The 57,671-nt window shown below is 31.0% G+C and carries 56 protein-coding genes and 1 tRNA gene (1 of these 57 only partly in view); 31 read left to right on the top strand and 26 right to left on the bottom strand.

The window, feature by feature from the left end:
- The 8 genes from WHA43_RS08655 to WHA43_RS08620 form a co-directional block, all read left to right on the top strand.
- On the top strand, positions 1 to 2,260 hold the 3' portion of the coding sequence (locus WHA43_RS08655) for a SusC/RagA family TonB-linked outer membrane protein (RefSeq protein ID WP_105047353.1). It extends 1,007 nt beyond the left edge of the window; 2,260 of the gene's 3,267 nt are visible here — the last part of the coding sequence; its start codon lies beyond the left edge, outside the window; its stop codon occupies positions 2,258 to 2,260.
- 1 nt (position 2,261) lies between these two features.
- Complete coding sequence (locus WHA43_RS08650; protein WP_105046661.1) at positions 2,262 to 3,707, top strand: RagB/SusD family nutrient uptake outer membrane protein; 1,446 nt, start codon at positions 2,262 to 2,264, stop codon at positions 3,705 to 3,707.
- Positions 3,694 to 5,157 (top strand): hypothetical protein, encoded by a 1,464-nt coding sequence (locus WHA43_RS08645; protein ID WP_146104913.1) that lies wholly within the window; start codon positions 3,694 to 3,696, stop codon positions 5,155 to 5,157. Before WHA43_RS08650 ends, WHA43_RS08645 begins: the two co-directional genes overlap by 14 nt.
- A 5-nt stretch (positions 5,158 to 5,162) precedes the next feature.
- Positions 5,163 to 6,317, top strand: coding sequence for a cytochrome-c peroxidase (locus WHA43_RS08640; protein ID WP_105046659.1), 1,155 nt, complete (start codon positions 5,163 to 5,165; stop codon positions 6,315 to 6,317).
- A gap of 25 nt (positions 6,318 to 6,342) precedes the next feature.
- Positions 6,343 to 7,770: a T9SS type A sorting domain-containing protein gene (locus tag WHA43_RS08635; RefSeq protein ID WP_105046658.1), complete on the top strand. Its 1,428-nt coding sequence runs from the start codon at positions 6,343 to 6,345 to the stop codon at positions 7,768 to 7,770.
- A gap of 130 nt (positions 7,771 to 7,900) precedes the next feature.
- Complete coding sequence (locus WHA43_RS08630) at positions 7,901 to 8,074, top strand: hypothetical protein (protein WP_170039568.1); 174 nt, start codon at positions 7,901 to 7,903, stop codon at positions 8,072 to 8,074.
- A 543-nt stretch (positions 8,075 to 8,617) separates the two neighbouring features.
- The gene (gene rpiB / locus WHA43_RS08625) at positions 8,618 to 9,049 is read left to right on the top strand and encodes a ribose 5-phosphate isomerase B (RefSeq protein ID WP_105046657.1); all 432 of its coding nucleotides are present in this window, start codon (positions 8,618 to 8,620) and stop codon (positions 9,047 to 9,049) included.
- A complete protein-coding gene (locus WHA43_RS08620; protein WP_105046656.1) occupies positions 9,049 to 9,489 on the top strand; it encodes a GNAT family N-acetyltransferase in 441 nt (146 codons plus the stop codon). The genes rpiB and WHA43_RS08620 overlap by 1 nt, the downstream gene beginning before the upstream one ends.
- Before the next feature lie 11 nt (positions 9,490 to 9,500).
- Here WHA43_RS08620 and WHA43_RS08615 read toward each other — a convergent pair whose 3' ends face one another.
- Complete coding sequence (locus tag WHA43_RS08615; RefSeq protein ID WP_105046655.1) at positions 9,501 to 10,286, bottom strand: aldose epimerase; 786 nt, start codon at positions 10,284 to 10,286, stop codon at positions 9,501 to 9,503.
- A 117-nt stretch (positions 10,287 to 10,403) separates the two neighbouring features.
- Here WHA43_RS08615 and recA point away from each other — a divergent pair, with 117 nt between their 5' ends.
- Entirely contained in the window at positions 10,404 to 11,408 is a 1,005-nt protein-coding gene (recA, locus tag WHA43_RS08610) for a recombinase RecA (protein ID WP_105046654.1), read from the top strand.
- A 17-nt stretch (positions 11,409 to 11,425) separates the two neighbouring features.
- On the opposite strand, the gene WHA43_RS08605 is transcribed toward recA, so the two are convergent.
- The 5 genes from WHA43_RS08605 to WHA43_RS08585 form a co-directional block, all read right to left on the bottom strand.
- Positions 11,426 to 12,022, bottom strand: coding sequence for a YceI family protein (locus WHA43_RS08605; RefSeq protein WP_105046653.1), 597 nt, complete (start codon positions 12,020 to 12,022; stop codon positions 11,426 to 11,428).
- Positions 12,023 to 12,110: 88 nt separating this feature from the next.
- Entirely contained in the window at positions 12,111 to 13,379 is a 1,269-nt protein-coding gene (locus WHA43_RS08600) for a hypothetical protein (protein WP_105046652.1), read from the bottom strand.
- Between the two features lie 43 nt (positions 13,380 to 13,422).
- Positions 13,423 to 14,004, bottom strand: coding sequence for a YceI family protein (locus tag WHA43_RS08595; protein ID WP_105046651.1), 582 nt, complete (start codon positions 14,002 to 14,004; stop codon positions 13,423 to 13,425).
- A 103-nt stretch (positions 14,005 to 14,107) separates the two neighbouring features.
- Positions 14,108 to 14,539 carry a dUTP diphosphatase gene (gene dut / locus WHA43_RS08590; protein ID WP_105046650.1) on the bottom strand — a complete coding sequence of 144 codons (432 nt, stop codon included), beginning with the start codon at positions 14,537 to 14,539 and terminating at the stop codon, positions 14,108 to 14,110.
- Between the two features lie 6 nt (positions 14,540 to 14,545).
- Entirely contained in the window at positions 14,546 to 15,382 is an 837-nt protein-coding gene (locus WHA43_RS08585) for an alpha/beta hydrolase (RefSeq protein ID WP_105046649.1), read from the bottom strand.
- Between the two features lie 92 nt (positions 15,383 to 15,474).
- Between WHA43_RS08585 and WHA43_RS08580 the strand changes: the two genes are divergently transcribed.
- From WHA43_RS08580 to WHA43_RS08570, 3 genes are read left to right on the top strand one after another with little or no spacing between them, the layout of a single operon-like run.
- Positions 15,475 to 16,470 carry an NAD(P)H-dependent glycerol-3-phosphate dehydrogenase gene (locus WHA43_RS08580; RefSeq protein WP_105046648.1) on the top strand — a complete coding sequence of 332 codons (996 nt, stop codon included), beginning with the start codon at positions 15,475 to 15,477 and terminating at the stop codon, positions 16,468 to 16,470.
- A gap of 43 nt (positions 16,471 to 16,513) precedes the next feature.
- Complete coding sequence (locus WHA43_RS08575) at positions 16,514 to 17,173, top strand: hypothetical protein (protein ID WP_105046647.1); 660 nt, start codon at positions 16,514 to 16,516, stop codon at positions 17,171 to 17,173.
- Between the two features lie 3 nt (positions 17,174 to 17,176).
- Positions 17,177 to 18,445, top strand: a complete 1,269-nt coding sequence (locus WHA43_RS08570; protein ID WP_105046646.1) for an MFS transporter — start codon at positions 17,177 to 17,179, stop codon at positions 18,443 to 18,445.
- 1 nt (position 18,446) lies between these two features.
- Here WHA43_RS08570 and WHA43_RS08565 read toward each other — a convergent pair whose 3' ends face one another.
- A complete protein-coding gene (locus WHA43_RS08565; protein WP_226742874.1) occupies positions 18,447 to 19,163 on the bottom strand; it encodes a DUF547 domain-containing protein in 717 nt (238 codons plus the stop codon).
- A 67-nt stretch (positions 19,164 to 19,230) separates the two neighbouring features.
- Between WHA43_RS08565 and WHA43_RS08560 the strand changes: the two genes are divergently transcribed.
- Positions 19,231 to 19,935 (top strand): TIGR04283 family arsenosugar biosynthesis glycosyltransferase, encoded by a 705-nt coding sequence (locus WHA43_RS08560; protein ID WP_105046644.1) that lies wholly within the window; start codon positions 19,231 to 19,233, stop codon positions 19,933 to 19,935.
- Here WHA43_RS08560 and WHA43_RS08555 read toward each other — a convergent pair.
- The 6 genes from WHA43_RS08555 to glpK all read right to left on the bottom strand — a co-directional run bounded on the left by WHA43_RS08555 (position 19,932) and on the right by glpK (position 26,192).
- Positions 19,932 to 21,578, bottom strand: coding sequence for a glycerol-3-phosphate dehydrogenase/oxidase (locus WHA43_RS08555; RefSeq protein WP_105046643.1), 1,647 nt, complete (start codon positions 21,576 to 21,578; stop codon positions 19,932 to 19,934). The genes WHA43_RS08560 and WHA43_RS08555 overlap by 4 nt on opposite strands.
- Positions 21,579 to 21,680: 102 nt before the next feature.
- The gene (locus tag WHA43_RS08550; RefSeq protein WP_105046642.1) at positions 21,681 to 22,223 is read right to left on the bottom strand and encodes a pyridoxamine 5'-phosphate oxidase family protein; all 543 of its coding nucleotides are present in this window, start codon (positions 22,221 to 22,223) and stop codon (positions 21,681 to 21,683) included.
- A gap of 3 nt (positions 22,224 to 22,226) precedes the next feature.
- Positions 22,227 to 22,898: a LytR/AlgR family response regulator transcription factor gene (locus tag WHA43_RS08545; RefSeq protein WP_105047352.1), complete on the bottom strand. Its 672-nt coding sequence runs from the start codon at positions 22,896 to 22,898 to the stop codon at positions 22,227 to 22,229.
- Complete coding sequence (locus WHA43_RS08540; RefSeq protein WP_105046641.1) at positions 22,898 to 23,950, bottom strand: sensor histidine kinase; 1,053 nt, start codon at positions 23,948 to 23,950, stop codon at positions 22,898 to 22,900. The genes WHA43_RS08545 and WHA43_RS08540 overlap by 1 nt, the downstream gene beginning before the upstream one ends.
- Positions 23,937 to 24,596 (bottom strand): hypothetical protein, encoded by a 660-nt coding sequence (locus WHA43_RS08535; protein WP_105046640.1) that lies wholly within the window; start codon positions 24,594 to 24,596, stop codon positions 23,937 to 23,939. Before WHA43_RS08535 ends, WHA43_RS08540 begins: the two co-directional genes overlap by 14 nt.
- A 111-nt stretch (positions 24,597 to 24,707) precedes the next feature.
- Positions 24,708 to 26,192 (bottom strand): glycerol kinase GlpK, encoded by a 1,485-nt coding sequence (gene glpK / locus WHA43_RS08530; RefSeq protein WP_105046639.1) that lies wholly within the window; start codon positions 26,190 to 26,192, stop codon positions 24,708 to 24,710.
- A gap of 111 nt (positions 26,193 to 26,303) precedes the next feature.
- Here glpK and WHA43_RS08525 point away from each other — a divergent pair, with 111 nt between their 5' ends.
- Positions 26,304 to 27,779: a Na+/H+ antiporter NhaC family protein gene (locus WHA43_RS08525; protein ID WP_105046638.1), complete on the top strand. Its 1,476-nt coding sequence runs from the start codon at positions 26,304 to 26,306 to the stop codon at positions 27,777 to 27,779.
- Between the two features lie 89 nt (positions 27,780 to 27,868).
- Here WHA43_RS08525 and WHA43_RS08520 read toward each other — a convergent pair whose 3' ends face one another.
- Together WHA43_RS08520 and pheS are read right to left on the bottom strand one after the other, a co-directional pair.
- Positions 27,869 to 28,276: a hypothetical protein gene (locus WHA43_RS08520; RefSeq protein ID WP_105047351.1), complete on the bottom strand. Its 408-nt coding sequence runs from the start codon at positions 28,274 to 28,276 to the stop codon at positions 27,869 to 27,871.
- A gap of 85 nt (positions 28,277 to 28,361) precedes the next feature.
- A complete protein-coding gene (pheS, locus tag WHA43_RS08515) occupies positions 28,362 to 29,381 on the bottom strand; it encodes a phenylalanine--tRNA ligase subunit alpha (RefSeq protein WP_105046637.1) in 1,020 nt (339 codons plus the stop codon).
- Positions 29,382 to 29,577: 196 nt separating this feature from the next.
- On the opposite strand from pheS, the gene gdhA reads away from it, so the two are divergent.
- From gdhA to WHA43_RS08450, 13 genes are all read left to right on the top strand, one after another.
- The gene (gene gdhA / locus WHA43_RS08510) at positions 29,578 to 30,933 is read left to right on the top strand and encodes an NADP-specific glutamate dehydrogenase (protein ID WP_226742871.1); all 1,356 of its coding nucleotides are present in this window, start codon (positions 29,578 to 29,580) and stop codon (positions 30,931 to 30,933) included.
- A gap of 67 nt (positions 30,934 to 31,000) precedes the next feature.
- Positions 31,001 to 31,840: an alpha/beta hydrolase family protein gene (locus WHA43_RS08505; protein ID WP_105046636.1), complete on the top strand. Its 840-nt coding sequence runs from the start codon at positions 31,001 to 31,003 to the stop codon at positions 31,838 to 31,840.
- Positions 31,841 to 31,870: 30 nt separating this feature from the next.
- A complete protein-coding gene (gene dinB, locus WHA43_RS08500) occupies positions 31,871 to 32,953 on the top strand; it encodes a DNA polymerase IV (RefSeq protein ID WP_105046635.1) in 1,083 nt (360 codons plus the stop codon).
- 39 nt (positions 32,954 to 32,992) lie between these two features.
- Positions 32,993 to 34,102: an NAD(P)/FAD-dependent oxidoreductase gene (locus tag WHA43_RS08495; protein WP_105046634.1), complete on the top strand. Its 1,110-nt coding sequence runs from the start codon at positions 32,993 to 32,995 to the stop codon at positions 34,100 to 34,102.
- A gap of 3 nt (positions 34,103 to 34,105) precedes the next feature.
- On the top strand, positions 34,106 to 35,239 hold the full coding sequence (locus WHA43_RS08490) for an NAD(P)/FAD-dependent oxidoreductase (protein ID WP_105046633.1): 1,134 nt from the start codon (positions 34,106 to 34,108) through the stop codon (positions 35,237 to 35,239).
- A complete protein-coding gene (locus tag WHA43_RS08485; RefSeq protein ID WP_105046632.1) occupies positions 35,239 to 35,949 on the top strand; it encodes a methyltransferase domain-containing protein in 711 nt (236 codons plus the stop codon). Before WHA43_RS08490 ends, WHA43_RS08485 begins: the two co-directional genes overlap by 1 nt.
- Complete coding sequence (locus tag WHA43_RS08480) at positions 35,950 to 37,002, top strand: type III polyketide synthase (protein ID WP_105046631.1); 1,053 nt, start codon at positions 35,950 to 35,952, stop codon at positions 37,000 to 37,002. It begins immediately after the preceding gene.
- Positions 37,003 to 37,053: 51 nt separating this feature from the next.
- Positions 37,054 to 37,851 carry an SDR family oxidoreductase gene (locus WHA43_RS08475; protein ID WP_105046630.1) on the top strand — a complete coding sequence of 266 codons (798 nt, stop codon included), beginning with the start codon at positions 37,054 to 37,056 and terminating at the stop codon, positions 37,849 to 37,851.
- A gap of 1 nt (position 37,852) precedes the next feature.
- Positions 37,853 to 38,293 carry a 3-hydroxyacyl-ACP dehydratase FabZ family protein gene (locus tag WHA43_RS08470; RefSeq protein ID WP_105046629.1) on the top strand — a complete coding sequence of 147 codons (441 nt, stop codon included), beginning with the start codon at positions 37,853 to 37,855 and terminating at the stop codon, positions 38,291 to 38,293.
- Between the two features lies 1 nt (position 38,294).
- On the top strand, positions 38,295 to 39,569 hold the full coding sequence (locus WHA43_RS08465) for a beta-ketoacyl-[acyl-carrier-protein] synthase family protein (RefSeq protein WP_105046628.1): 1,275 nt from the start codon (positions 38,295 to 38,297) through the stop codon (positions 39,567 to 39,569).
- A 1-nt stretch (position 39,570) separates the two neighbouring features.
- Positions 39,571 to 39,825 (top strand): acyl carrier protein, encoded by a 255-nt coding sequence (locus WHA43_RS08460; protein WP_105047349.1) that lies wholly within the window; start codon positions 39,571 to 39,573, stop codon positions 39,823 to 39,825.
- Positions 39,822 to 40,379, top strand: a complete 558-nt coding sequence (locus tag WHA43_RS08455; RefSeq protein ID WP_105046627.1) for a 4'-phosphopantetheinyl transferase family protein — start codon at positions 39,822 to 39,824, stop codon at positions 40,377 to 40,379. The genes WHA43_RS08460 and WHA43_RS08455 overlap by 4 nt, the downstream gene beginning before the upstream one ends.
- Positions 40,376 to 40,837: a 3-oxoacyl-ACP synthase gene (locus tag WHA43_RS08450; protein WP_105046626.1), complete on the top strand. Its 462-nt coding sequence runs from the start codon at positions 40,376 to 40,378 to the stop codon at positions 40,835 to 40,837. The genes WHA43_RS08455 and WHA43_RS08450 overlap by 4 nt, the downstream gene beginning before the upstream one ends.
- On the opposite strand, the gene WHA43_RS08445 is transcribed toward WHA43_RS08450, so the two are convergent.
- The 4 genes from WHA43_RS08445 to WHA43_RS08430 all read right to left on the bottom strand — a co-directional run bounded on the left by WHA43_RS08445 (position 40,815) and on the right by WHA43_RS08430 (position 43,984).
- The gene (locus WHA43_RS08445; protein ID WP_105046625.1) at positions 40,815 to 41,741 is read right to left on the bottom strand and encodes an ABC transporter ATP-binding protein; all 927 of its coding nucleotides are present in this window, start codon (positions 41,739 to 41,741) and stop codon (positions 40,815 to 40,817) included. The genes WHA43_RS08450 and WHA43_RS08445 overlap by 23 nt on opposite strands.
- 6 nt (positions 41,742 to 41,747) lie before the next feature.
- Complete coding sequence (locus WHA43_RS08440) at positions 41,748 to 42,230, bottom strand: ABC transporter ATPase (protein WP_105046624.1); 483 nt, start codon at positions 42,228 to 42,230, stop codon at positions 41,748 to 41,750.
- 76 nt (positions 42,231 to 42,306) lie between these two features.
- Complete coding sequence (locus tag WHA43_RS08435; RefSeq protein WP_105046623.1) at positions 42,307 to 42,915, bottom strand: thioredoxin family protein; 609 nt, start codon at positions 42,913 to 42,915, stop codon at positions 42,307 to 42,309.
- Between the two features lie 124 nt (positions 42,916 to 43,039).
- On the bottom strand, positions 43,040 to 43,984 hold the full coding sequence (locus tag WHA43_RS08430; RefSeq protein ID WP_105046622.1) for an NAD-dependent epimerase/dehydratase family protein: 945 nt from the start codon (positions 43,982 to 43,984) through the stop codon (positions 43,040 to 43,042).
- Positions 43,985 to 44,146: 162 nt separating this feature from the next.
- Between WHA43_RS08430 and WHA43_RS08425 the strand changes: the two genes are divergently transcribed.
- Positions 44,147 to 44,767 (top strand): hypothetical protein, encoded by a 621-nt coding sequence (locus WHA43_RS08425; RefSeq protein WP_146104912.1) that lies wholly within the window; start codon positions 44,147 to 44,149, stop codon positions 44,765 to 44,767.
- Entirely contained in the window at positions 44,764 to 45,282 is a 519-nt protein-coding gene (locus tag WHA43_RS08420) for a nuclear transport factor 2 family protein (protein ID WP_105046620.1), read from the top strand. The genes WHA43_RS08425 and WHA43_RS08420 overlap by 4 nt, the downstream gene beginning before the upstream one ends.
- A gap of 1 nt (position 45,283) precedes the next feature.
- Here the strand turns inward: WHA43_RS08420 and WHA43_RS08415 are convergent, their stop codons facing one another.
- From WHA43_RS08415 to WHA43_RS08390, 6 genes are all read right to left on the bottom strand, one after another.
- Positions 45,284 to 45,757 (bottom strand): regulatory protein RecX, encoded by a 474-nt coding sequence (locus WHA43_RS08415; protein ID WP_105046619.1) that lies wholly within the window; start codon positions 45,755 to 45,757, stop codon positions 45,284 to 45,286.
- 77 nt (positions 45,758 to 45,834) lie between these two features.
- A complete protein-coding gene (locus WHA43_RS08410; RefSeq protein ID WP_211290323.1) occupies positions 45,835 to 49,314 on the bottom strand; it encodes an efflux RND transporter permease subunit in 3,480 nt (1,159 codons plus the stop codon).
- 56 nt (positions 49,315 to 49,370) lie between these two features.
- Positions 49,371 to 49,745, bottom strand: a complete 375-nt coding sequence (locus WHA43_RS08405) for a four helix bundle protein (RefSeq protein WP_105046617.1) — start codon at positions 49,743 to 49,745, stop codon at positions 49,371 to 49,373.
- Between the two features lie 52 nt (positions 49,746 to 49,797).
- The gene (locus WHA43_RS08400) at positions 49,798 to 50,964 is read right to left on the bottom strand and encodes an efflux RND transporter periplasmic adaptor subunit (RefSeq protein ID WP_105046616.1); all 1,167 of its coding nucleotides are present in this window, start codon (positions 50,962 to 50,964) and stop codon (positions 49,798 to 49,800) included.
- Positions 50,965 to 50,974: 10 nt separating this feature from the next.
- Positions 50,975 to 52,378: a TolC family protein gene (locus WHA43_RS08395; RefSeq protein ID WP_105046615.1), complete on the bottom strand. Its 1,404-nt coding sequence runs from the start codon at positions 52,376 to 52,378 to the stop codon at positions 50,975 to 50,977.
- Position 52,379: 1 nt separating this feature from the next.
- A complete protein-coding gene (locus tag WHA43_RS08390) occupies positions 52,380 to 52,979 on the bottom strand; it encodes a TetR/AcrR family transcriptional regulator (RefSeq protein ID WP_105046614.1) in 600 nt (199 codons plus the stop codon).
- 127 nt (positions 52,980 to 53,106) lie between these two features.
- Here WHA43_RS08390 and WHA43_RS08385 point away from each other — a divergent pair, with 127 nt between their 5' ends.
- Positions 53,107 to 54,078, top strand: a complete 972-nt coding sequence (locus tag WHA43_RS08385; RefSeq protein WP_105046613.1) for a polyprenyl synthetase family protein — start codon at positions 53,107 to 53,109, stop codon at positions 54,076 to 54,078.
- A gap of 63 nt (positions 54,079 to 54,141) precedes the next feature.
- Positions 54,142 to 54,215, top strand: a tRNA-Ile gene (locus tag WHA43_RS08380).
- A 1,263-nt stretch (positions 54,216 to 55,478) separates the two neighbouring features.
- Here the strand turns inward: WHA43_RS08380 and WHA43_RS08375 are convergent.
- Positions 55,479 to 57,611 carry a prolyl oligopeptidase family serine peptidase gene (locus tag WHA43_RS08375; protein WP_226742899.1) on the bottom strand — a complete coding sequence of 711 codons (2,133 nt, stop codon included), beginning with the start codon at positions 57,609 to 57,611 and terminating at the stop codon, positions 55,479 to 55,481.
- Positions 57,612 to 57,671 lie beyond the last annotated feature (60 nt).

The raw sequence follows: 57,671 nt of genomic DNA, 5'->3' as shown, positions 1-57,671 counted from the left end.
AAAAAAAGGTAGAAAAGGTAAAATAAGCTACACAGCATCCAACCAAATTGGTGTAACAACCGCATTTAACGGATTGAAATATTTAAATGGGGAACAATACCAAACTGTTATTAATGAATACAATACCAACAGCGGAAACTTACAAAATGTACAACCTTGGAATGGCGTAAATACAGATTGGTTTAATTTATTAAACACCACTGGTTTGTTTAGTAGAATAAATTTCAGTGCTTCTGGAGGTGTAAAAAACAGTACTTATAGAGCAAGTTTAGGATATCAAAAAACTGCTGAAGCACAAATAAATAATTCTTTTGAAAAAATAAATGCTTCTTTTTCATACAGATACAATAAAGATAAATTTGATGCTTCTCTAGTTTTTTCTCCTTCTTTTGCTTTGAAAAAAGATCCAAATAAATTGTATTCTTTTGCTTTGCCTCCTACAATTCCTGTAAGAGATGAAAACGGAAATTATACTCGTTTTGATACTTTTGGAAATCCTTTAGCAGTTGCAAATCAAAATATTTCTGATGCAACTACTGTCGCTTTTTTAACAAGTTTACAAGCAAATTATACATTTAGTGATCGTTTAAAATTCTCGACTTTATTTGGATTGGATTATTCAGACAAAGACGAAGATCGCTATTTTTCTGGTTTGAATGGTTCTGGAGATTTTGGTACAGACAATGATTCTCCGTTTTTTAGAGATCCAACTGATAGTTTTGGATTGGTAAAAGGAAGAAGAATGTTACGAAACAGAGATACAAGACGCTGGAACTGGAACGCATCTTTAGCATACAACAATACTTTTGGGAAAAACCATATGATTGATGGTATTCTAGGAATTGAAGCCCGAAAAGAAAAAGTATATTTTGGATATGCTATGGGAAAAGGTTTTGGTAATGAAAGCGTTCCTCAACCTGTTGAAACTGCTTTTGAACAAGATTATCAAAATGATATTTCAGAAAGTGCAGGAAGATCCATGTTTAGTCAGTTAAATTATAATTATAAAAAGAAATATTTCTTTTTGGTGAATTTTAGAATTGATCAAAGTTCTGCTTTTGGAGATGATAGAAATACAGCTTATAATGGTGGAATTGGCGCAAGTTGGAACATTAGCAGTGAATCATTTTTAAAAGATAGTGAGTTTGTAGACTTTTTAAGAGCTAGAATTAGTTACGGAACTACAGGAAATTCAAGAATTGGTTCTTACAGAGCTTTAGGATTATACACTACCAATTTTAATGGGTATAATGGATTGGATTATGCAAATTTAACATCAGCTCCTAATCCAAATTTAACTTGGGAAACAAATAAAAAATTCAATGTTGGTTTTGATTTCAACTTTTTAAAACGTTTCAAATTTACCACTGATTTTTTTAGAGATAAAATCATAGATCAAATTGTTTCTCGAAATGTAATTGCAGAAACTGGATTTAGAGAAGCTCAAATAAATGGGGCTGAAATGTACAATCAAGGATTTGAATTTGCTTTGAATACTACCATAATTGATAAAAAAAGCCTTTCTTGGAATTCGAGTTTTAACATTACCACTATCAGAAATGAAGTAACTTCATTGGTAGGTTTAGGATCTGCATTTTCAACTGCAGAAGTTGCAAGAGCACAAACTGTTGGTTATGCAACCTCTACAATTTGGGGATTTGATTTTATAGGAATTGATCCTGCAACAGGCCGTGAATTATTCAATGTAAACAATCAAATTTATGATAGTTCACAAGTAAGAACCTTGTTTGGTCCTTCTGATTGGAAACCAATTGGAGATTCTCAAGCAGACTTTTTTGGTGGTTTTAACAACACATTTCAATATAAAAATCTGACGCTGAATGTGATGATGTCTTTTACCTATGGCGCTGATATCATGATAGACAGAGTTTTATTTGATAATTACAGAGTATTAACAAACAGAAATATCAATGTGAATGTTTTTGAAGATGCATGGTTCAATCAAGGAGATGAAGCCATTCATCCAATCATTATTGATAATAATACATTAATATCAAACTCTACAAAATATTTGTTTGATACTTCTCATATCAAATTACGTTCTGTGAGTTTATCTTATAATATGCCAGTAAAAAAATGGAAAATTCCCCTAAATTCCTTGTCATTTACATTGAATGGCTCCAATTTATTTTACTGGTATAAAAATAAATCTCCGAAAGGAAAAAATGGTGTGGCAGAATTTAGAAATCAATATCCTGAGTCAAGAACATTTACTTTAGGAATTAATACCACGTTTTAATATGAAAAACTATAAAATCACTTTTTTAATTTGTCTTTTTGTATTGATTTCATGCAATGATTTCTTAAAAGTTGAGCCAGGAACTCAAATTTCAATCAATGAACAATTATCTAGTAAAACAGGTCTGGAATTAGCGCTTAATGGAATTTATTATGATATTGAAGATTATTTAGCGTCAGAAAGTAATGTGTATGCAGATGTTCAAGGAGGTAATATCACTTTTAGTCCCTTTGTTACAAACAAAGAAATTACAGTTCCTGGAACCATTCAAAATAGTTATAATTTTAGTGATATTGCTCAAGAATCTGATTATGTAGGATCTTATAATCTCTTATATGAAATCATCAATCAAGCAAATATCATCCTAAAATATTATGATACGTTTACCTTTTTAACAACGGATGAAAAAAATCAACTAGAAGCAGAATTATTGGTAATTCGTGCTTTTTCTCATTACCAATTAAGTTTGTTATTTGCTCAAAACTACGGATTTACAGCAGATGCTTCACATCCTGGAATCGTTTACAATTCCGAAACTTTATTGATTGGAGTTGATTTTCCGTCAAGAAAAACAATGAAAGAAACCTACGATTTGTTACAAGCAGATTTAGATACAGCTTTATCATTGTTTACAAATAATCAATTTTTAGCAGGACCAAGTCATTCTCTTTTCAATAAAAAAACTACTGAAGCTTTGTATGCAAGAATCGCATTGCAAATGAATGATTGGGAAAAAGCTTTTTTATATTCCAATAACGTAATAACAACCTCTGGAATTGCATTAATTTCAACAAACAATTATGTAACTGAATGGGAAAAAGAAGAAGAACCTGTTTCTGAAATTATTTTGGAATTTTCTGCTCCAAGAACCTCAGAAGGTGCTGTTTCACAATCCATTTCTCAATGGTTTTTTTATGAATCGAATCTTAATTACAAACGTTATGTAGCTTCAAGAGATTTACTGGATTTGTATGATACAAATGACATCAGAAAAAATATGTTTATCACTCAAAATTTACCAACAAAAGTTGCAGGAGTTGAGCAAAATTTACCTTATTATTTTACAAAAAAATTCCAAAATGGTGCTGGTACAACTCACATTCGCTTGTCTGAAATGTATTTGATAAGAGCAGAAGCAAATGCGCGTTTAAACAGAGAAAATGATGCTTTGATTGATATTAATATCTTAAGACAAAGAGCTAATTTAAGTTCATTAACATCAACAGGAAATTTGTTAGAAGAAATCTTTTTAGAGCGAAGAAAAGAATTGGCTTTTGAAGGACATTTGTTATTTGATTTAGCTCGATTTAAAAAAGATGTTATCAGAAATAAAGGATGTTTAGCAACCGTGTGTAATTTAAGTTATCCATCAAATTTCTTTGTATTACCAATTCCACAAGCAAGTATTGAATTAAATGAAAATATTCGACAAAATGAAGGCTATTAAATACATACTTTTTGCTAGTTTCATTGTTCTTTTTCTGAATTGCGAAAAAGAAGATGACAAATTATTTTCAAATGAAAATTCGTTTGTTCGTTTCTTTTTGTTGGTTGATAATAACAATAACGTACTAGAATTTCCTGAAAAAAACGGAGGATTAGTAGCAAAATCTACTTATACAAAAGACAATTTAAAAACCTTAAAAGTTCCTGTTGCAATTACAACTGGTACTATTGAAAATAGTATTCAAATAGGTTTTGAAACTGAAGTTTCTGGATTGACAGATTATACAATTTCCCCAACAAATTCACTTTCTTTTACCAATCAAAAAAGAGTAGATACAATCTATATCAAAGTAAATGAAAATTGGGATTTGACTAAAAATCCTCAAATAAAATTAACTTTAACAAACAGTAGCAATCCATCAATTGCTATTGGAATGCCAAATGAAACGGTTTCAAATAAAGAATTAATCATTAATTTTAGAGAAACAACATTTTCGTATTCATTCAACATCAATAGAAAAGAAATTCTAGGAAATAATCAAGAATCTTTCGATTTTAAAGTTGTTTTTCCAAACGGATTTGTAAAAGAAGATATAGAAAATACTGCTTTATTCAGTGCGCCATCAACCTTTAATTACAGTATTGTAAAAAAACCAATCACAAAAGAAGATGAAGTTGAATTTACCTTCACTCTGAATGAAAATTTACCTGACGATTCTTCATTAGACGCATCTTTAACATTGGTTGATGTGCCTAATTATGTGAAAGGAAATAATAAATTTTTAGACATCAATAAGCCTATAAAAATTGATAGAAGTGGAAATCCGGTCGTTCATTTTTACAATCTTTCAAATCCATTTTACAGATTATTTGGAGAATATTGGCGATACAATACCAATAATTTAAATTGTGATTGGGCAAGTACCTCCGTTTTTCCTAAGCCTGTAATTGTTTCTAAAGACAATCCAAATGGATTTTTATTTTCTGATAATGGCACTCCTAATGATGCTTCTGATGATATTTATCATCACAAATTTAGACTCGGGTTTGTTGGAAATTTTCCACCAGTTGGAACAAATCCATTTTCGTTAAGAAATCTTTTTAATGGAGCATCAGTAGAATCTCCAGGGTTTAATTTAACAGAAGCAATTGAGTTTTTCCCTAAAAATGGAAATAGTACCACAGAAGGAGTTGTTAATGTTGTAACTCAAAGAATTGTGATAATCAGTAGAAATAGTGGAATTGCATACAATGTTCCTATTAGCGGAACAGGAACTTATAAATTGGTAAATAGCGGCAATAATTTATGGAAAATAGAACTCGAAATTTTAGTGGATTGTTCAGAAATTAACGGAGAAATTGTTACCATAAATTACATTTTATACAATTCAAATAGTTATCCAGATCCAGATCCAATAAACGGTTCGTGTCCAAGAGTAATAAATTTATAAAAATTATGATTAAAAAATCTATCCTTGTTCTTTTTGTTATTTGTATTAGTTTACTGCTATTAGCATATAATAAAACTGAAAAAGAGCAATATCAAGACATTTCTTATTTAAGAAAAGTGTATTCACAGCCAGATGCAAGCAAATGGCCAAAACCACATTTAGATTCATTGATCGATAAAACTACTTTTAAAGATATTGGTGTATTACCTGAAATGGAATTTCCTGCAGACAATCCGTATTCTGAAGAAAAAAGTAAGTTAGGTAAAACCTTATTTTTTGATCCAAGATTGTCTAAAAGTGGACAAATTGCGTGTGCTTCTTGTCACAATCCTGAATTAGGTTGGACAGATAATTCAACGCGTTCATTTGGTCATAACAGACAAACAGGAAGTAGAAATTCTATGACTATTTTAAATGTTGGTTATGCAAAAGAGCTTTTTTGGGATGGTAGAGCTACTAGTTTAGAAGATCAAGCAAGATTTCCAATTCCTGATAAACTAGAAATGAACATGGATTTAGAATATGCTGTAGAAAATTTACAAAAAATAGAAGGTTATAAACCTTTATTTAAAAGTGCTTTTGGCGATGAAAAAATTACATTACAAAAAATACAAAAAGCCATTGCAACTTTTGAAAGGTCTATAAAAAGTCCAATGTCAAAATTTGATAAATTTGTAACTGGAACATCTGATAAATTTACAGATCAAGAAGTAATGGGCTTGCATTTATTTAGAACGAAAGCACGTTGTATCAATTGTCATAATACAGGATATTTTAGTGATAATCAATATCATAATGATGGACAAACTCTTTTTGGAACTAAAGATGAAGATTTTGGTAGATACAATGTTACCGGAAAAATAGAAGATATTGGAAAATTTAGAACACCAACAATTAGAGAAGTTGCTAATACAAGACCTTGGATGCATCATGGACATTTTCCATCGTTGTTAGATGTTGTTGAATTTTACAATCTTGGAAATCCAGCTCCAATTCAAAATAAATATAAAGGTGTAGGAAGGGATTCTTTGATTCCAAAAACATCTCCATTATTGAAAAAACTAAATTTAAATAGAGAAGAAATAGACGCTGTTTTAGCTTTTATAAATACGTTAAGTACACCAACAAGACGAACAATAATACCAACTTTACCACAATAATTATTAATTTTTAAAAACAAACATCATGAAACTAAAATTACTTTTAGCAATTACATTAATTGCATTTTTAACGACAAGTGCACAAGTAACACTTTTAAAAGAAATCAACGATTCTGGAACATCTAGTTCAAATCCAAATAATTTATTTGTTTTCAATAACAAAATCTATTTTGCTGCTGATGATTCTAGTGGTTCTAATACACCAGGAAATGTTGATTTAGGTTCTGAATTATGGGTTACAGATGGAACATCTGAAGGTACTACATTCTTTAAAGATTTTAATATTGGAAGTAGTAATTCTACTCCAAATTTCTTTTTTACATTCAACGGAACTATGTATTTCAGTGCAAATACAGGATCAGGAAACGTTTTAATTTCATCAGATGGAACTGTAGATGGAACAGTTGCAACTGGTGGTGGATTCGTTTTTGAACCAAGAGAATTAGATGGTTTAATATACTATATCAACACAACTGATGCAAACGGATTGTATCAATTTGATGGAACAACCCAAATAAAAGTACCTAATTCAGGTAGTGAACACGTAAATTTTATTGGAGCTCAAATTATTGCTTTTAATGGAAAAATTTATGGTTATGGTTTTACTGCAACTGATGATCCTACTATTGGAAGAGAATTATACTCTTATGATCCTGCTACAGATACTTATACGTTAATAAAAGATATTACCGGAAACTCAAATGATTCAGGAATTAGTAATTTTGTAACTATTGGTAACGAATTGTATTTTGAAGCTTTAGGAAAAGTTTGGAAAACAGACGGAACTACAAACGGAACTGTAGAAGTTACAGCTGCAAATACTTTAACTGGAACAGATTTTTATTTTAATTGGAATGGAGTATTATTCTTTGAAGGTGATACAGGAGTATCAAACGATCAATTATTTAAATATGACCCAAATACTGATACAATTACAAACGTAAGTAATATCACAGGAAGTACTGCAACTGGTGGAAATAATCACGATCCTGAAGATTATGCAGTCGTTGGAAATTATATGTACTACAGAGGTGAACCTGCAGATGATACTAATGGTTATTTATATAGAACGAATGGAAATACAACTGAATTAATTACTAATACTATTAAAGATATTGACCAAATAGTTGTTTTAAATGGTAAATTATTCTTTGAAGGAGATAATGGAACAACAGGAAATGAATTATACATGTTAGATCCTACAACACTATCTATTGAGAGCGTTTCTAAGAACTCTTTACAGATTTACCCTAATCCAGCATCAGAATTTATTAAAATTAGCTCAGAATATGAGAATAGCAGCTATAAAATCTATTCAATTTTAGGGCAAGTTGTAAAAGAAGGAATCATTAGTTCTTCTCAGATTTCAGTTTCTGGAATTAGCAAAGGAAACTATATTTTAAAAGTTTCTCAAGATGATAAAGTATCAACTCAAAAGTTGATTATACAATAAAAATACTTTTAAAAAGTTATTTCAAAAACCACTTAACATTGTTAGGTGGTTTTTTTGTTAATAAAAACTTAATTTTTTTGTAACGAATTGAAAATTAAAGCGTCTATATAATAGTTGAAACCAAACTTAAATGAAAAATCTTAGAAAAATAATCGCTTTATTTCTTTTCATTTTTATCACAGGCATTGTTGTAACTGTAAAAACGGTTCAAAAAACATTGCGTAAAAGTGAACTTCCTCAAAAAACGGTTGACGCAAAAAAAGATTCCATCAATCTTTATAAAAATAAAAAATCTACAGTTTAAAATTTTTAAATCTTAAAAGTTATAAACACATACTATAAATAAACTTTTTCATTAAATTTTTTTTTAAAATCTTTTGATGTTTATTATTGTGTGTTAATAGCTACAATAAAATTTTTATAATTTATTTTGATTTTTGACTTATTAAAATCTATTGACATTTTATTAGAACACTAATTGATTAAAAATCAATTCAATTTCATACTTATTAACAATAGTTATAAACATTAATTAACGTTTATTAACTAACAAGTTTATAAAATTTCAATGTAAATAAATTGTAAATAAATTGTTGATAAACTTTTATTAAAAACTAATAATTTTTTATGGATTATTAGGATTACCTTTTGTATTGTAAAAAAAATAGAAATCACCAAAATTAATTATCAGATTTTAATGATAAGTTCTTAACATTTTCTTAATATAGTTAAAAGCTTTATATTGAATAACTTATTTAAAAATGATAAAAATTGATTGTTAATAACTGAAGATAAACATTAGAATCTTTATTTTTGTAGTTCATAAAGTTATTAAAATCAATCTACTATGACAATTGCCATCGGAAATGATCATGCAGGAACTGAGTATAAGTTCGAAATCATCAAACATTTAGAAAAAAAAGGATATTCAGTGCTAAATTTTGGGACAGATACAAACGATTCTATGGATTATCCAGATGCAATTCATCCAACTGCAACAGCTGTTGAAACTGGTAAAGCAACTTTCGGAATTATCCTTTGTGGTAGTGGAAATGGCGCACAAATGACTGCAAATAAACACCAAGGAATTAGAGCTGCTTTGTGCTGGAATAACGAATTAGTAGCGCTTACAAGACAACATAACAATGCAAATGTATTAACGATTCCTGCGCGTTTTGTATCCTTACAACAAGCTTTGGGTTTTGTAGATATTTTTCTTTCAACGGATTTTGAAGGAGGAAGACATCAAAATAGAGTTGATAAAATCTCATGCATTTAATGGAATTTCAAATCAAACAATTTTCAGAATTATCTATTTTTGAATTGTATCAAATACTACAATTACGCTCAGAAGTTTTTGTAGTAGAGCAAGATTGCGTTTATCAAGATATTGATTTTAAAGACCAAAAAGCCATACATATTTTAGGATTTAAAAACGAAAAAATTATTGCTTACACTCGCATTTTTAAACCTGGAGATTATTTCGAAAATGCCAGTATTGGAAGAGTTGTTGTGAAAGAAAGTGAACGAAAATTTGGTTATGGACACGAATTGATGAAGGTCTCTATTGAAGCTGTAAAATCAGCTTTTCATCAAGATAAAATTACTATTTCAGCACAATTTTATTTGAAAAAATTCTATGAATATCATGGATTTATACAAATAGGTGAAACTTATTTAGAAGACGGAATTCCACATATTAGAATGGATAGAAACTAATAAAAATCCAATTATTCTAATACTCTAATTTCAACTGAAAAGTAATTTTTTCCTTTTGAAAGTTGCATATTTTCTTCTGAAAATTGCTGATTTGTAAACGAAGTATATTGGGTAATTGGTTCAATACAAATCATGTTGTTTACTTCTGTCCAAAGCATAAAATTATGAAAACCTTTTGTATTGATTTGCAGGTTTTTCTTATCGTAATTAATCAATAGAATTTCATCAGATTCCAATACAGGAAAAGCATTAGCACCTGCATTCAACACATCTTTCAACGTGATTTTTTGTTGTTTTGAAATGAGGGTTTCTTCTCCAGTATCAGACAATAAAAATGCGGGATGATAGCCTAACATAAATGGCATTCCTTCTTCAGATTGAATCATAAAATCAACAATCAACGTATCTTTTAAAAGTGTAATTTTTTTTTCAAAAATAAAATCAAAAGTCCAAAACAAGAATTCTTCAGTTGATTTAGAGGGAAATTTGCTGTTTTTTACCCACGTGTTTTTGGTGTATTTTTTTTGAAATTTTACCTGATTTTCATTTTCAGAAACTAACGTATAAGACAATTCTCTGAGTAATCCATGTTGATCTTGTACAGCATCTCCATGTTTTGTATGAACAATAAAATCGTTTTTTATTGTAGGGCCAATTACAGGAAACATTTCATCATCTGATTTTCTCCATCCTTTATTGCCTTTTTGATGAATGTATTGCTCACCATCAACAATATAACTCACCAATTCTCCTTCATCAATACTTACGTTACTATTATTATTTTTTAAATGTATCATCTTCAATGAAATTTTGGTAGTTAACAATATTACAAAATTGTAAGCTATTTTCTAAATTATTAACAAGACTTTTTTGTAACTTGCTTGCTTTAAAAAAAATTTAGAAAACTAGTAAATATGTCAGAAGATAAAGAAAAATTAGCCAAATTAAAAGCCTTGCAACTTACATTAGATAAGTTAGATAAGACTTATGGAAAAGGAGCTGTAATGAAAATGGGAGATGTAGCTGTAGATGATGTTGAAGCGATTTCATCAGGATCATTAGGTTTAGATTTAGCATTAGGAGTTGGAGGCTATCCAAGAGGAAGAATTATTGAAATCTATGGACCAGAATCTTCTGGAAAAACAACATTGTCACTACACGCCATAGCAGAAGCTCAAAAAGCAGGAGGAATTGCTGCATTTATTGATGCAGAACATGCTTTTGATCGTTTTTATGCAGAGAGTTTAGGTGTTGATATTGATAATTTAATCATATCGCAACCTGATCATGGAGAACAAGCGTTAGAAATTACAGAGAATTTAATTCGTTCAGGAGCAATTGATATTGTTGTGGTGGATTCTGTTGCAGCATTAACGCCAAAATCAGAAATTGAAGGAGAAATGGGTGATTCTAAAATGGGATTGCATGCACGTTTAATGAGTCAGGCTTTGAGAAAATTAACAGGAACCATTTCAAAAACAAAATGTACTGTAATTTTTATCAATCAGTTGAGAGATAAAATTGGGGTAATGTTTGGAAATCCTGAGACTACAACAGGTGGAAATGCGTTGAAATTTTATGCTTCAGTTCGTTTAGACATCAGAAGAAAAACGCAAATTAAAGATGGTGAAAAAGTTATTGGAAACAGCACTAAAGTAAAAGTTGTAAAAAACAAAGTAGCTCCACCTTTTCAACAAGCAGAATTTGATATTATGTATGGAGAAGGAATATCAAAAGTTGGTGAAGTTTTGGATATTGGTGTTGAACTTGGTATTGTGAAAAAAAGTGGCTCTTGGTTTAGTTATGGTGATACCAAATTAGGTCAAGGAAGAGATGCTGTAAAAGGAGTAATTAAAGACAATCCTGAGTTGATGGACGAATTGGAAGCAAAAATAAAAGAAGCAATTGCCAATCAATAAAATAAAAAAAACACCTTTTAAGGTGTTTTTTTATTTATGACAGATTCTAAATTAATATTAACGACAATGGTGTCTTTAACTTTAATTAAACCCATTATTTTTTTTGGGGTAGTTAAATGAAAGTCTTGTAAACTTAGTGCAATATCACCTTTAAAATTCATTTTATTGTGATGTTGACTAATTGAAATAGGAACAGAATAATTTTTAGTGATTTCACAAATTGTAAATGAAAGTTCGGCATTCACTGTGTTTTTACCAGATAAAGATACCTTTTTCAGATTCATTTTTATATGTGGAAAATCTTTAGTTTGCAATAACTTATGAAAATCTTTGTTAATTCCTCTTCCTCCACAATCAAATTCAGTTTTTTCTAGAAGCAACTGTGTATTTTCAAAAACAATCGTATTGTCATTTTTTTTAAAATTTACTTTTAATGAATCTGATAATTCATAAGTATTGTAATCGCATTCAAATTGATGTACGTTTGATTTTCCTTTGATAATTAAGGTACTTTTTGGCGTAAATGAAAGCGTTACAATCTCTTTTCTTGCGGAAGAAAAATAAAAGTTTGACAGTATAAAAAGATTTCCAAGAATAATTAATAAAGGTCTCATAAAGCTTTTGGTTTTAAAAAATAAAGGTCTCTAGTGACGATTAGAGACCTTTAAATTACTAAAAAACATTGAAAAAAATACTATTTTTTTAGAAACTAATAACGGTTTCTAACATAAATCCATCGAATTTACCTCCATCAAAAATACTTGCAGCATTATATCCAGAGTGTTTTTGGCTCACATACTCCATTTTTAAAAGCATGTTTTTAGTTAAAAACCATCCACCAGAAAGGTTAAATCTACTGATTTCGATATTATCTCCATTTCTTTCTTCAGAATCTACAGTATTGTAACGAGCACCTATGTATAGGTTTTCATCTTTACCAAATCTATAGATGCTTTCTAAAGCCCATTGAGTTGCGGTTCTATTATCTGCTTCAGCAGCATTTTTACCAGTTGCATTTTCGTATGTTCCAAAGAACTCCCATCCTTTATATCTAACAAAAGGGTTAATCATGATGGCACGAATTTGATTTGTTAAGTTAGGGTTGTAACGTCCTGATCTAAAGTTTGCACTTGGTGTAGCAGTTTCCGGTTCTAATACTAAATAATATCTTGATCCAGCTCTATCTGCAGAGTATAAGTATGATGTTCTTACTCTACCAGTATTGTATAAAGATCCTGTTAATCTGAATCTGAAATCATCATTTATTTGTTTGTCATAACCAAATTTTGCTAAGAAAGAAGCTCCTCCAGTATCAGGATTTGCAACATCTTGATTCAATTTACCATTAGAAATACCAATCATAGAGATGAATCCATTTTTACGGTAATAAAATTCAGCTCCAACCTCAGTTGTAAAAGCATCCATAATTAAGTTTCCAACAAAAGGGTTGAATAAAGCTTGGGCATTATCTGAACGTCTAAAGTGAGCATCACCATAGTTGTTTTCCATGTGACCAATTTTTACAGTAGCATATTTCATAAAGTTTTCCATGAAGCCTTCTTTGATAAAATCTAAATTATCAATTTGAATATAACCACCTTTTACATAAGGTTCTGGGTGGTGTCTTGATGATAAATAGGTACGTAAGTGCATACGTAAACCTTTTCCTAAAACAACATCCATGTCTAAGTTTGCAGTAGCTAAGTTAAAGTTTCCTCCGATTTCTTTTAATGCTACTGCACCTGAGTTACTGTGAGATAATGATTGAAATTGCAAGGCAGATGCACCACCCATTCTTACATAAACGTCTTTGAAAGGAGCTAATACTGTATCTTTTGGAGCTTCAAAAACATTGATTCCACGTTTGTCAGGATTTCTGTAATTATCTAGGTCTCTCTGTGATTTTTGAGAGAACAAATTCATATTAGTTAAGACGATAACTAAAAAAACTATTTTTGCTAAATTTTTCATATTAATATTGATTTTGAATTATTGTTTGTACTTGTTTTTAAAATTAATTTTTGAATATTGTTTTAAATTTTACTTCAATTTCGTCACCTGTTTTTATTGTTCCTAGAAGTGCTTTTGGTGGTACAATTCCAAAAGTGGTCATCAACATTTTGTGTGATCCTTCTAAAATATACACTTTGTCATTTTTTTCAATTGAAAACTTTAAAGTAATGGGCTTTTTAACGCCATTTATAACCAAGTTTCCTGATGCAGCAACATCATAACGTTTGTCTGTTTTTTTATTAGCAGATAAAACTTCTGTTAATACAAATTCAATTGTTTTAAACTTCTTGGTATTTAATGCTTCAAAAGTTTTTTTATCCATGGCAGATTTACCACTTTTTAAACTTTCGCTTTCTACAGAGAATGTAAGTGAGCTAATAGCAAATTTATCTGCATCAGAAAAAACAAGGCTGCCACTTTGTTTTTCTGCTTGTACATGCCAATCATGCAAAGAAGAGGTTCCTAATACTTGTAAGAAAGACGTTTCGTTATCTAAAGTTAGTTTTTGTGCCTGAACGAAAAAAGGCGTTGTCATAAATACGAATAACAACAGATAGGGTAGTAATTTTGTTTTTTTCATCATAATTGTGTTTAATTACGATGCAAAGATTGAGCAATTGCGAATATTAAAAAATGATAAATATCATATTCGTAATTTTCTTAAAAAAAACTTAAAAAATTATTTTTTATAGGCCAGTACTGCCAAAACCTCCTGCTCCACGTTTCGTTTCGCCTAAAATTTCTACTTCTTGCCAAGAAATTCGTTCGTGTTTTGCAATTACTAATTGCGCAATTCTTTCTCCATCATTCACAATAAAATCTTCATTGGATAGATTTACTAAGATAACGCCAATTTCTCCTCTATAATCAGCATCTACAGTTCCAGGTGAATTTAAAACAGTGATTCCTTTTTTTGCAGCCAAACCACTTCTTGGTCTTACTTGTGCTTCAAATCCTTGAGGCAAAGCAATGTATAAGCCTGTTTTTACGATAGCTCTTTCTAGAGGTTTTAGAATTATTGGAGAATCAATATTTGCTTTTAAATCCATACCAGCAGCACCTGCTGTTTCATAATTAGGTATTGCGTGTTTTGATTTGTTGATAATTTCTACAGTCATATATTTTTATAATTTAAATAAAAAAGTAATTGTTTCTAAAAATTCCGATTTCCAAAATGCTTCATTATGCTTGCCTTCAGGAACAATTTTTGTTTTAATTTTTTTACTAGGAAATCCAATTTCGGATAAGGTTTTCACCATTTTTTCAGTATCAGGAACCATCATTTCTCCTTCTTTTCCACCAACTAATAAGTAGATTTTTAGATTTTTTTGATTTCCATTTTTTGTTGCAAACTCATAAATTTCATCAGAAAACCAGAAAGATGTGGAAAGTGCACCAATTTTCCCAAAAACGCTAGGATATTTTAATCCTCCATAAAAAGAAATTAATCCGCCTAATGAGCTGCCAATCAAGGCTGTATTTTTTGCGTTTGATTTTGTGCGATAGGTTTTATCAATAAAAGGTTTCAATTCGTTCACTAAAAAATCAATGTAAATACTTCCTTTTCCTCCTCCATATTTTTCATTTTTAAATGGTGTGTATTCATCTATTCTTTTTGCGCCCGAATTTTCAATTCCTACAACAATAAATCCTTTTCCAGTTTTTTTAAATAGGTCATTTAAGGTTTCATCAATACTCCATTCACCAGCATATGAAGTTGCATTGTCAAACAAATTTTGAGCATCATGCATATAAATTACAGGAAATTTTTTCGATGATTTTTCATAATTAGGTGGTAAATACACCCAAATTTTATGAGAAACTTCTAAAGATTTTATTTCAAACTCTTCCTCTAAAATGGAAACATTTGAAGTTTTTGTGCTTATTTTTTCTTGAGCATTCAACCCAAAAAAATGTAAAATAAAAATACTTATAAATATGAAACGAAAGAGTTCTTTCATCAATTGATTGATTTTTCACAAATATAATAAATGAACGAAGTATTCTTGAAAAGTTAATACTTTTCTTACTTTTGACGTTCAAAATTATTTTTATGGACAAACAGCAAAAAATTGCCGTTTTAGGAGGTGGAAGTTGGGCAACAGCGATTGTAAAAATGTTATCCGAAAATTTAGAAACGGTTGGTTGGTATATGCGTGATAGCCAATCTATTGAGCATATCAAAGAAAATAATCACAACCCAAAATACTTAAGTTCGGCTGAATTGGATGCAAATCGTTTGGATTTGTCATATGATATCAACGAAACTGTTTCAAAATATGATACCTTGATTTTTGCCATTCCTTCTGCTTTTTTAGAAAGTGAATTACACAAACTCTCTATTTCTTTAGAAAATAAAATCATTTTTTCTGCCATAAAAGGAATTGTTCCTGAAACGGGTTTGATTGTTGGCGAACATTTTAACACAGAATACCAAATTCCTATTGAAAATATTGGTGTTATTACAGGACCTTGTCATGCTGAAGAGGTTGCTATGGAGCGTTTATCGTACTTAACAATTGCTTGTCAGGATGAAGAAAAAGCTAAAAAAATGGCAACATATTTAGAAAGTTGGTATATCAATGCCAAAACTTCTGATGATATCATTGGTACTGAATATGCAGCCGTTTTGAAAAATATTTACGCAGTTGCTGCAGGAATTGCACATGGTTTGGGATATGGAGATAATTTTCAAGCAGTGTTGATGAGCAATGCCATTCGAGAAATGAAACGTTTCATCAGAAAAGTGCATAAAATGAAACGAAACATTAATAATTCTGCTTATTTGGGCGATTTATTAGTGACAGGATATTCCACTTTTAGTAGAAATCGTCATTTTGGAAACATGATTGGAAAAGGCTACACTGTAAAATCAGCTCAATTGGAAATGAGTATGATTGCTGAAGGCTATTATGCAGCCAAAAGCGCGTATAAAATTTCTTTAGAAAACAAGGCGAAAACTCCTATTATTGACGCTGTATTTGCCATTTTATACGAGCAAAAAAGCCCCAAAAAAGAATTTAAAAAGTTGACAGATAAATTGGATTAATTGTTTAATTTTGAACAATCATTTCAACTTTTTAACTTAACACATGAAAACAATACAAGAAGTCGTTGAAAGTACTGTAAGAAAAACACCTTTCATTGAAGAAGCGCTGAATGAAAAGCTTATCAATGTTTCTTCTTTAGCTAGAATCATTTTACCAGAAGTTTCAAAAGCATTGAAAAAAGAAGTAAAAGTTGGTGCAGTAATGATGGCAATTAACAGACTTTCACCTGCAAGCGAATTGCGCATCAGAAAAAATATTAAAAAGTTGGCTTTAGATTTGGGTGATGTGATTGTTCGTTCGGATTTGTGCGATTTTACATTTAAAAATACAACGTCATTATTGAAAGAAGTGTCTAGAATTTTGAGTAAATCCTCAGAAAGTTCAGACTATTTTTTAACAGTTTCACAAGGAATTTTTGAAACAAACTTGGTATCAAGTAAAAATTTACGTCCGTATATTGAGGAAATTTTCGAAAAAGAAACATTAATAAATAGAGTGCTAGATTTGGCATCTATCACTATAAAATTACCCAAAGAAAATCAAGAACAATCAGGAATTTATTATTTTATTTTAAAGCAATTGGCTTGGGCAGATATTCCATTGCAAGAAATTATTTCTACAACAAACGAAATGACAATTGTGGTAAAAGACAAAGACATCAATCAAACTTTTGCCATTTTAATGGATATGAAATTGGGGTAATTTATGGCAAAAACAAATCCCTATGCAGCATTAAAAATAAAAGAGTTCAATATCTTTTTGTTAATGCGTTTTTTATTGGTTTTTGGTTGGTCTATGCAATTTATTGTTATTGAATGGCAAGTATATAGTATCACAAAAGATCCATTATCACTAGGAATTATTGGTTTGTTGGAAATAATTCCTGCGTTTTCAATGGCGCTTTTTGCAGGTCATATTGTAGATCAAAGAGAAAAAAGAAACTTATTAGCCATTTGTATTGCTACATTTTCACTTATCAGTTTAGGATTGTATTTTTTAACAACAGATAGCATTTTTAAAAGTTGGTCAACCCATAAAATTTTATATGCCATTTATGGATTGGTTTTTTTTGGTGGATTTTTACGTTCTTTTTTTGGACCCACAATTTTCTCATTAGTTGCATTGATTGTTCCTAAAAAAATCTATCACAATGCAGCAACTTGGAGCACAAGTACTTGGAAAACAGCCTCAGTTACAGGTGCATTATTTGCAGGATTTTCAATCAGTTGGATGGGAGTTGCAAACACGTTATTATTGGTTTTTATTCTGGTTGTTTTATCATTTATTGTCGTTTTTTTCATCAAAAAGAAACCTATTTTAAACACCAAAATTGGTGAACCAATCAATGAAAGTTTGAAAGCTGGAGTGAGATTTGTGTTTCAAAATAAAGCCATTTTAGGTGCGCTTACTTTAGATATGATTGCTGTGCTTTTTGGAGGAACTGTAGCAATTTTATCGGTTTTTGCACAAGATATTTTACACGTTGGAAGCGAAGGTTTTGGAATACTAAATGCTTCCATATCCATGGGAAGTATTGTTACGATGTTCATTACAACCTATATTCCAATCAATAGAAATACTGGAAAAAAATTATTGATTTCCATTTTTATTTTTGGAGTAAGTATTATCGCTTTTGGATTGTCATCAATCTTTTGGATAAGTGTTTTAGCCCTTTTTATTAGTGGTGCTGCAGATGGAATTTCGATGGTGATTCGTCAAACGATTTTACAAATCAAAACTCCTGATGAAATGCGAGGACGTGTTTCATCTGTAAATTCCATGTTTGTGGGATCTTCTAACGAATTAGGTGCTTTTGAAAGTGGTTTGGCTGCAAAAATTATTGGTCCTGTTGCAGCAGTAGTTTTTGGTGGCACCATGACTTTATTAACTGTTGGTGCTACAGCAATTATTAACCCAACTTTGCGTGAGTTAGATTTAACAAAAGATATTGAAGACCATGAAAATGCCGAATAATTTAGTTGGGAATTGTTCTAAAATTGCCTAATAAAAGTGTCCAATCGTAAGTTTTAAAATCTAAATATTTTGGTTTTTCAGGAGTTATTTTATAGTCTAAAAGAATTTTTTTTGCACCATTTTTACCGCCAAAATCACCTCTAAACCAAGACATCAAAACCGAAGTTGAAGCCGTTTTTGATGTTTTATCATATGAAGTTTGCTCTTCTAAATAGGCTTTTGTCATAAAAGTTAATTCATTTTCTAAGTTTTCAGGGGAATAAATTGCCACAGGAGGACAACTTTTTGCACCACAATTCAAGGCAAAATGAATGCGCCAATCTACATTTTCAACACGTAATTTGCGTTCCCATTTTGGACGAAACCATTTTCTTACATATCCCAAACCGATTTTTACTTTAGATTTTCTAAGAATTCCATGTTCAATATCATCAAAAGACAGTATTTCTCCACCTATTTTGATGCGTTTTTCACTGAAATAAGTTCCTTTGTCTTCGTATAATTTTGGATTTTCAGACAATGAAATTTGAATAAAAGCATTGTAAATATTCACCCAAAAAGCAATTTTTTCCTTGTCAGTTTTTAGCTGCTTCATCAAATCAGATAAATTACTTTCCGATACTATTTTTAGTTCATTTTCTATTGATTTGGAGTCTTTTATATTCGTAGGTAAATCTTTAGAAACTTCTGTAAATTTTATGTTTTCTTGAGAATTCAAAAAAAAGCTTGATAAAAAAATAAGACTGTAAAAAAACTGTTTTGTGTAAAATTTCGTATGTTTAAGCATGAGAATTTCTGTAATTATTCCGGTTTATAATGAGCAAGAAAATCTTGCAAAAAGGTTGTCGTTTTTATGCAATCAAACTGACAAATTTCCGATAGAAATCATCGTTTCTAACTCTCCAGAAACAACAGATGCCACACCAAATGTATGCAAAAACTTTTCAAAGTTACATTTTATAAATGCTCCCAAAAAAGGCAGAGCAGCTCAAATGAATTTTGGCGCAAATCATGCAACAGGCGAAATCTTACTTTTTTTACATGCAGATGTTGAGTTGCCCACTAATTTTTACGAAGAAGTAACCAATGCAATAAAAAAAGGATTCAAAGCGGGTTTTTTTGCTTACCAATTTGATAAGGAAACAACATTGCTAAACTTAAATAGTTCATTCACTAAAAAGGATGGATTTTTTGCTGGAGGAGGAGATCAATGCCAGTTTTTTACCAAGGAAACGTTTGAAAAATTGCAAGGATATAATGAGGTATTTTGCATAATGGAAGATTTTGAAATGATGGATAAAGTGAGAAAATCGAGAGTTCCCTATACAATAATTCAATCGTTGGCAACTGTAAGCGCTCGAAAATATGACCAGAATTCTTGGTTAAAAGTGAATTTAATTAATGGTTATGTTTTTTTAAAATACAAATTGGGTGTTCATCCAATCAAACTTCGAAAAACCTATAAAAGTTTGTTGAGAGAGTCTGTTTAAGAAAACGAAGTTGCCATTTCTAGTTGATGTTCCAACTCATTTTGATGGAAATTTGCCGTTTTTTCATCCCAATTAAAATGATTCGCAAACAATTGTAAAACATATGCTTTGTGAACATCTACACTTGGTTTATCAAAAAAAAGACGTCCTGTTCTGCGCATAAAAAAATCAGTTGGATTGCATGCCATTTCATAATTTATAGCAAACCAAACTTCTGCTTTTATCATTTTTTTTGCTTGATCTTCATCCATAAATTCATCAAACTTTTTTAGAATGATGTCTGTCTGTTTTCCATAATTATGCACTAAATATTCAGCATCTTTTTGATTAAAATCAACTTCATTAATTCGATTATAAATGGCATCAGTATAACTTTTTACTTCATGTGAGTTTTTAAAAGTTCCTCCAGAAAGCACAATTTTATCGGTTTTAATTGCATCAAAAGTTTTTTCAAATCGGTTTTCATATTTTTTGGCAACCAAATCCACAATGCGTTCTGCCATTTTTCTGTAGCCAGTTAATTTACCTCCAGCAATAGAAATCAGCTCAGAATCTGATACAAAAATTTCATCTTTTCGAGATAATTCTGAGGCTGACTTTCCTTCTTCATGAATCAAAGGACGCAAACCTGCCCATGAAGATTGAATATCATTTAACGTAATATTTATTTCAGGAAACATATTGTTAACTGCTGATATCAAGTAAGTTGCATCAACAATATTTGTATTTACAGCATCTTTATCTTCTTGATAATTGGTATCTGTTGTGCCAAAATAAGTTACTTTTCCTCTTGGAATGGCAAACATCATTCTGCCATCAGGAATGTCAAAATACACAGATTGTTTTACAGGTAATTTTTCGTGAGCAACCACCAAATGAACACCTTTGGTTAGATGCAACCTTTTCCCAATTTTTGAATGATTGATTTGTCGTAATTCATCAACCCAAGGTCCAGTAGCATTGACTACATATTTTGATTTTATTTCGAAATTTTCGCCAGAAATTATGTCTGATATTTTTGCACCAACAACTCTTTTTTCCTCATATAAAAATTCAGTTGCAGCTGCATAATTTAAAATTTGAGCATCATAATTCAAGGCAGTTTTAAGAATTTCGATTGTTAAACGCGCATCATCTGTTCTGTATTCTGCATAAAAACCTGCTCCATTTAAAATGTTTTCTGGCAATAGTGGTTCTTTTTGCAAAGCCTCTTCTTTAGTGAGCATTTTTCGTTTGTCATCACTTTCAACAGAAGCCAAAATATCATATACTTTTAATCCAATGGAAGTCAACCAAGAACCATAAGTTCCTCCATCAATTAAAGGTAAAATCATCTTTTCTGGAACTACTAAATGAGGTGCCAATTTGTGCACAATAGCGCGTTCTGTGCCAACTTCTTTTACCAACCAAAAATCGAATTGTTTCAAATAGCGCAAACCACCATGAATCAATTTGGTTGATTTGCTACTTGTACCAGAAGCAAAATCGTTTTTTTCAATTAATGCGACTTTCATTCCACGTGAAGCAGCGTCTAAAGCAATTCCTGCTCCAGTGATTCCACCACCAATAATGAGAATGTCAAACTCAGTAGTTTGTAGTGTTGTTTGAATGTTTTTTCTGTTGAAATAAGAAAAGTTTTTCATATGTGTAAATTCTATTTTTTAACGGTCACATATGCGATCGCTTTTTTACTCATGGGTATTTGCTTACGCAAACTTTTGGTTAATGGCGATTTCATGCAATTTTTAATCTAAAATATGAGTTGGTAAACCATCAATACTGGTTTGATTTTTATCTTTCCAATAATTTTTAATTCCCTCTTTCCCTTTGCTTTTTGCCCAATCATTCAAATCATTTCGTTCGCCTTTGTATTCAAAAAAAGGAATTGACATACCACAAGAAGTTTGAGCAGATTCAATGGTAATATCAAAAATTTGACGCGTTCCTGGTGTTTTTGGAAAGAAAGAAATCAGTTCATCCCAAGATGCATTTCCTTCTTTAATTTCTTTCCCTTTTCCATACAAACGCAAAATATTGGGTGTTTTTTCAAAAGAACAAAACATGATTGTAATCCGTTCATTTTCATTTAAATGTGCAGCAGTTTCATTGCCACTTCCAGTAACATTTAACCAGATTACTCTGTTTTCTTCTAATATTCTAAAGGAATCCATGCCTTTTGGAGACAAATTAATTCTTCCTGAATTTGGTGCTGTAGCCACAAAAAATATTTTTTGTGCTTCCATAAAATCTTGAAGCTTTTGAGTGATTTTGGTGTAAAATTTTGACATAATTTATAAATTAAATCGATCAAGAAATTCCTTCTTATATTTTTCTCCTAAAGGTATTTTATTTGAGTTGATGCTTGCAACATTTCCTTCTAAATAATCTAGTTTATTTTTGTTAACTATAAACGATTTATGTACTTGTATAAAGGTAGACTTTGGCAATGAATTGTACATTAATTTTAAGGGTTTATACGTTATTAAAAAGTTATTTTTTAAATGAACTTTGATATAATCTCTTAAACCTTCAATAAAATAAATGTCGTCTATTTTTAGTTGATGTATTTTTTTATCTGATTTGATAAATACATATTCTATTTTATAATCATTCAACTCCTTAACTTTTGAAACTGCTTTTAAAAATCGTTCAAACGAAAATGGTTTTAACAAATAATCTACTGCATCTAATTCAAAACCCTCTAAAGCAAAGGCTGAATAAGCTGTTGTAAAAATTACTTTTGGCGGATTTTTTAGCGATTTATAAAAATCAATTCCAGAAAGATGGGGCATATTGATATCCAAAAAAAGTAAGTCTATAGGATTGCTTTTTAAAAATTCTAAAGCCTCTAATGCATTGTTACAAACATCCACACATTCTAAATAATCGATTTTTTGAATGAATGATTTTAGTACATTTTGCGATGAAGGCTCATCATCAATTATTAAACAACGAATATTCATCATTCTAAATTTAGGGTTAGTTGCACAGAAAAAATAGGATTGTTATTGGTTACAACAAAAAGATGTTTGTTAGGATAAATGATGGCTAAATTTTCTTGAATGTTTTTTAAACCAATTCCGTGATTTTCTGTTTTATTATTATTTTTAATTTCCTTGTAATTATTTGAAATAATAAAATCTAATTTTTTGTTTTTTGATGTTAATTTTATTTCAATAAAAGGATTTTGCACTCCGCTTTTCAATCCATGTTTAAAACTATTTTCTAATAAAGGTAATAACAACATTGGATAGATTTCTTCATCTTCAGCAATTGAAAAATTAAAAGTAATGCTAGCGTTATTTACGTGCCTATTTTTTTCAAATTCGATATAATTTTTAAGAAGTTTAATTTCTTTTTTGATGGTTATTTTATCTGTATTTACATCATAAATTACATACCGTAAAATATCAGACAATTGTAAAATTGCATTGGTAATTTCTTTTTTTTCATCAATGGCAAGTGAATACAAAACATTCAATGAATTGAATAAAAAATGCGGATTTATTTGACCTTTTAAATAGTACAATTGATTTTCTATTTGTTGTTTTTCAATTTTAAGTGTTTTATTTTCTAATTGGTTTAAATGCACCCAATCTTCAGCAAGTTTTATAAGAACAGATAGAATGAAAAAAACAGAAAAAATAAAATATATTTCGATGTTATTGTGATACGAAATAAAATAATAATCATTGAAAAAAGTATTAACTAAAAAAGTAAAAAACCAAGGATTTAACTGAGCAAATACGATAAGATTTATGACAAAAAGAATACTGAAAAGAAGGTATTTTTCTTTTTTTAGATATTTAGGAAGTAGGCAATATAAGTTTATATAAACCGGAATAACTAACGTAAAAATAAAGCTTGATGTATAAATATAATCGATTTTAGACGGAGATGAACTTCCAGAAAACAAAAACAAAAGAATTATAAAAGAACAACTCCACAACAAAGCGTTAAAAAACACCTTATTGTGAAAATTGGTTCTTTTAAAAAAAGGCTTAATTTGTAGCATTTGTTTTTTGTAAAGTAAATTTTGTAGATGTTTCCCATTTTTCGGAATCACTTGAAGCCATATATTTTTCAATAAATTTTTGTAATTCTTTAGACGATGCAGTTAATAAATACTTTTCGTTTAAAAGCCCAAATGTTTCATGTTTCATTTTAATTTTATTTTCTTTGAAAAGCGCTTCAATTTTATTTTCGTCAAGCCATTTTATTTCGATATTTCCATTTTTTTGAACATCATATTTTACCAAACTATGGGTATAAACTGAATGACTTTGAAGTAAATTATCTACATCATCTTGATTATCCATAGGAAAAAAATCTAAAAATGTCTGATTCTTTATTTTAAAAGGAGTCGCAATAAAAATGACTTCTACATTATCAAATGTTCTTTGAATGTAGTAGCTATTTTGGTATTCTTTATAAACTTTTGCCAACTCATTTTTAATTTCGCTCATATCGTTTTCTTTTTTCATTTCGTCTTTAAAAGAAACTATTTTCCAAGTTCCTTTTTTAGAATCGTTCCATTCACCAAGTAAACTTTTATCAAAAGAAATGGTTTCTTTGGTATAAAATGGATGCAAGGATTTTATAACACAAGAACTAAAAAGAAGTATACAAATGCTTACAAAAAGGGTTTTTTCAACTTTCATAATTATCAAATTTAAATTTATTTGACACAAAAAAACGCTGGCTTTTCATAAAACAGAAACTTTTTAGACAAACACGGTATTTTTCTCGATAAAACAGATGTTTAAAAGAATTTATAATTCCCAGTTTTTAGTTCGTTCAATGGCTTTCAACCATTTTTTATACAATCGTTCTCTTTTTTCATCTGTAAAATTTGGAGTAAATTTTCTGTCAATTTCTCTTTGAGATAAAATTTCATCTTGATGCCAAATTCCTACACAAATTCCAGCCAAATATGCAGCACCCATCACTGTTGATTCACTGTTTTTAGGCCTTTCTACAATCGTGTTCAGAATATCTGCTTGAAATTGCATCAAAAAATTATTGGCACTTGCACCACCATCTACTTTCAAAGATTTTAAAGGAATTGTGGCATCTTGTTGCATGGCAATCAACACGTCTTTGGTTTGATAAGCTAAGGATTCTAAAGTGGCTTTGATGAGGTGATTTTTTCCTGTATCTCTGGTCAATCCAAAAATAGCGCCTTTGGCATACATATCCCAATAAGGCGCTCCCAAACCAGCAAAAGCAGGAACTACAATTACCGAATTTTCTTCCTCAACTTCTCGTGCAAAATGTTCAGTTTCTTCGGCAGAATTGATAATTTGCAAACCATCACGCAACCACTGAATGGCGGCTCCAGCCACAAAAACACTGCCTTCTAAAGCATAATATATTTTATTGTCAATTCCCCAAGCAATGGTAGTTAGCAAACCACTTTTTGAAAATTGTAGTTTTGTACCTGTATTCATCAATAAAAAACATCCTGTTCCATAAGTGTTTTTTGCATCTCCTGAATCAAAACAACCTTGACCAAAAAGTGCTGCTTGTTGATCACCTGCAATGCCTGTAATTGGAATTTTTACACCTTCCAATTCAAAATCACCAAAATGATATGAGGAAGGTTTTACTTCTGGTAACAACGATTTTGGAATATCTAAAACAGTCAAAAGCGTTTCGTCCCAACACAAATTTTTAATATCAAAAAGCATGGTTCTTGAAGCGTTGCTAACATCTGTAGCATGAATTTTACGGTCAGTTAAATTCCATAAAATCCAAGAATCAATGGTTCCAAAAAGCAAATTTCCTTTTACAGCCTCTTCTCTAGCATTAGGGATATTTTCTAAAATCCAATGAGTTTTTGTGGCTGAAAAATAGGCATCAATAACCAATCCTGTAGTTTGTTTTACATGATTTTCAAGGCCTTTTTCTTTTAAACTTTCGCAGATAGAAGCCGTTCTTTTGTCTTGCCAAACAATGGCATTGTAAATGGGTTTTCCTGTGTTTTTATCCCAAATAACGGTAGTTTCTCTTTGATTTGTGATTCCAATTGCTGCAATTTGAGATGTAGCAATTGCTGCTTTTTCAATCACGCTTTTTAAAGTACGCAATTGTGATGCTAAAATCTCTGAAGGATCGTGTTCAACCCAACCAGATTGAGGATAAATTTGCGGAAATTCTTCTTGTGAAATTGACACAATTTTTCCTTTTTCATCAACAATTGCTGCACGTGAACTAGAAGTTCCTTGATCGAGTGCTAAAATATATTTTTGAGACATTGTATGCTGAATTAATTTCAGTAGCTATTAAAATAGAACCCACAATTTACAAAATTTGACCTTACAAATATTGAGAAATTAGTACCTTGTCCGCAAATTAAAATCATTTCTATGGAATATGGATTTTTATCAGTAATACCTCCTGTTGTTGCAATTATTCTGGCACTGAGAACAAAGCAAGTGTATATTGCTTTGTTATTCGGAATTTGGTTTTCATGGTTAATTATCAATCATTGGAATCCTTTGCAAGGAACAATTTCTATGATTGAAGCGATGGTTGATGTCTTTCAATCTAAAGGAAATACCAGAACAATTATGTTTAGTGCTTTGGTTGGAGCACTTTTAATTTTCATACAATACTCAAAAGGAGTTGAAGGTTTTGTCAATTATTTGAATAAAAAATTGGTGAAATTAGAAGCAAAAAAATCAGGATTTGCTAGAGTGATGGTTCAGATTTTAGCGATGTTTACGGGGATTTTGTTATTTGTTGAAACCAGTATCAGTTCGTTAACAGTTGGAACATTATATCGTCCAATTTTTGATAGATTGAAAATTCCAAGAGAAAAATTGGCTTACATTGCAGACTCAAGCTCTGCACCTTCTTCTATTTTGATTCCTTTTAATGCTTGGGGCGCATTTATCATGGGTTTGTTGTTGACACAAGGAATTGACAAACCTTTTTCAATGATGATGGCTTCCATTAAATATAATTTTTATCCATTATTGGCAATTGTGATTGTTTTTGTGGTGATTTTGTCAAAAAAAGACGTTGGATTGATGAAAAAAGCCGAAAAAAGAACGCTTGAAACAGGGGATTTATTCAATGAAAATTCTACGCCAATGGTTTCTGATGAAGTTACTTCTTTTCCTCCAAAAGAAGGTATTGAAGCAAAAGCATACAACATGATTGTGCCACTTTTGGTGATGGTTTTAATGATGCCAATAAATTTAATTTTTACAGGTTGGAATGCCGTTAAAGAATCAACTTCTTTTTTAAATCATGTTTCACAAGCTATTGGAGAAGGCTCAGGATCATCATCCGTTTTATATGCAGTAATTACGGCAATTTTAGTGGCAATTTTAATGTATTTTGTTCAGGGAATTTTAAAACCAAAAGAAGCAATTACGTTAACTTTAAAAGGAATTAGTGAATTAATACCATTAGCTTTATTGATGTTATTGGCATTTGCAATTGGTGACGCTTGTAAGGAATTAGAAACTGGAATGTATGTGGCAAATGCTACAAAAGGTTGGTTATCAGCAGAATTATTACCTGCAGTAGTTTTTATAATTAGTTCGTTCATTGCATTTTCAACAGGAACATCTTGGGGAACTTTTGCCATTATGTTGGCAATTTCAATACCAATGGCAACCATTCATGGTGCTGATGTAACCATTATAGTTGCTGCAACTTTGGGTGGTGGAATTTTTGGTGATCATTGTTCGCCAATTTCAGATACAACCATAATTTCATCTATGGCTTCTGCAAGTGACCATATTGATCATGTGAAAACGCAATTGCCTTATGCAATTATAGGAGGAATTATTTCCACTGTATTGTATTTGATTCTTGGATTTTTTGGGTAAGTCTAAACGCAAAGACGCAGAGTTTTATAAGAAATTTTTCTTTGCGTTCTTCGCGAAAAAAAACTTCGCGAACTTGGCGTTTAAATGAGTTAATTAGCTAAAATCCCACGTTTTTTCAATTGAGGAATCATTCGTAAAGCGCCCTCTTTGATGGTATTTTCTTTAAAAAGAAAGGTTTTTTCAAATAAGGTATTTCCTTCAAAAAAACTTACTTGAAAACGATTGTTCAATTGAAATAATTCGGGTTGAATCAACTCGATTTTTGCAAAAGAATTTGCAGGCAAAATATCAATTTTTTTACGAAATAAAGAAGTCGTTTTTAATCCCGAAATTTCGGGAGAAAATCCTTGAGAAACAATGACAACCAATTCTAAATCAACCGATTTTTTATTGATGATATACACGTTCCAATCATCAGTTTTGTAAATGTCATTGTATTCAAATACAACTGCGATTTCAACGTTTGTAACTTCTGGAATAACAATATCTTTTTTCATAAATCTCATTTGTCATTACGAGGAAGAATGACGAAGTAATCTACAAATTTAGAAAAAGATTGCTTCGTAAACTCGCAATGACGATTTAAATTACAGACCTAAATTGCTCTAGAAAACGCTTGTCATTTTCGTAAAACATTCTGATATCAGGAATTTGATATAACAACATGGCAATTCGTTCAATACCCATTCCAAAAGCATAACCAGAATATTTTGTTGGGTCTATATTGCAGTTTTTCAACACATTAGGATCAACCATTCCACAACCCATAATTTCTAACCAACCTGTACCTTTGGTGATTCTGTAATCAATTTCAGTTTCTAAACCCCAATAAATATCCACTTCTGCACTAGGCTCAGTAAATGGAAAATACGAAGGACGTAAACGAATTTTCGACTTTCCAAACATCTCTTTTGTAAAGTATAAAAGAGTTTGTTTTAAGTCGGCAAAAGATACATCTGTATCAATATATAACCCTTCTACTTGATGAAAAATACAATGCGCTCTTGCAGAAATATCTTCATTTCTAAACACTCTTCCTGGAGAAATTGTTCTGATTGGAGGTTGATTTTTCTCCATATAACGCACTTGCACTGAGGATGTATGCGTTCTTAATAAAATATCTGGATTTTTATTAATAAAAAACGTGTCTTGCATGTCTCTTGCTGGATGATATTCTGGCAAGTTCAATGCAGAAAAATTATGCCAATCATCCTCTATTTCAGGTCCTTCAGAAACCGTAAAACCAATTCTATTAAACACCTCAATAATTTGATTTTTTACGATTGATATTGGATGACGTGAACCCAATTCAATGGGTTCTCCAGGTCTTGTTAAGTCGCCATAAAGTGTTTTTTCTTCGACTGAATTTTCAAGAATTTCCGTTAATTGAATCACTTTTTCTTCAGCTGTTTTTTTCAAAGTATTTAAAGCTTGCCCAAAATCTTTGCGCAAATCAGCATCCACATTTTTAAATTCAGCAAATAAATCTTTCAATACACCTTTGCTTCCTAAATATTTTATTCTGAAAGATTCTAATTCCTCTTTAGTTGAGGCATTGAAATGTGCTACTTCAACAATCAATTCTTTTACTTTGTCTAACATTTTGTGCGAAAATTAGATTGCAAATTTACAGTATTTTAAAGAGTTTTTAGGATGAATTTTTTAGGTTTCTAAACCACTCAACGAAATCGATTGAAAATAAGGGTTAAAACATAAATATTCACAATTTTTTAATTTTGCGATATTGAAAATTATGTATCTTTGTGACGTTAAATTTTTAGTAATCCTATAAAAAAACATGGAAGAAAGTATCAAATCTAAAATAGATGGTTTCATGGAGCTCGTTGAAAAACGAAATGGTCATGAACCCGAATTTTTACAGGCTGTTCGTGAAGTAGCAGAAACTGTAATTCCTTATATTATCCAACACGATATTTACAATGGTAAAAACATTTTATTGAGAATGGTTGAGCCAGAAAGATTGATTTCTTTCAGAGTTTCTTGGGTGGATGATAGTGGTGAAATTCAAGTAAATAGAGGCTATAGAATTCAAATGAATTCTGCAATTGGCCCTTATAAAGGAGGTTTGCGTTTTCACCCAACTGTAAATGCAAGTATTTTAAAGTTTTTGGCTTTTGAACAAGTTTTCAAAAATTCTTTGACAACATTGCCTATGGGTGGTGGAAAAGGAGGTTCTGACTTTGATCCAAAAGGAAAATCGGATAATGAAATTATGCGTTTTTGCCATGCATTTATGACGGAATTATTCAGACATATTGGACCAAATACAGATGTTCCTGCTGGAGATATTGGAGTTGGCGCAAGAGAAATCGGATTTATGTTTGGAATGTATAAAAAACTAAACAACGAATTTACAGGAGTTTTAACTGGAAAAGGGCAATCTTGGGGAGGTTCATTAATCAGACCAGAAGCAACAGGTTATGGAACAGTATATTTTGCACAAAATATGTTGAAACGTAAAAATGAATCCTTTTCGGGTAAAAAAGTAGTGATTTCAGGTTCTGGAAACGTAGCTCAATTTGCTGCTGAAAAATCGATTGAATTGGGTGCAAAAGTGTTAACACTTTCTGATTCAAGTGGATATATTTATGTTGAAAATGGTTTTTCTACAGAACAATTGCAATATGTAATGCATATCAAAAATGTAAAACGTGGTAGAATTAGTGATTTTATAGACAAATATCCTTCAGCAAAATTTGTAGCGAACCAAAGACCTTGGTCAGTTTCTTGTGATATTGCGTTGCCATGTGCTACTCAAAATGAATTGAATGGTGATGAGGCAAAACAATTGATCAAAAACGGATGTATGTGTGTTTCTGAAGGTGCAAATATGCCTTCTACTCCTGAAGCTATTCACGAGTTTCAACATGCAAAAATTTTATTTGCACCAGGAAAAGCATCGAATGCAGGTGGTGTTGCAACTTCAGGTTTGGAAATGAGTCAAAACTCATTGCGTTTAAGTTGGTCAAGAAAAGAAGTGGATGAGCGTTTGAAAGAAATTATGGAAAATATTCACAATTCTTGTGTACAATATGGTCAAAATGAAGATGGTAGCATTGATTATGTAAGAGGAGCAAACATCGCTGGTTTTGTAAAAGTGGCAGATGCTATGTTAGCACAAGGAATTATTTAAGAATTCGTTTTTCAATTTATATTGATAAAGCACACTATTTTTGGTGTGCTTTTTTTATTTTTATAAAATGAAGAAAATTACAAATCAAGTTATTGAAGGAAAACATCAAAAACCAATTTTATTGGATGTCTTTTTTGAGGAAACATCACAACCAAAACCGATTATTATTTTTTGCCATGGATACAAAGGATTTAAAGATTGGGGAGCTTGGAATTTAATGGCATCAGAATTTGCAAAAGCGGGATTTTTCTTTATCAAATTTAATTTTTCTTACAATGGAGGAACAGCTGAGCAACCTATAAATTTTCCTGATTTAGAAGCTTTTGGAAATAACAATTACACTAAAGAATTGGATGATGTAGAGGCTGTTGCAGATTGGATTTTTCACAATACTGATTTTAAAAACGAAGCAAATTGCAATGAAATTTCTTTGATTGGTCACAGTAGAGGAGGAGGAATTGTGTTGCTAAAATCTAATGAAGATATTAGGATAAAAAAAGTGATTACTTTGGCTGGAGTTTCTGATTTTGAAAGTCGTTTCCCAAAAAATGATGATTTTCAAAAATGGAAAGAAAAAGGTGTTTATTATTTAAAAAACGGGAGAACTCATCAAGAAATGCCTCATTTTTATCAATTTTTTGAAGATTTTGAAAAAAATAAACATCGATTAAATATCAAAAAAGCTATTGAAAATTTACAAATTCCTCATTTAATACTTCATGGAAATAACGATACTTCTGTCTTGATTTCTGAGGCAGAAAATCTAAAAAAGTGGCAACCAAAAAGCGCTTTTACTATTATTGAAAATGCAGATCATGTCTTTAATGTTTCTCATCCTTGGAATAAAAAGGAAATGTCAAAAGAGTTAACAGAGGTCACTGCGATTTGTATTGATTTTTTAAGATAATTTCAACCTGAAATTCCGTATTTTCGAAATATGGAATTACAGCCTCCTTTTCGCAAAATAATTCATGTTGATATGGATGCATTTTTTGCTTCTGTAGAGCAATTAGACAATCCTGAATTGCGTGGAAAACCCATTGCTGTTGGTGGAGGAGAATCAAGAGGAGTAGTTGCTGCAGCTAGTTACGAAGCTCGAAAATTTGGTGTAAAATCTGCCATGAGTGGAGTTTTGGCGAAACAAAAATGCCCCAGTTTAATTTTCGTGAAACCAAATTTTTCAAGATATAAAGAGGTTTCGTATCAAATTAGAGAAATTTTTTACGAATACACAGATTTGGTTGAGCCACTTTCTTTGGACGAAGCGTATTTGGATGTTACTGAAAACAAAAAAGGAAATCCTTCAGCAAGTTTAATTGCTCAAGAAATTCGAAATCGCATTTTTGAGGAAACGGGTTTGCATGCTTCTGCTGGAATTTCCATCAATAAATTTATTGCCAAAGTTGCTTCTGACATCAACAAACCAAATGGACAAAAAACCATCAATCCTGAAGAAGTTATACAATTTTTAGAGGAATTGCCTGTACATAAATTTTATGGAGTTGGAAAAGTAACAGCAGCAAAAATGTACAATTTAGGCATTTTTGTTGGCAATGATTTGAAGAAAAAATCAGTGGAAGAACTTACCAATCTCTTTGGAAAATCAGGATTGCATTACTATCATATTGTTCGCGGAATTCATAATAGCAAAGTAAAACCCGATAGAATTCGAAAATCTGTTGGTGCAGAAACTACTTTTTTTGAGAATATTTCTTCAGAAATTTTTATGATAGAAAAGCTCGAAAAAATTGCTGATGAACTTGAAAGAAGAATGAAAAAGTCAGATACTAAAGGAAAAACCATCACCTTAAAAATAAAATATTCTGATTTTTCTCAACAAACCAGAAGCAAAACCATGGAGTATTTTATGCAAGAAAAGTTTGAGTTTTTTCCTGTTGTAAAAGAGTTGTTGTATCAAGAAAAACTGAAAAATTCGGTACGATTGTTAGGAATTTCTTTCGGAAATTTAAACACAGAAAAAACAACACCAATTTGGGTACAATTGAAATTTGATTTTTAAAACAAAATAGAACTAAATTACTAACCGAAAAAATAACTCATGAATCTAAGTTATTGGGAATTGAAAGAGTGGTTTTCCAACATCGACTTTACGATTGTTGGCAGTGGAATTGTGGGTTTGAATTGCGCTTTACAACTGAAAAAAATCTATCCAAAAGCCAGAATTTTAATCCTAGAAAAAGGCATATTGCCTCAAGGAGCAAGTACTAAAAATGCTGGTTTTGCATGCTTTGGAAGTTTGTCAGAAATTATTGATGATTTGCAAACACATTCTGAACAAGAAGTGTTTGAATTGGTCAAAAAACGTTGGGAAGGATTGCAATTATTACGAAAAAATTTAGGCGATAGAAAAATTGATTTTCAACAAAACAAAGGTTTTGAATTGTTTGACTCAGCCGATTTTTTTGAAGCCTGTATTTCCAAAAATGAACACATCAATCAGCTATTAAAACCGATTTTCAAAGGAGTTGTTTTTAGTACTTCAAATAACATTTTTGGTTTTCAAAATATACATCAACAATACAGTGTAAACAACTTTGAAGGTCAATTAGATACTGGAAAAATGATGGCTCATTTGTTGCAAAAAGTACAGAAAAAAGGAGTTAAAATTGTCAATTCAATTCACCTAGAATCTTTTATCGAAAAAGAAGATAAAGTTCACATAAAAACCAATAGATTTGATTTTTACACAAAAAAACTATTGATAACAACCAATGGTTTTGCTTCACAATTATTACAAGAAAATGTACAACCTGCAAGAGCGCAAGTGTTAATTACAAAACCAATAAAAAATTTACACAGCAAAGGAACTTTTCATTTAGATAAAGGCTATTATTACTTTAGAAATATCGACAATCGAATTTTATTTGGAGGAGGAAGAAATTTAGATTTTACCAGCGAAAACACCTTTGAGTTTGGTGAAACAGAATTGATTCAAAATCAATTAGAAAAAATGTTGAGAGATATTATTTTACCCAATATTCCTTTTGAAATTGACCAAAGATGGAGTGGCATTATGGGTGTTGGAAATCAGAAAAAAGCCATTGTAAAACAGGTTTCTAATCATATTTTTTGTGGAATAAGACTTGGAGGAATGGGAGTTGCAATTGGTAGTTTGGTTGGGAAAGAATTAGCAGATTTGACAATATAACAAATGAAAACACCCCAAAATTTTGATGTTCTGATTATTGGAGGAGGTTTGGCTGGTTTGTGCAATGCCATTCACTTATCAAAATTTGGTAAAAAAGTGTTGTTGATTGAAAAAAATGACTATCCAAAACACAAAGTTTGTGGAGAATATATTTCCAATGAAGTGTTGCCTTATCTGGCTTTTTTGGATGTAAATCCATTTGATTTTGGCGCTATAAAAATTGATGAATTTCAATTGTCAACAACCAATAATAAATTGATTTCAGCAAAATTACCTTTAGGTGGATTTGGTATTTCAAGATTTACATTGGACGAAGTTTTGGCAAAAAAAGCGATTGAAAATGACGCTAAAATTTTACAAGACACTGTTGTAAATATCAACTTTAAAAAGGATGTTTTTTACATAGAAACTAAAGAAAATCAGCAATTTACATCAAAAATTGTTATTGGAGCTTTTGGCAAACGTTCATTGTTAGATGTAAAAATGGAACGAGATTTCATTCAAAAAAAATCGCCTTATTTAGGCGTAAAAATTCATGTCAAAGGAAATTTTCCATCGAATTTAGTGGCGCTTCATAATTTTAAAGGAGGTTATTGTGGAGTGTCAAATGTTGAAAATAACACGATTAATTTGTGTTATATCACCAATTTTTCATCTTTTAAAGAATATAAAAATATCGACGATTTTCAAGAAAATGTGGTTTTTAAAAATAGTTTTTTAAAAGAAATGTTTCAAAAATCAACTCCGCTTTTTGAGCAACCTTTATCCATCAGCCAAATTTCTTTTGAAACCAAAAAGCCTGTTGAAAATCATTTGATTATGTGTGGAGACGCAGCAGGAATGATTCATCCTTTGTGTGGAAATGGCATGAGCATGGCAATTCAGTCTGCGCAAATTGCATCTAAATTGATTCTAAATTATCTAAATGATGAAAACGCCTCAAGAAGCTACCTTGAAAAAGAGTATATTAGGCAATGGAATCAAGCGTTTAAATGGCGTTTAAAAGCAGGTCATTTTATTGCAAGATTGTTTAGAAATCACAGAATAGCGAATTTTTTATTACAGATTTTAAGGAAATTACCATTTTTAATACCTGTAATTATTCAACAAACCCATGGAAAACCAATAAAAATCTGATGGATTTTTTTATCAGCACAAAATACAGAACAGATAAAGAAGAATTGATGGATGATTTTTCTATTGGAGGTGATTTATTGCGTGATACATTAGACAAATTAGAAAACATAAATCGCTGGTTAGGAGGAAATAAAGTAACAATTCATGGATTAAAAACCATTTTAAAAAATCATCCAAAAACTGAAGAAATTACCATTGTTGATATTGGTTGTGGTCATGGAGATATTTTGCGTGATGTGGCAATTTTTGGAAGAAAAAATGGTTTTATATTCAAATTGATAGGTGTTGATGCAAATCCAACTGCGATTTTGTACGCAAATGAATTGTCAAAAAAATATCCAGAAATCAGTTTTCAAACACAAGATATTTTTTCAGAAGAATTTCAAAACAGACAATTTGATGTGGTTTTAGCAACCTTATTTTTACATCATTTCAAAGAAGAAGAATTGGTGAAGTTTTTGCAGAATACTATCAAACAAACCAAAATAGGCATTGTCGTAAACGATTTGCACAGACATAAAGTTGCGTATTATTTGTTTATGTTGCTCTCGGTTTTTATCAAAAATAAGATGATTATTGAAGACGGATTAACCTCTGTTTTAAGAGGATTTAAAAGAAATGAACTTGAAAAAATGGCTGAAAAATTAAAAGTTACATCACAAATATCATGGAAATGGGCATTCCGTTTTTTATGGATTATACAAAAATAAATGGCAGTTAAAATAATTTCAGTTGCAAAGCAACTACCCCAATATTTTCGAGAGACAAAAGATATTATTCCTTTTGTAAAACTTTGGATGCAAGATCAAGAAGAACGATTTCAACGCAAAGTAATCAAACTTTTTGAAGGTGCAGGTGTTGATAAACGCTACTCAATTATGAGTCCTGAAGAAGTTTTTACAGCCTCATCTTTTGAAGAAAAAAATACTATTTACGCAAGAGAAGTTGTAAAATTAGCTACAGAATCACTAAAAAAAGCGTTAGAAAAAGCTCATTTAAAAGCCACAGAAATCGACTATATAATTACAGTAAGTTGCACAGGAATTATGATTCCTTCAATGGATGCCTATTTGATTAATTCTCTTGCGATGAAACAAGATATTGTACGATTGCCAGTTACAGAAATGGGTTGTGCAGCAGGTGTTTCTGGAATGATTTATGCCAAAAATTTTTTAAAAGCAAATCCAAATAAAAGAGCAGCAGTAATTGCAGTTGAAGCTCCAACAGCAACTTTTCAGTTGAATGATTTTTCAATGGCAAATATTGTGAGTGCTGCCATTTTTGGAGATGGAGCATCAGCCGTAATTTTGTCTTCTTTTGAGGATGATAAAGGTCCTGAAATCATTGATGAATCCATGTATCATTTTTATGATGCAACTCACATGATGGGTTTTAATTTGGTAAATTCGGGCTTACAAATGATTTTAGACAAAGAAGTTCCTCAAAAAATTTCCGATCATTTTCCAGCAATTGTTCATCCATTTTTAGAGAGAAATAACCTTACTATTGATGATATACATTACCTAATTTTTCATCCAGGAGGAAAAAAAATTGTGCAAACAGTAGAGGATTTATTTGGCGTTTTAGGCAAAAATATTGATGACACTAAAGAGGTTTTACGATTGTTTGGCAACATGTCAAGTGCAACTGTTTTGTATGTTTTAGAACGATTTATGGATCAAAATCCCACAAAAGGAGAAAGAGGTTTGATGTTGAGTTTTGGACCCGGTTTTTCTGCTCAACGAATTTTATTAGAATGGTAACAACATTTTGTCATGCTGAATTTGTTTCAGCATCTTATAATATATAGTAACATGTACAAAGATTTTCAAGACAAAAATGAATGGGCAATTATTTTGGGAGGCTCAAGTGGTTTGGGTTTGGCAACTGCTAAAAAGTTGGCAAAACACGGCATGAATATTTGTGTAGTTCATAGAAATTCTAGAGTACAAATGACTGCCATTGAAAAAGATTTTGAAGATGTTAAAAATCATCAAATCAGATTTTTATCTTATAATATTGATGCATTAAATCCTGATAAAAGAACAGAAATAATCCATGAAATTAAACAAGAAATAGGAAATCTAGGAACTATAAAAACCCTGATTCATTCCATAGCAAAAGGAAATTTAAAACCCATGTTTTCGAATGAAAATGAGGTTTTACAAAATGACGATTTTCAAATTACCATCAATGCTATGGCAATTAGTTTGTATGATTGGTTCAAAGCTATTTTTGAAGCTAAACTATTTTCTGATGATGCAAGAATCGTCAGTTTTACAAGCGAAGGAAATGTAAAACCTTGGGAAAATTATGCTGCAGTTTCAGCTGCGAAAGTAACTTTGGAGGCAATTACAAGAAACATCGCTTTAGAGTTTGCAAAATTCGGAATTAAAGCCAACTGCATTCAAGCTGGAGTAACAAATACAAAGTCTTTAAATAGAATTCCAAATAGCGATGAAATTAAAAAACACACTTTAGTGAGAAATCCTTTTGAACGATTAACAACTCCTGAAGATGTTGCAAATGTGGTGTATTTGATGGTCAAAGAAGAATCAAAATGGATGAATGGAACCATCTTAAAAGTTGATGGTGGAGAAAGTTTAAGGTAGTATGGATTCACAAAAAATTATATCATTTTTACCTTACACAAAACCTTTTTTGTTTGTAGATGAAATCACGCAAATATCAGAAAATGGTGTTATAGGAAATTATACATTTAAAGAAAATGAGTATTTTTATGAAGGTCATTTTATCAATAATCCAATTACACCAGGCGTGATTTTAACAGAAACAATGGCACAAATTGGGGTTGTTTGTTTGGGAATTTATTTGTTAAAAGATGAAATTTTATCCGATAAAAAACCTCAAATTGCATTGACATCCAATGAAATAGATTTCTTTTTACCTGTTTATCCATCAGAAAAAGTTACTGTTATTTCAGAAAAAGTGTATTTCAGATTCAATAAATTAAAGTGCATTGTAAAAATGTTTAATGCAAAAAACGAATTGGTTTGTAGAGGAAGTATTGCTGGAATGATTATCGCAAAATAAGATGAAAAATAGAGTCGTAATTACAGGTTTAGGAGTTGTTGCACCAAATGGAGTTGGTTTGCAAGATTTTACAAACGCTATAAAAATTGGCAAATCTGGAATTGCATTTCATCAACATTTAAAAGACAAAGGATTTTCTTGTTGTATTGGAGGAATTCCAACCATTTCCGATCAAAAAATTTCGGAATATTTAACGCCTTTGCAACTTCGTGGATTCAATAGCACTTCTATTTTATATGGTTGTATAGCTGCAATTGATGCTTGGAAAGATGCTGGATTTTTGGTGGATGAAAACTCTCATTTAGACTATGACACAGGAATTATTTTTGGAACAGGTACCTCAGGAATTGAAAAATTTAGAGAAGCTATTTATCAAATTGACAATCAAAATGTAAGACGTTTAGGAAGCACTTCAGTAGTACAAACAATGGCAAGTGGCATTTCTGCATATTTGGGTGGAATTTTAGGTGTTGGAAATCAGGTTACTACAAATTCCTCAGCATGTACAACAGGAACTGAAGCTATTTTATTGGGTTTTGAACGCATTCAAAATGGAAAGGCAAAACGCATGTTAGTGGGCAGTTCAAGTGACAGCAGTTTGTATTCTTGGGGAGGTTTTGATGCCATGAAAGTGATGACCTATAAACACAATGAAACTCCCGAAAAAGGCTCAAGACCCATGAGCGAAACTGCCTCAGGCTTTGTGCCTGGAAGTGGAGCAGGAGCAATGATTTTAGAATCTTTAGAAAGTGCTTTAGAGCGAAATGCAACTATTTATGCAGAAGTTTTGGGTGGAAATATTAATGCTGGAGGACAAAGAAATGGCGGAACTTTAACGGCACCAAATGCTGAAGCTGTTCAAAAATGTATAAAAGATGCATTAATTGATGCCAATATTTCTGCAGATAAAATAGATGCAATTAACGGACATTTAACAGCCACTTCAAAAGATAGTTTAGAGATTGAAAATTGGACAAAAGCACTGAACAGAAAAGGAGCTGATTTTCCGCACATAAATTCGTTAAAATCGCAAGTTGGTCATTGTTTAGCAGCTTCTGGAGCCATTGAATCTGTGGCTTCCGTGTTGCAAATAAAAGATCAATTTGTTTTTCCAAATATCAATTGCGAAGATGTGCATCCTGAAATTTCAGCGTTGATTTCAACAGAAAAAATTCCCACAAAAATGATTGAAAAAAACATTCAAATTGTTGCCAAAGCAAGTTTTGGTTTTGGAGATGTAAATGCATGTGTTATCTTTAAAAAATATATTGAATAAAATGAATAAAGAGGAACTAATTTCAAAATTAAAAACGATTGTAAAGCCTTACATTCAAGATGAAGAGGCTTTTGCAAACTTATCGGAAAACACCGATTTTATTAAGGATTTAAAGATAAATTCGGCCAATTTGGTAGATGTTATTTTGGATGTTGAAGATGAATTTGACATCGAAATTGACAATGAAGCCATGGAAAAAATGCTCTCTGTAAAAGCAGCTATGGAAATTATTGAAGCAAAATTAGCCAATAAATGATTGGCAACGATATTGTTGATTTGCAATTAGCTAAAACCCAAAGTAATTGGCAACGAAAAGGCTTTTTAGAAAAACAATTTACTGATGTTGAAGTCGAAAAAATTGTCAATTCTGATTATGCATTTTTGCAACTTTGGTTGTTTTGGAGCATGAAAGAAGCTGCCTATAAATTGCATGTTCAACAACATCAAAATCGATTTTTTGCGCCCAAAAAGTTTCAGTGTGCAATGATTTCTAATACTTCAGGAACCATAAAATTTGTAGAAGAAATCTATTTTTCTTCATCCACAATTACTGAAAATTGTATTCATACAATTGTTTTCAAGAATTTTGATGAAATTCCGAACTCAAAATTGTTTTTGATGGATGAAAAATCATCTCAAACTGCTCAAGTTTCTGAGCAAATACTTTCAAGTGTTCCTTTGGCAACATCTGTTCAAAAAAATGAATTTGGAGTTCCATTTTTATATCAAAAAGACAAAAAACTTGGTTTTTCAGTTTCTACTTCTCACCATGGGAATTATGGTGGATTTGCCATTGTAAAAAGCCAATGAATATCAAAGAAGCCCTTTTAATGCATTGCAAAATGTTTGTCAACAAACGCATGCAAACAGTGGAAGAAATCATATATTCTCATCAAAAATCGTTGCAATCCGAAACCAAAAGTTCTGCTGGAGACAAACACGAAACAGGGCGAGCTATGATTCAATTGGAAATGGAAAAAGCGAGTCAGCAATTGGCAGGAATTTCGGAAATGAATCAAATTTTATCAAAAATTGATATTTCAATTTCAGAAAATTCAAAACAAAATGCTGCTCATTTAGGAAGTGTCGTTTACACAGCAAAAGCTAACTATTTTTTAAGCATTTCAGCAGGAAAAATAGATATAGAAAATGCGAGTTATTTTGCAATTTCTGTTTCTTCTCCAATTGGAAAATTGTTGTTAGGGAAGCACGAAAATGATGAATTTTTGTTTGATGGAAATCGCATTAAAATTCAAAAAATAGTTTGATTTCTGTTCCTTTTTTAATTTCAAAAGGATGATTTAAAAACACTTTTTGAGACTCAAAATCAGCTTCAATCAACCAATAATTTCCTCTATAATAAGTGTTTAAAACAGTTGCTTCATAGATTGAATTTTCTACAATTTTTAGTTGATGTGGATATAAAAGGCGCTCTTTTTGAGCAATTTTTATTTCGTTTACATCATCAAACAAAGCAGCAATATATTTTTGAGAAGGATTGTTGTAAATTGTTGTTGGCGAATCAAAAACAATGATTTCTTGATGTTGAATTACCATCAAAAAATCAGCAAACGAAAGTGCGTCTTCTTTGTCGTGAGTTGCCACAATACAAGCGATATTTTTCTCTTTCAAATATTGAAATAACTTTCGTCGTAAACTGTTTTTTTTGAAGTTGTCAATTTGCCCAAAAGGTTCATCAAGAAGAATTAATTCAGGTTCGTTTGCCAAAGCACGCGCAATTGCAACACGTTGCTTTTGACCACCACTCAAGTTTTTTACTTTGGTATTTTCGAACGCTTTCATTTCAATAACTTCTAATAATTCTTGCGTTCGTTGTTCACTTTCTTCAGGATGAAAACGAGACAGGAATTTTTTAATGTTCTCTGAAACAGAGGTATAAGGCATCAAATCAAAATCTTGCGCTACATATTTAAAGAATTCCATGCCAGGAACTAAATGAAATTTGGGTCCTAAAACAGGTGTTGAATTCCAAAAAATAGTTCCCTCAGTAGCATCTAACAAGCCATAAATCAACTTTAATAAGGTCGATTTTCCACAGCCACTTTCTCCCATTATGCACAAATGTTCGCCTTTTTTTAGGCTAAAATGGATGTTTTTTAAAACATTTTTTTTGGCAACATATTGAAAAGAAAGATGGTTAACTTGAAGCATAAACTATTATAAAAAGCGATTGTACCAACTTTCTTCCATAGGAATTTCCCAATAATTTTCGAAGTCGAATTTTGTATTAATTAAATTATCAAAAACGATGCTTTTTCCAGTAACAGCCTTGCTTTTAACGAGTTGTTTAAAGTCTTTTAGCTCTTTATACTGCACAAATTCACCTTGTTTAAAGCACACGTTCATTTTATCCAAAAGCATTACGTCGTATTTTTCTTGTAATTCTAAAATAAACGAAACAGAAGCATCAATATCCGAATTAGACAATTTAGATTCTGAATCATCAGCGCATAAAATGATGAAACGATTGTACAAAAATTGATAAGAAGCTTTGAAATTTTCGTCTTCAGTTTTCCAGTTTTCGATAAAATTTTGAATCAAATTTTCGATTTCTGGAGTTTCAGTATCATAAAATTTTCTGCTAGAAGGATAAATCCAAATTTTAGCATCTTCAGAAATTGACGAAAAATCTACAAACATAATTGATAAAATAGATTGCAAAGATACGCAAAGAAAAACCGCAAAAAACAGTTGCTTTTTGCGGTTTTTATCAATTTTATGAATGAATGAGTGTTGAATTGATGAGGTTTACAAAATCTTCTTGTACATTTTTACCTTTGTCTTTATTATACCAAACCTGCAAATCTTGCTTAAATTGCGCATCTAAACTGCCATTTTTTTCTTTGTAATCATGAACCATTTTGGTTGCAAAACTTGGTCTTGGTCCCCAAGTATTGAGTACGTTTAATTGGTTGTCAAGGACAATTAACTTTGGAATTGATCTTCCGTTGTTGGTTAAAAATAAATCCATCAATTCTAAATTTTCATCTCGCAAAACCAATTTCAATTGAATTTTGTCATTCAATTCAGCCAATTTATGGATGACTGGCAAATTCTGTGCAGCATCTCCACACCAACTTTCGGTGATTACTAACCAAATTTGCGGTTCTTCTATTTTTTGAAATTCAGTGGCAACTTCATCATCAATTTCGATAGTTTTATCCAAACGTTTCATTCTTGCTTCATTCAAAAGACTATAATTTATCAATTCTTCAGACTGAATAGGTCCTGTAGATTTTCCTTCAGCCGTTAATTGATGCATTAAATCTCTATAATCTTGATATGAAATTGAATTTTTAAGGGCGTTTTCGAGAATATTTTTCATGATGTGTAATTTTATACAAAGATACTTTTTATCAATATTGTCATGAGTAACTCAAGTTACATAATGACAAAATCAAACTTTGTTTTAGACGAAATAAATAGGAATTCTTACACGAATTGTAAAATCACTTTTTTTCTAAGTTTTTCAACATTTCGACAGTCATGGAAGACAAATCAAATTGATGTTTCCAATTCCAATCATTTCTTGCTTCAGAATCATCAATTGATGAAGGCCAACTATCTGCAATTTGTTGTCTTGAATCTGGTGCATACTCAATGGTAAAATCAGGAATGTGTTTTTTGATTACATCTGCAATTTCTTTTGGTGTAAAATCAATAGCAGCTAAATTATAACTCGTTCTAATTTTAATTTCACTTGATTTTGCTTGCATTAATTGAATGGTTGCGTTGACAGCATCTTGCATATACATCATAGGCAAACGCGTGTTTTCACTTAAAAAACATGTGAATTTTTTCTCTTCAAGTGCTTTAAAATAAATATCCACAGCATAATCTGTAGTGCCACCTCCAGGTTTTGTTTTCCAAGAAATGATGCCAGGATAACGCAAACTACGCACGTCAACTCCAAATTTTTGATGGTAATAATTGCACCAAAATTCACCCGAAAGTTTACTAATTCCGTAAACTGTACTAGGTTCCATAATGGTTTTTTGAGGCGTATTTTGCTTAGGAGTTGTAGGCCCAAAAACAGCAATTGAACTAGGCCAATACACTTGTTGAATGTATTTTTCTTTCGCTAAATCTAACACAGCTAGCAAAGAATTCATGTTTAAATCCCATGCTTTTTGAGGAAATTTTTCAGCAGTCGCAGACAACATAGCAGCCAACAAATACACTTGATTGATTTTGTATTTTAGAATAACCTGTAAAATAGAGGCTTTATCAGTCGCATCCAAAATTTCAAAAGGTCCTGAAGCCATCATTTCTGAAGTTCCTTCCTTGATATCAGAAGCAATTACTTGCTGATTTCCATACAATTCACGTAATTTTTGAGTCAGTTCAGTACCAATTTGACCACTTGCGCCTAAAACTAAAATGCGGTTTTCCATTGAAATAAAATCAATTATTTTACGAAACAAAGGTACTTAATTTTATTATTCGTAAATAATTCCAATTAAAATAATTAATTGTTAATGAAATTCATTTTATGAATTTTCAAACACCATCGCACAATTAAAATATGTATTTTTACGACGTTAATTTTTTATTTGGTGAAATATTTCCTTCTTTTTTCAATTTTCTTCTTTATTTCCTGTAAAAAAACACCTGAAAAAAAGGAGATTGATACATCAGCAATTGCTGAAATGCGTGCTGTTGTGAAACACTCTGATTTTGAAAATGTATTACCACTTTTTCAGCCAGAAATTGATGTTTGGGCTGAATATGGAACGTTAAAAAGCTTTTTAGGTCGCTTTAAAAAGGCTTCTCCTAAAGAAGTTTTGAGCAATTCTGTAGAACTTAGAGATCTTGTAAAAGCGATGAAAGAAAGCGTTAAACCTGAAATTTTTAATAATCCTTCGTTTGAAACAAGAGTGAATATTATGTACAATGAATCACTGAGATTGGCTGACATGAATACAATTCCAGCCATTACAGCGAAAGAGGTAAACGCTCAAATTGATAAAATTTTGGAAGCTTTTGGAGCCATTAATGCCAAAATTAATACGACTTTTTCAAAGAAGAAATTTGAGGACGAGATTACTATTGATGTTAGTTTGATTGGTTTAGATACTACAAAAATTGATACTATTTCAAAAAATAGTATTTTGAAAAAAATGGATGAAAAAGCCAAAAAACTCGAGGAAAATTCCAAAAAAAAGGGCAATAAATGAAAAAAGTAATTTTTATTACATTGTTGTTTTTTCTAATTATTTCTTGTGAAAAATCAGCTGTAAAAATAGCTGATTCAGAAAAGTCGCATCAAAAAGAACTTATTCAAACTTTTTTAAATGATTGGCATTTGGCAGCTTCACAAACAAATTATGCGAATTATTTTGATAAAATGGCTGAAAATTCGGTTTTTATAGGAACAGATGCATCAGAAATTTGGTCAAAAAGTCAATTTGAAAATTACAGCAAACCTCATTTTGATAAAGGCAAAGCTTGGGATTTTAAAGCTTTAGAAAGAAATATTTATTTGAACGATGCTGGAAATTTTGCTTGGTTTGATGAAAATTTACAAACGAACAGAGGTACATTTAGAGGCTCTGGAGTTTTGGAAAAAATTGATGAAAATTGGACATTGCATCATTATGTGTTGTCTGTGCCAATTCCGAATGATGATATGAAAGCAGTTGTTAAAATCACTCACAAAAACGACTCGATTTTTCAGTTAAAATTTAAATAAGTCAAGATAAAACATCATCAACAGTTTTAAAAATCAACGCTGTTTCAAACCCTTTTCTGAGGAGAAAATCAATCAATTTTTTTTTGCGTTTGTAAGGATTTGATTCTGAAATGACATTGTTTCTGTTTTCAGTTATTTTGTAAATCGTGTTTATATACTCTTTTTCATCAATTTCTTTCAAGGCAGTTTTGATGTTGTAAGATGAAATATCTCTCATTTTCAATTCGTTTACAATGCGGTTTTTTCCCCAATGTTTAATGCGGAATTTTCCTCTTGCAAAACTTTTAGCAAAACGCTCTTCGTTTAAAAAATTGTCTTTCATCAAATTCAACAAAATCATTTCACGAGCTTCAGGAATCAAATCATAAGACTTGATTTTTTCTTCTACTTCTTTGTGACAGCGATCTTGATACACACAATATTGTGCGATTTTTTGTTGGATTTCTTGAACTGTGTAACTTTTTTTCGGATTCATTTTTCAAAAGTACAAAAATGAAAAAAGGTTGTGAATGAATTTTCACAACCTTTTTTAAAATTTAGAAATAACGTTTATCAATCTAAAACTTCTACAATTTCACCATTGAATTTTTGGTGTAACCACATTTTGAAGCGTGTGATTAAGTAAAATAATATAGGAACTACAATCAATGTTAAGAATGTTGCCACAAACAAACCGTAAATTACAGCCCAAGCCAAAGGTCCCCAAAAAATCACATTATCTCCACCCATATAAATATTGGCATCAAACTCACTAAATAATGAGAAAAAGTTGATATTCAATCCAATAGCTAACGGAATTAATCCTAAAATGGTAGTAATTGCTGTTAGTAAAACAGGACGTAAACGTGCTTTTCCTGCTTTGATAATGGCTTCTAATAACAATTCTTTTGGCAAATATTTTTGATCTTCTAAACCAAATTCTTCTTTTTTACGATCAATCAACAATTGCATATAATCTAGCAGCACAACTCCATTATTCACCACAATTCCTGCAAGAGCAATGATTCCCATCATTGTCATCATAATTACAAACGAACTTCCTGAGATTACAATTCCGCCAAAAACCCCAATAAAACTCAAGAAAATAGCAATCATAATAATGGCTGGTTTTGAAACTGAATTGAATTGGAAAATCAAGATAAAGAAAATCAATGCTAATCCTTTGAAAAAAGCGCCAATTAAAAACGCTTGTTGTTTGTTTTGTTCTTCCAATTGTCCTGTATAATCTATTTTTATTGATGGAGGCAAATCAGAAAAACTTTTCATTTCTTCTTTAATTTGATTTACCACAGCTGCAGCATCTACATAACCTGGAGCCAATTGCGAATAGACAGTTACTACACGTTTGGTATCTCTGTGTTTGATTGCGCTAAATCCAGAGCTATTACTTTGTGTTGCAATTGAAGAAACAGGAATGGTTTTTATTTGACCAGAAGCCATGTCTCTAAAGGTAATTTTTTGATCAAAAATGGCACTTTTGTTATATCTGATGTCTTCGTTAAAACGCACATTGATATCATAATCATCACCATCTTCTTTATAAATTCCTGCTTTTGCACCAAAGATTGCACTTCTTAATTGTTGTCCAACTTGACTTGTAGAAACGCCTAATTCACCTGCTTTTTCTCTGTCTACAATGACCTTCATAGAAGGTTTGTCTTTATTTACATCAATCTTAATTTCATCAACTCCAGGAACATTTCTGGTATTAATATAAGCTCGCATTTTTTCGGCAGTTGCAATCAATTCATCATAATTATTTCCTTCCAATTCAATATTGATTGGAGCTCCAGTTGGTGGTCCATTTGCATCTTTTTCTACCGAAATCAATACACCAGGATAAATTCCTGTTAGGGCTTTTTGTACTTTTTGACGTAATTCTTCACTATCCAAACCTCTTCTGTATTTATATTCGCGCATGGAAGCAGTGATTTTCCCTTTGTGTGGCATTTCAGCAGCAGAACCTCCATCAGTTTGAGGATTTCCTGCACCTTCACCCACTTGCGAAACCGAGCTTTCTACCATAAAATTGACACCATTATCCATGTACATATCTTGGTTTAAAACACTGTACACTTTTTGTTCAATTTCTTTGGTTATTTTATTGGTTTCGTCAATATCTGTTCCCTGTGGATATTCAATATACACAACAACTTGATTAGGTTTGTTGTCAGGGAAAAATTCAATTTTTGTTCTTTGAGAAGCCACTGAAGCTCCAAATCCACCAAAAGCTAAAAATAAAAGTAAAAATGTTCCGATAGTTATTGCAACAGGAAACCATCTTTTTAAAGAAGTTTTCAGGCTTTTTTCGTACATATTTTCTAGCCAAACCAAGGTGTTTTCTTGGAAATAATTCGCCCACTTACGCAACCAAATACGATATACCCACAACATGATTGCCGTGAAAACCATTACTGAACCTAAACCTCTATATGCGCCTCCAAAAATTAAAATGATCAAACCAAATCCACCAACAATAGATGTAATTGTGATGATTCTTTTTAGGGGCATGTCTTTATCTTCAGTAGTCATAAATTTTGAAACCAAAACCGAATTAAAGAAAATGGCTACCACTAAAGATGATCCTAAAACCACTGAAAGTGTTATTGGAAAGTAAATCATAAACTGACCAAATAATCCAGGCCATAAGCCCAAAGGCACAAACGCAGCAACAGTTGTAACTGTAGAAATGATGATAGGATATGCAATTTCGCCAATTCCTTTTTTGGCAGCTTCTACTCTTGATAAACCTTCTTCGTCCATTAAACGATACACGTTTTCAACGACAACAATTCCATTATCTACAAGCATTCCTAGACCCATAATCAATCCAAAAAGAATCATGGTATTTAAGGTATAACCCATTGCTCCTAAAATCATTAAGGACATGAACATAGACATAGGAATGGCAAAACCAACAAAAAGTGCGTTTTTAAATCCTAAAAAGAACATTAAAACGCCTACAACCAAAATAATTCCGAAGATGATGTTGTTTACCAAATCATCAACTTGACCAATCGTTTTGTCTGATAAATCATTGGTAATACTAACCTCTAAATTTTTCGGGAAATAATTTTCTTTTGCATTGGCAACAATCACTTTTATTTGCTCTGCAGCACCAATCATATTTTTTCCTGCACGTTTTTTAACGTCAAGCATTACCACAGGTTTTCCATCTTTTCTAGCAAATGTTGTTTTGTCTTTTTCTTTAAAACTGACAGTTGCAATATCTCTTAAGTAAATGGAGTTTCCATTTTCTGATTTTACAACAAAATTTTCAAGGTCTGATGGTTTGTCAATTTCACCTAAAATTCTGATGGTCCTTCTTTGTCCAGATGCGATTAAATTTCCTGCAGAGGAAGTTACATTTCCATTATTGATGGCAGTTATGATGTCGTTAAAGCTTACCTGAGTTGCCATCATTTTATAGATATCAACAGCAATTTCTACTTCTTTTTCTTGCACACCACGAATATCAGCTTGTTTCACTTCGGTTAAATCTTCGATATCATCTTGCAAATATTCTGCAAATTCTTTTAGTTTTTCTAGAGGATAATCTCCTGAAATATTGATGTTTAGAAACGGAATTTCTTCAGACATGCTCAAATCAAACGCATTTGGATCTACTTTTGCGCCGTTAAAAGTGGGCCAATCTTCAGAAGCTTTTTCAGAATCAATTTTATCTTTTACACGTTGTTTGGCAACTTCAACATTCATATCATCATCAAACTCAACAATGATCATAGAATAATCTTCTTGCGATGTAGAAGTGATTTCAACAACACCACTCAAACCTTTCAATTGGTCTTCTAATGGATCAGTAATTAGTTTTTCAATATCTTCAGCTGTATTTCCAGGATATAAAGTGCTGATGTATATTTTCGTTTCTTTTATTTCTGGAAAATCTTCTCTTGGCATATCATAATATGCTGTAATTCCTAAGACTAAAATCAAGAATATTGCCACATACATTGTGGTGCTATTGGAAATTGCCCAAGAAGAGAGTTTGAATTCTTTGTCAGTTTTATTCATTTTTTTGATTAGTTTTTAGTCTTTAGACGGTTGACGGTAGTAACAATCTGATGACTTTATGAATTCGTTTTTTGATTTAAATATTTTTTCAAACCAGTAATCATTTTAGATAATTCAACTAGTTTTATTCTTAATTCACTATTTTTTTCTAAAGTAATATATTGTTGATTTTTAGCAATTGTTAAGCAAACTACACATTCTTTAACGGAACCTAAAGCAATTTTCAAAAATCTTGAAAACTGTAAGTTTGTATCTCCTGAACCTTCTGTAATATTTAAAGCAATTGAATTAGAAGCTCTTAAAAATTGTGATGTTAAACCATAGATTTCGCTTTTTGGGAATGTTTTTGAAACGTTGTAAGCATCATTTATAAATTCAATAGCCTTTTTATAAACCGTGAGTTCTTCAAATTTAAATGTTACATCTTCCATAATTTCATATAATTTTTTTATTTTCTTTATTCTACAAATTACAGTCTAATGTCTATTGACTAATCTTAACCTCTTGTCCATTTTTTACACTTCTTGCACCAGCTTGAATTAGCATATCTCCTTCAGATATTCCTTCTAAAATTTCGATGATGTCACCTTGTGTTTTTCCTGTTTTTACAACGGTTTGTTTTGCAATCCCTTTGTTACCATTCAAATCAGTAATAATATATACATATTGCTGACCTTCAGCATTTTCTGAAATGATACTTTGTGGAATTAAAATTGCTTTTAGGTTGGTATAATCGTTGATTTTTAACTTTGCTGTTAAGTTTGGTTTGATGTTTTTATCCGAATTTGGAACTTGAATTTCAATCATAAAAGTTCTGTTTGCAGGATTGATAAAATTCCCAGTTTCTCTAACTTTCGTTGCAATATCTTTCCTTAAAACAGGAAATGAAACTTGCACTTCTTTTCCTTTTGTAATGTTACTGATGTATGTTTCTGGTACAGCAGTTTCAATATACATATTGTCTAGGTTTACAATTCTAAAAATTTCTGATCCCATTCCTGGCGCAACAACAGTTCCTTGCTCTTTAATAACATCATCAATAACTCCCGAAAATGGCGCTCTAATTGTAGCTTTTGAAAGCTGTTTTTTAAATTGATCTAAGCTGTTTTTTTGAGATTCGTAACTTGTTTTTGCCTGTAAAAATTGGATTTCAGAACCAATTTTTTGTTCCCACAGTCTTTTTTGACGTTCAAAAGTTGTTTTTGCCAAAGATGTAGTAGCTTCTAATTGTGCCACTTGTTGTGCCATTCCACCATCATCAATTGTAGCTAATACTTGTCCCTTTGAAACATTTTGACCTCTTGTTACATACACTTTTTCCAAAGTTCCAGGTATTTCAGGATAAATCAACACGTTTTGTTTGGTTTTTACATCACCTTGCAATTCTAAATAATGATTGAAAACTTCGTGTTTAGCCTCTAAAGCAGTAACTAATGGTACTCTTTTAAGTGTATCTAATTTGTCAATTTCAGCAATTAACAATTTTATTTTTTCAGCAATTTCTTGACTTTGTTTATCTAATTCTGTTTTTTTTGCACGAATTTTAGTCAAATCTTGTGTTGCAATCACTTCGTCTAAAGTGGGTTGTTTTTTTTCTCCACAAGAAACCAAGATAAAAGTTGTCAATAATAATAGGTAAATAGTTTTCATTTTCAGTTAGTTATTTTATTGGAATATTTAGTGCGTTTTCTAATGCTGCTTTTTTTGCAATTACATCAAGCATTGATTGAATGTAATTTTGTTGTTGTGAATACAATTGATTTTGTGCTTGCAACAAATCAAAACTTGAGGATATTCCTTCAAAAAATTTGACGCGTTGTTTGCCTTCTATTCTCTCAGCCAAACCAACATTTCTTTTGGCGGTTTGATAATTTTCGATGCTAAATTGATACTCATTTTTGGCTTTTTCTGCTAATAAACTAAGTCTTTGTTTGGTTTCTTGTAAACGTAAATCAGCTGTTTCTAAAGCAATTTTTGCTTGTGTTGTAGAGGCATTTCTTCCAAAACTGCTAAAAATAGGAACGTTTAAACTTACACCAAATAATGATTGTTGAAACCAACGTTGGTCATTATCAAAAAATGTAAATGAATTAGAAAATGCTTGTGCTCCATAATTTACAAAAGCACTTAAGCTTGGTAAATACATGCTTTTTTCACGTTTCAACATCAAACTTTTTACTTGACGATCATTTTCTGCAATTTTAAAATCGATATGTTTATCAACACTAAACGTTTCCGAAATCAACCCTAAATTGATGTTTGAATTTGCCAAACCATCCAATGAATCTGTTAAAATTAATTTGGTTTCAATAGGATTTCCCATGGAAAGATTTAGCATTTGATAGGCAATTACTTGCATATTTTCTACATTTCTTAGCTGGTTTTTTAAATTTCCCAGGGTAATTTCCAATTGCTCTACATCTTCTTCTTCGTTAAAACCATTTTCAAAAATTTGTTTGGCATCTTTATAATTTTTCTCTAGAATTTCGATGTTTTTTTTGAGAATTGAAACACTGTTTTCTGTTACTAAAACAGTTCCATAGGCATTGATTACGGCTTCTCTAGTAATCAATTCTGTTTTTTCTTCTGCTTGTTCAGAAATCTTTAAAAAAGTTTTAGCGGCTTGTAAACCAACTAAATACGATCCATCAAATAACAGTTGTGTTAATGTAACAGACGCATTCATGTTTTGTTTGGTACCAAAAACCACTGGAATAAATCCTTCAGGAGCTGTTGGTCTGCTATTAGGTTGCAGATTAAAATATTGCTCAACAGTCTCTATGGTAGAAGTTGTATTGTCAAAAGCTGCAGCTGGCAATAACGAGACAGGTTGTTTTATAAAGTTTTGATAATCAATTTTTGCATTGATTTGTGGCAAACCGATTGTAGTAGTTTTCCAAACTTCCTTATTCGCATTTTTGATGTCGTTTTTGGCTGCTTTTGTATTGTAACTATTTTCAAGTGCAAATTTTATAGCTTCTTCTAAAGAGAAGCTCATCGTTTTTTCTTGGGCTTTAATAGTTGTTAAAAAAGTGATGCAAATCACAAAAAATATTTTTTTCATTTCAATTTTCGTTTAATTGTTTTTCAAGTTGAAGAATTCCTTTTGGAGTACAAATTCCTCGTAAATGATAGTCTAAATATTGGTTCATTAAGTTTTTCATTACATGGTTTTTGATAGGAAACATGTCATTATCTTTAATACCAGTTACACCTAAAAAATAAATTCTAGAGATAAAATCTACATCAATATCTGCTCTATATAGTCCCATTTTAACCCCTTTGTGTAAGTTTTCAATCACACATTTTTGCATGATTTGAAACTGTTTTTGTTTTAGAGAAGAAAATAATTTTGGATAGTATTTTTGTAATTGATACTGAGGAGAAGATTTTTCATCCTTTAAATGTTCCATTACTAATTTTTTAATGGCAAAAATTTCATCAATTGGATTTAAATCAATGCCACAAACATGGTCAATTCCACAAGAAATTTTTTCGAACATGGTGTTTGTTACAGACGTAACTAGAGCAGTTTTGTTACTAAAGTATTTGTAAATCGTTTTTTTGGAAACACCCATTGCAGCTGCAATTTCATCCATAGTAACACTCTTAAAACCTAAGTTTAAGAATAATTCACACGATTTGTCGATAATGGATTCTTTCATAATTCGGGTGCAAATGTACAACTGGAAACTTTAAATACAAAAAAAGTTTCCAAAGTTTTAATGATTTTTTAACATTGCGTATTTAAAGAACAAATTCTTTACAGTATTTTTACAAAAAATTTCAGTTTTGGACATTTTACAATATCAACAAGTATTTTTAGACTATTTAGGATCAAAAAAATGGGTAAGAGAGCCCAAAAATTTGTACGAACCAATAGATTATATTCTGCAATTAGGAGGCAAAAGAATGCGTCCAATTTTAACATTGATGGCTGCAGATATTTTTTCTTCGGATTACAAAAAGGCCTTACCAGCAGCTTTGGCGGTAGAAGTTTTTCACAATTTTACATTGATTCATGATGATATCATGGATGAAGCTCCTTTGCGAAGAGGAAAAAAGACGGTTCATGAAAAGTGGAATTTAAATACAGGGATTCTTTCAGGAGATGCCATGCTGATTTTAGCGTATCAATTTTTTGAAAGTTATGAGCCCGAGATTTTTCAAGAATTGGCAAAATTGTTCAGTAAAACTGCCTTAGAAGTTTGTGATGGTCAACAGTTGGATGTTGATTTTGAAACTAGAAATAATGTTACAATTGATGAATATATTGAAATGATTCGCCTAAAAACATCGGTTTTAGTTGCAGCAGCTTTAAAAATGGGTGCCATCGTTTCTAAAACGGATGCTAAAAATGCCGATTTAATTTATGATTTTGGATTGAATTTAGGGCTAGCTTTTCAATTACAAGACGATTATTTGGACACTTTTGGCGATCCTGAAACCTTTGGAAAACAAATTGCAGGCGATATAATTGAAAACAAAAAAACCTATTTGTATATACAAGCGTTGAAACTAGCAGATAAAAGAGATCAACAAAAATTGCAGTTTTTTTACAATCAAAAATTAGAAGATAACTCAATTAAAATTACAGAAGTTACCAGAATTTTTGAATTGTATGACATTCCGATTTTGATAAAAGCTGAAATTGAATCCTTTACAGATAAAGCATTTGAAACTTTACAAGAAATGAACATTCCTCAATCAGACAAAGAAAATTTAAGAAACTTTGGATTGTGGTTAATGAATAGAACAGTCTAATTATTCTCAGGAATTATTTGTAAATAATTTAAAATAAATAGTACATTTGCACACCAAATTCTTGGTCCTATAGCTCAGTTGGTTAGAGCACCTGACTCATAATCAGGTGGTCCCTGGTTCGAGCCCAGGTGGGACCACAAAACAAAAATAAAAGAGAAATTCGAAAGAGTTTCTCTTTTTTATTTCAATAGTTCCTACGATTTTTTTACAGTTATTCATTTTTTGATTACAATTCTCACCACTTATACATTAAAAATGTACACTTATTCAAAAAAACAACCACTTACGAACTAAGTATTCAATTATCTTATTGATATTGATAAAACAATTAGTTTTAACACAAGTTTTTAAAATTCCCCCGTTTATGAAAACAAATCTTATAAAACAACTTTTAATAGTTGTAATCTGTTCAATCGGTTTACTATCTTCAGGTAATTATTTAGTAAAGATGTCTTACATCGAAACTTTGCTGGATGCATTGAATGTTATGATTTTCTTTACATGCTTTTTTCCATTCTTATTTGTGAGTTTTGCATTATTATGCAAAGCACTAAGATCGGTTAATAAATTTTCTTATCAATAGATATTTAGAAGCAAGATTAAAGCGATTGCATCTTTAATTGAACATCATACTTAAAGCACAATGAATTTATTTCGATGTATTTAGGTGTGATGTTCAATTATTTAAAAGATGAATATTCTTTTTCTTTAAAGAAATTTTATTGACATTAATCTTAAGAAGGATGATTTTAATGTAAAATCAAGTATTTCAATTAATGGTTTCCTAAATACAATTTTTCTGAATTCAAAGACAAAAATGCCTATTTAAAAAATCACAAATAATAAAGAAAAACTTATTTTCTTATTAATTTAATACAAATAGATTGTTTTTTTTCATCATTCGTATCTTCTTCATTACCATTTGTTTAAAACTACCTAACCACTTATTCCCCAAAAAGATACACTTATTTGATAAAAATATCTTCTGCTAAGTAAGACATTAGTTTTGAATTTTTTGTTTTTAAAACTTGTAAATTTACATCGTAATCAAAACACTAAATCCCCAAGGTGATGAAAGCAATTTATATCAAACAGCTCTTAATCGTTTTAATCTGTTCAATCGGTCTACATTCTTCAGGTAATTATTTAGCAAAAATGTCTTACATAGAAACTCTTATAGACGGCTTTCATGTAATGATTTTTTTCATCTGTTTTTTCCCTTTTGTAATTATTTCTTTGGGCTTGATTAATAAAATCTTTAAAACAGTTTATAGATTTGCACACCATTAGTGGGGTTAGAAATCGGTTTAAAAAATTCTTTGGAATACATAAAAACCGAAAAAAACGGACACACTTTCATAAGAAAATGTGTCCGTTTTTAATTTTATTTAAAGCGATATTTAGCTTTTTATTTTACTTTTTGGCGGATTTGGTAATTTCTCAAAGCCCATATTAAAAAAGGTAAACCCGAAAACATCTGCTTCTTCTTCAATAATTTTTGATACTGGTTTTCCTGCACCATGACCAGCATTGGTTTCAATTCTAATCAACGTTGGATTGTTTCCTGTTTGTTTTTCTTGTAATTCAGCAGCAAATTTAAAACTATGAGCAGGCACTACTCTGTCATCATGATCGCCAGTTGTTACCAAAGTTGCAGGATATTGAACACCTTTTTTAACATTGTGAACAGGAGAATATCCTTTTAAATAATCCAACATCTCTTTGCTGTCTTCTGCAGTTCCATAATCATAAGCCCAACCTGCGCCTGCTGTAAATGTATGATAACGCAACATGTCTAAAACACCCACTGCAGGCAATGCAACTTTCATTAAGTCAGGTCTTTGTGTCATTGTTGCGCCAACTAATAATCCACCATTTGAGCCACCACTAATCGCTAAAAAATCGGAAGATGTATACTTTTGGGCAATCAAATATTCAGCTGCAGCAATAAAATCATCAAATACATTTTGCTTTTTCATTTTGGTACCTGCATCATGCCATTTCTTTCCATATTCTCCACCACCACGTAAATTTGGAACAGCATAAATGCCTCCTTGTTCCATCCAAACTGCATTTACCACACTAAAATAAGGTGTTAAACTCACATTAAATCCGCCATAACCATATAAAATTGTTGGATTTTTCCCATCCAATTTTATCCCTTTTTTGTGCGTAATCATCATCGGAATTTTTGTGCCATCTTTTGAAGTATAAAAAACTTGTTTGCTCTCATAATCATTGGCATAAAAATCAATGGCTGGTTTAAAATACAATTCATATTTTCCGGTTGCTGGAATAAATTTATAGGATGAACTTGGTGTATTGTAATTAGTGAATGAAAAATACACTTCTTTAGCATCTTTTTTTCCTCCAAATCCACCAGCAGAACCAACTCCTGGTAATTTTACTTCGCGAATTAATTTTCCAGTAAAATCATATTGATAAATTTTAGTAACAGCATCAACCATATAATCTGCAAATAAATATCCTGCACCTGAAGAACAACTCAATACATTTTCGGTTTCTGGAATAAAATCTTTCCAATTTTCTGGTGTTGGATTTGCCACATCAACCGTAACTACTTTTTGATTTGGAGCATTTAAATTGGTTTGTAAATACAATGTATTTCCAAGGTTCGTAATTATATATGTATCACTATTTACATTATTCAAAATAGTAATTAATTTATTTTCTTTGGACGATAAATCTTTGATAAACAATTTATTACCTGATGTTGAAACGGCAGCAGTAATCACCAAAAAACGATTGTCTTCTGTGACATAGCCACCAACATATCTGTGTTTTTCTGAGGGTTTTTCTCCAAAAATAACGACGTCATTTTTTTGAGAAGTTCCTAGTTTGTGATAGTATAATTTATGCTGATCTGTTTTTGCAGATAATTCACTTCCTTTTGGTTTGTCGTAACTTGAGTAGTAAAATCCGTCGTTTTTGTACCAAGAAATTCCTGAGAATTTAACATCAACCAAGGTATCTTCGATTGCTTTTTTGGTTTCAACATCGATAATAATTACTTTTCTCCAATCAGAACCGCCTTCAGAAATAGAGTAAGCAGCTGTTTTTCCATCTTCTGAAAAGTCTAAACTGCTTAGAGAAGTTGAACCATCTTCTGAAAAAGTATTTGGATCTAAAAAAACTTCAGGTTCACCACCTTCTTTTTGTCGGTAAACTACAGATTGATTTTGTAATCCGTCATTTTTGTAAAAATAAGTGTAATCACCTTCTTTGAAAGGTGTTCCTACCTTTTCGTAATTCCATAATTCTGACAAACGATTTTTTAATTGTTCTCGATACGGAATTTTACTCAAATAATCGAAAGTAACTGCATTTTGCGATTTCACCCAATTTTCAGTTTCTTTACTCATATCATCTTCAAGCCAACGATAATTATCTATAATTTCAATATTGAAAAGCGAATCAATGACTGGTTTTTTTGCTGTTTCTGGATAATTCACAGGAGTTGTTTTTACTGTTTTTGATGGATTACAAGCGACTAAAATAAGGCTTACCATCATACTGTTGAAAATAATTTTTTTATTCATAGGATGTTAGTTTGGAGATTCATCAAAATTAGT

The sequence above is a fragment of the Polaribacter gangjinensis genome (genome assembly GCF_038024125.1).
GTDB classification, from domain to species: domain Bacteria; phylum Bacteroidota; class Bacteroidia; order Flavobacteriales; family Flavobacteriaceae; genus Polaribacter; species Polaribacter gangjinensis.
This window is presented reverse-complemented; position numbering and strand designations above follow the sequence as displayed.

Excerpts from the sequence above, each read along its gene's own strand:
- WHA43_RS08650 (WP_105046661.1), top strand. The coding sequence starts at position 2,262 with ATGAAAAACTATAAAATCACTTTTTTAATTTGTCTTTTTGTATTGATT.
- WHA43_RS08645 (WP_146104913.1), top strand. The coding sequence starts at position 3,694 with ATGAAGGCTATTAAATACATACTTTTTGCTAGTTTCATTGTTCTTTTT.
- WHA43_RS08640 (WP_105046659.1), top strand. The coding sequence starts at position 5,163 with ATGATTAAAAAATCTATCCTTGTTCTTTTTGTTATTTGTATTAGTTTA.
- WHA43_RS08635 (WP_105046658.1), top strand. The coding sequence starts at position 6,343 with ATGAAACTAAAATTACTTTTAGCAATTACATTAATTGCATTTTTAACG.
- WHA43_RS08630 (WP_170039568.1), top strand. The coding sequence starts at position 7,901 with ATGAAAAATCTTAGAAAAATAATCGCTTTATTTCTTTTCATTTTTATC.
- rpiB (WP_105046657.1), top strand. The coding sequence starts at position 8,618 with ATGACAATTGCCATCGGAAATGATCATGCAGGAACTGAGTATAAGTTC.
- WHA43_RS08620 (WP_105046656.1), top strand. The coding sequence starts at position 9,049 with ATGGAATTTCAAATCAAACAATTTTCAGAATTATCTATTTTTGAATTG.
- WHA43_RS08615 (WP_105046655.1), bottom strand. The coding sequence starts at position 10,286 with ATGATACATTTAAAAAATAATAATAGTAACGTAAGTATTGATGAAGGA.
- recA (WP_105046654.1), top strand. The coding sequence starts at position 10,404 with ATGTCAGAAGATAAAGAAAAATTAGCCAAATTAAAAGCCTTGCAACTT.
- WHA43_RS08605 (WP_105046653.1), bottom strand. The coding sequence starts at position 12,022 with ATGAGACCTTTATTAATTATTCTTGGAAATCTTTTTATACTGTCAAAC.
- WHA43_RS08600 (WP_105046652.1), bottom strand. The coding sequence starts at position 13,379 with ATGAAAAATTTAGCAAAAATAGTTTTTTTAGTTATCGTCTTAACTAAT.
- WHA43_RS08595 (WP_105046651.1), bottom strand. The coding sequence starts at position 14,004 with ATGATGAAAAAAACAAAATTACTACCCTATCTGTTGTTATTCGTATTT.
- dut (WP_105046650.1), bottom strand. The coding sequence starts at position 14,539 with ATGACTGTAGAAATTATCAACAAATCAAAACACGCAATACCTAATTAT.
- WHA43_RS08585 (WP_105046649.1), bottom strand. The coding sequence starts at position 15,382 with ATGAAAGAACTCTTTCGTTTCATATTTATAAGTATTTTTATTTTACAT.
- WHA43_RS08580 (WP_105046648.1), top strand. The coding sequence starts at position 15,475 with ATGGACAAACAGCAAAAAATTGCCGTTTTAGGAGGTGGAAGTTGGGCA.
- WHA43_RS08575 (WP_105046647.1), top strand. The coding sequence starts at position 16,514 with ATGAAAACAATACAAGAAGTCGTTGAAAGTACTGTAAGAAAAACACCT.
- WHA43_RS08570 (WP_105046646.1), top strand. The coding sequence starts at position 17,177 with ATGGCAAAAACAAATCCCTATGCAGCATTAAAAATAAAAGAGTTCAAT.
- WHA43_RS08560 (WP_105046644.1), top strand. The coding sequence starts at position 19,231 with ATGAGAATTTCTGTAATTATTCCGGTTTATAATGAGCAAGAAAATCTT.
- WHA43_RS08555 (WP_105046643.1), bottom strand. The coding sequence starts at position 21,578 with ATGAAAAACTTTTCTTATTTCAACAGAAAAAACATTCAAACAACACTA.
- WHA43_RS08550 (WP_105046642.1), bottom strand. The coding sequence starts at position 22,223 with ATGTCAAAATTTTACACCAAAATCACTCAAAAGCTTCAAGATTTTATG.
- WHA43_RS08545 (WP_105047352.1), bottom strand. The coding sequence starts at position 22,898 with ATGAATATTCGTTGTTTAATAATTGATGATGAGCCTTCATCGCAAAAT.
- WHA43_RS08540 (WP_105046641.1), bottom strand. The coding sequence starts at position 23,950 with ATGCTACAAATTAAGCCTTTTTTTAAAAGAACCAATTTTCACAATAAG.
- WHA43_RS08535 (WP_105046640.1), bottom strand. The coding sequence starts at position 24,596 with ATGAAAGTTGAAAAAACCCTTTTTGTAAGCATTTGTATACTTCTTTTT.
- glpK (WP_105046639.1), bottom strand. The coding sequence starts at position 26,192 with ATGTCTCAAAAATATATTTTAGCACTCGATCAAGGAACTTCTAGTTCA.
- WHA43_RS08525 (WP_105046638.1), top strand. The coding sequence starts at position 26,304 with ATGGAATATGGATTTTTATCAGTAATACCTCCTGTTGTTGCAATTATT.
- WHA43_RS08520 (WP_105047351.1), bottom strand. The coding sequence starts at position 28,276 with ATGAAAAAAGATATTGTTATTCCAGAAGTTACAAACGTTGAAATCGCA.
- pheS (WP_105046637.1), bottom strand. The coding sequence starts at position 29,381 with ATGTTAGACAAAGTAAAAGAATTGATTGTTGAAGTAGCACATTTCAAT.
- gdhA (WP_226742871.1), top strand. The coding sequence starts at position 29,578 with ATGGAAGAAAGTATCAAATCTAAAATAGATGGTTTCATGGAGCTCGTT.
- WHA43_RS08505 (WP_105046636.1), top strand. The coding sequence starts at position 31,001 with ATGAAGAAAATTACAAATCAAGTTATTGAAGGAAAACATCAAAAACCA.
- dinB (WP_105046635.1), top strand. The coding sequence starts at position 31,871 with ATGGAATTACAGCCTCCTTTTCGCAAAATAATTCATGTTGATATGGAT.
- WHA43_RS08495 (WP_105046634.1), top strand. The coding sequence starts at position 32,993 with ATGAATCTAAGTTATTGGGAATTGAAAGAGTGGTTTTCCAACATCGAC.
- WHA43_RS08490 (WP_105046633.1), top strand. The coding sequence starts at position 34,106 with ATGAAAACACCCCAAAATTTTGATGTTCTGATTATTGGAGGAGGTTTG.
- WHA43_RS08485 (WP_105046632.1), top strand. The coding sequence starts at position 35,239 with ATGGATTTTTTTATCAGCACAAAATACAGAACAGATAAAGAAGAATTG.
- WHA43_RS08480 (WP_105046631.1), top strand. The coding sequence starts at position 35,950 with ATGGCAGTTAAAATAATTTCAGTTGCAAAGCAACTACCCCAATATTTT.
- WHA43_RS08475 (WP_105046630.1), top strand. The coding sequence starts at position 37,054 with ATGTACAAAGATTTTCAAGACAAAAATGAATGGGCAATTATTTTGGGA.
- WHA43_RS08470 (WP_105046629.1), top strand. The coding sequence starts at position 37,853 with ATGGATTCACAAAAAATTATATCATTTTTACCTTACACAAAACCTTTT.
- WHA43_RS08465 (WP_105046628.1), top strand. The coding sequence starts at position 38,295 with ATGAAAAATAGAGTCGTAATTACAGGTTTAGGAGTTGTTGCACCAAAT.
- WHA43_RS08460 (WP_105047349.1), top strand. The coding sequence starts at position 39,571 with ATGAATAAAGAGGAACTAATTTCAAAATTAAAAACGATTGTAAAGCCT.
- WHA43_RS08455 (WP_105046627.1), top strand. The coding sequence starts at position 39,822 with ATGATTGGCAACGATATTGTTGATTTGCAATTAGCTAAAACCCAAAGT.
- WHA43_RS08450 (WP_105046626.1), top strand. The coding sequence starts at position 40,376 with ATGAATATCAAAGAAGCCCTTTTAATGCATTGCAAAATGTTTGTCAAC.
- WHA43_RS08445 (WP_105046625.1), bottom strand. The coding sequence starts at position 41,741 with ATGCTTCAAGTTAACCATCTTTCTTTTCAATATGTTGCCAAAAAAAAT.
- WHA43_RS08440 (WP_105046624.1), bottom strand. The coding sequence starts at position 42,230 with ATGTTTGTAGATTTTTCGTCAATTTCTGAAGATGCTAAAATTTGGATT.
- WHA43_RS08435 (WP_105046623.1), bottom strand. The coding sequence starts at position 42,915 with ATGAAAAATATTCTCGAAAACGCCCTTAAAAATTCAATTTCATATCAA.
- WHA43_RS08430 (WP_105046622.1), bottom strand. The coding sequence starts at position 43,984 with ATGGAAAACCGCATTTTAGTTTTAGGCGCAAGTGGTCAAATTGGTACT.
- WHA43_RS08420 (WP_105046620.1), top strand. The coding sequence starts at position 44,764 with ATGAAAAAAGTAATTTTTATTACATTGTTGTTTTTTCTAATTATTTCT.
- WHA43_RS08415 (WP_105046619.1), bottom strand. The coding sequence starts at position 45,757 with ATGAATCCGAAAAAAAGTTACACAGTTCAAGAAATCCAACAAAAAATC.
- WHA43_RS08410 (WP_211290323.1), bottom strand. The coding sequence starts at position 49,314 with ATGAATAAAACTGACAAAGAATTCAAACTCTCTTCTTGGGCAATTTCC.
- WHA43_RS08405 (WP_105046617.1), bottom strand. The coding sequence starts at position 49,745 with ATGGAAGATGTAACATTTAAATTTGAAGAACTCACGGTTTATAAAAAG.
- WHA43_RS08400 (WP_105046616.1), bottom strand. The coding sequence starts at position 50,964 with ATGAAAACTATTTACCTATTATTATTGACAACTTTTATCTTGGTTTCT.
- WHA43_RS08395 (WP_105046615.1), bottom strand. The coding sequence starts at position 52,378 with ATGAAAAAAATATTTTTTGTGATTTGCATCACTTTTTTAACAACTATT.
- WHA43_RS08390 (WP_105046614.1), bottom strand. The coding sequence starts at position 52,979 with ATGAAAGAATCCATTATCGACAAATCGTGTGAATTATTCTTAAACTTA.
- WHA43_RS08375 (WP_226742899.1), bottom strand. The coding sequence starts at position 57,611 with ATGATGGTAAGCCTTATTTTAGTCGCTTGTAATCCATCAAAAACAGTA.